Raw genomic sequence first — 57671 nt, 5'->3', positions numbered from 1 at the left:
GCGGTTGCCGTTTTGCTTCCGGTCTCAGACAAGCTTGCGGAAAGTTGATAAAGTAGATTTCGTCTAATTGGACGGTGTTAACTGGACGGTGTCCTTCCATGTGGCTCGCTGGAGCTTGGCTTTCGTTACCTGCACGGATCTGCCTGCCTGCGTTGGGGTGCAAAAAGCTGAGGGTTGACGCAAGATTCTACGGTTCTATGAAGAGACTCGTTTGCTCCTCGCACTGAGTTTGCTCGAGTGGCGAAGCCACGGTAGACTATAGCCCTGGGCGAAAGTCCTGGGGCACGCAGTGTAAGGGGTACCCAGTGCAATAAGATGAAAGATGACGGAGATGAAAGTTCTGCAGGGACGGCAGGAGCTCCATTTTTGGTCGCGGCTTTCGGCGTGCTTTGGTGGCGGCGGCGTTTCCCCGTCGTGACTTTACGACTCGGTGATGGGGCATTCCCGATGCACGGGCCCCAAAGCACGGGCGTTTTGTGACCGCTTGATTTTAGGCTTGAGGAAAGAGTGGCTGGGGCATTTTGCCTCAGTCGACTGCGGCTGGAAGCCCCAGTCACGGGCGGCTGGAAGCTCCCGTCACGGAAGGTTCTTACCCTGATGTTTTAATCTGGACAAAGCACGAACGTCTAGACTCCAACTTTTCATGCAACCCAAACTCGGAGCCCCTGCCATGGGTTTGTTCAGCAGCCCCTCACTACCGGCCTGTGCGGCCCTCGAATCCCGCCAGAAACCCAGGTCTTTCATTTTTTCTGTCTTGCTCGCCGCCGCCATCGCCGCCGCCATCGCAATCACCATCGCTGCTTCGCCAACCGCCCAGGCAGCGGAATCCGAGATCCAGCTACCGCCGGTGCTGCTTCAAATGATCCGAAATAAGGCTGTTCATGACGACCTCGGTCTCAACGCGAAACAGATTGACGAGCTTCGGGCCGTGCTCCAATTGCTCGATGGACCGTGGCTTCGCTCACGCATTCTTCCTGCGAATGAGCAGCAAGCGAAGGTTGCTTCGCTCGAACTCGACTTGTTCATGCGGCTTCCCGACATCCTCTCGGAAGACCAGTTCAAGCGTTTAAAACAACTCCGGCGGCAAGCCCTCGGCACTCGAATGGTGCTGCTTGAAGACGTTCAGGCAGCGGCAATGCTGAGCGACGAACTCGTCTCAAAACTGGCGAAGCGTTACGCCGAGCGAGATCGGGTGACGAGCGAAACGCAGGCGGAATTGGCGAGCAAGAAGATATCGGCGGAGGAGGCTGGGGAAAGAGTCGCGGCCGCACAAGCGGAGGAGCAAAATGCAGTGAGCGAGCTATTGACCGCGGAGCAGCGGTCTCGATTGAGCCAGCTGATTGGCGAACCGTTTGCATTTAACACCGTGACGCGTCTCTACCCGTCCGCTCCAGAGCTTTTAGCTGTCCCGAGCGACTGGATCAAAGGGGCGCCCGTCACGCTCGACGATTTGCGAGGTAAAGTCGTTGCCGTTCATTTCTACGCTTTTCAGTGCATCAATTGCCAGCGAAATCTGCCGCACTACCAAGCTTGGCATGACGATTATGCGGATCGGGGGTTGGTGGTTATCGGGATTCAAACGCCTGAAACGCCGTCGGAACGCGACCCCAATCTTGTTCGCAAAGCGGCAGAAAGAGAAAAAATTGGCTACCGTATTTTGATGGACCGCGAATCAGCTAACTGGAAAGCTTGGGCGAACACGATGTGGCCAACCGTTTACCTGATCGACCAAGATGGCCTGCTTGTGCGCTGGTGGCAGGGCGAAATGAATTGGCAGGGTAGTGAAGGCGAAAAAGAGATGCGGCAAACGATCGAAGCATTGCTAGCGCGTCAAGAAAAATAACTTTCCCACCTGCAAGGGGAATGGAAATGGATTCGCCTGGAGCGAGGTCCGTGACCTATAGATCGCATTTGACGATCCCGGTGCGCCCTTGCTGCCTTTGGGGCAGGCAGCTTGACAGCGGACGGCTCGATTGATATGAAGTTGTCGAAAAAGAGGCTTGTGAAAAGGCGCTCGACCTTGCAATAATGTAATGAGTCCTCGCTTGAGGCCCCTCCCCCAACAAATCAAATCAACTCATAAAAGACGATCCCGATGGCTGGCCGTAGCAAAAAGAAAGCAGATACCGTGTTCTTGGTTTGCGAAGAAACCAACGATTACAACTACACTTTGCAGCGTAAAGCGGGTGGCGAAAAGCTTCGTTTAAAGAAGTACAGCCCACGGCTTCGCAAGCACACTTGGCATGTCGAGAAGAAAAAATAGGCTGCTTTTCGTAAATTGGCTTCGCCGCAAAAGCGTGGCCTAGGCTTCCAGCCTGGGACCACAACAACCTGGGACCACAACAAAACCCAGGCTAGAAGTCTGGGCCACGGCGGGATTCTCGCTTAACGATACTGGAGTCATGGATGCAACGCCGATGGCGGATTGTCCCCCACGATGCTGCGCGCGTCGAACAGCTTTCTCGGACGGCCAAACTGCCTGCGGTGGTGGCCCAGTTGCTCGTCAGCCGAGGCATCTACCAGGCCGATGACGCCGCGACTTTTCTGAGCACCAAGTTGGCAAACCTGCGTGACCCAAATGAATTGCCTGGTGTTCCCGAAGCGGCCGACATCATTCGTGATGCCGTTGCTGCAAAGACGCCGATCACCGTCTATGGCGACTACGATGCCGACGGCATGACCGGCACAGCGATTCTCTTCAACGGGCTGAGGCTATTCGGGGCCGACGTCAGCTACCATGTCCCCAATCGGCTAGAGGACGGCTACGGATTGGGCGATGCCGCGATCCGCAAATTAGCCGAACGCGGCAAGAAACTGATTGTCTCAGTCGATTGTGGAATCACCAGCCGCACGCAAGCTGCTCTGTGCCGCGAACTGGGCGTCAAACTGATCATCACCGATCATCATACCATTGATGGTGAATTGCCTTGTGCCGATGCGATTGTCCATCCACGATTGCCTGGGTCGGCGTACCCATTTGGCGGGTTATGCGGCGCGGGGGTTGCCTTCAAGTTGGTCTGGGCGATTTGTCAAAAGGTTTGCGGAAGCAACAAGGTGTCCGAACCGATGCGGGTCTATTTGCGGCAAGCTCTGATCTTGGCCGCGATCGGGACCATCGCCGATGTCGTTCCCTTGCTCGATGAAAACCGTGTGATTGTCGAGCACGGCTTGAAAGCTCTGCAAATCAATCCATCCGCTGGTTTGGCGGAACTGATGAAGGTCACCAAACTGGACCAGAAATCGAGCATTCAAGCGGACGATATCGCGTTCACGCTGGCGCCTCGGCTGAACGCCGCCGGACGACTTGGGCAAGCCCAATTGGCAGTCGAGTTGTTGACGACCCCAGCGGGCGAACGAGCTGTCTCGTTGGCCGAGTATATTCATAATCTCAACAGCGACCGAGACACGCTGCAGCGAAGCGTCACCTTAGCCGCTGAAAAGCAGATCAAGGAGGAATTCGATGCGGACACCGATCCCGCATTCGTACTATGCGGAGTCGGCTGGCACGCTGGGGTGATCGGCGTCGTGGCAGGTCGGTTGGCCGAAAAACATGCGAAGCCGGTCTTGGTATTGTCGCTCGATTCGACCGGACAAAGCGATGCGGTTGGTTCCGGCCGAGTGGGTGGCACGGACATCGACTTGTTCGAAGCGCTGAGCGAATGCAGCGAACGGCTGGTCCGCTTCGGCGGCCACAAAGCGGCCGCGGGATTGACGATCGACGAGAGTCAGATCGATGCTTTCCGAGGTGATTTCTGCGAAGCGGTTGCCAAGCAGTGGAGCGAGCGACAGATCGAACCCGAAATTGTGATCGATGCCGAAGCGTCGCTGGGACAATTGAACATGGAAACCGCTAAGTATATCGAAACATTGGCCCCCTTCGGCGCGGGAAACCCCAGGCCCGTTCTGTTTTGTCGTGGCATCGAACTCGAAGAACCCGCTCGGCGAATGGGTGGCGGCGATCGACACTTAAGCGTCTTGCTTCGACAGGGTGCCAAGGTCGTCCGTGGGGTTGCTTTCGGGGCTGGTGATTGGTGCGAGTTGCTGAACGACTTAGACAAGCCCTTTGAAATTGCTTATCGTCCCGTCATCAACGAATTTCGTGGGATGCGCAAAGTCGAAATCCATCTGGTGGACTGGCGGATCTCTGCCGAACTTGGCCGACCATCGAAAGCTGCCAAGGAGCCGGTGACTCACACGACATAGCAGGCGGCATTCTTTTTTCGCCGCTCCGCCTAAAGAATCGCCGAATCGCCGCCGATAGAAACCCTACAGCCGAACGGGTTCGAATCGGGTCAGCTCTACAGAAAGGGAATTTGTGCCGAGTCCTTCCCTTCAGCGATCTTGACTAATCGGCAAGCATCCCCTAATTTGCACAAACACCAACGTAATCGTCTCGGAAAAAGCAGACTGCGAAGTTTGCATCTTCAACCCTGGGCGATTCAATAAAAGGCGACGTGGCCAAGTGGCTAAGGCGAAGGATTGCAAATCCTTTATTCGTGGGTTCGAATCCCACCGTCGCCTCTTTTGCAGGTCTGCAATTTCTCCTCGACCCCAGCCCGGATGATTCGTTAGCCGTTTTGGCGATAGCGGCCTGCTGATTTAGTCGTTTAACGCTTAGCCGAAGGCGTCAGCTTTTCCAAAAGCGGTCGCCTACGGCTTGGCGTTAAACAATCAGTCGAGTCAAACCGATTAAATCGACAGCCCGATAGCCACGGCTGCGTGATTTGTCGTGTGAACCGTGGCTAACGGCCTGCTGATTTAGTCGTTTAACGCTTAGCCGAAGGCGTCAGCTTTTCCATAAGCGGTCGCCTACGGCTTGGCGTTAAACAATAAGTCGAGTCAAACCGATTAAATCGACAGCCCGCTAACGCCAAAACGGCTAATTCGCAGACTGTCTTTCGAGCAATGAACGTAAACGCTTGAAGGCGTAGACGTTAGCAAAACAATTTGCAAGCCCATGAATCATCCGGGCTAGCTGAAATTTGGCATTTGAGATTCGATGTGCAATTTCTTTAAGAGCTCGCTATCCAATAACAATCCATAAAGCAGTTCTTTTGGGATTGCGTTTGCTCCGCCGTCTGCGAAGGTTGCTTCGATCGCTTTCGCTTGATGTAACGGCAACTTGGTATCGGATGACGTTATTTGCTGAACATGAATATGCCTTGCAAAGGCTTTGGGGTCGGAGAGAACTTGTTCAAACCAGCTTCGCCTGGGCGAGTCGCCGCTATCGTTGATGGATTCCGACAATGCGTGTTGATGGTAAACACAGATAATCGGTGGGTGCGTTTCCGCGGGTACTAGCAAGAGCCCGCGATTGTGGAGCCAGCGTCCCAAACGCTGGCTGCCCATTGCGACCGCGATCGGGATCGACAACAAGACTCCTGCTAACAGTGGTGAGAACCAAGCTAACAATCGCGGAAGAAAGAGAGCGATCAGGACCGTGGCGACAACACCGCCAAACGTAATCGCGTAGAATTGCTGGAACGCTTCCCCCCATCGAACGCCCCGCTCGTCACGCTGTTGAGCGGACCAATGCACGTTTGCGCCGCGAAGTACCGCGATCACAAAACGGGTATGGAAGATGGCCATGATCGGAGACAACAGAACCGAACAGGCCGTTTCCACAATGGCGCTGACCCACAAACGGATGTATCCACCATGGCGGCGTGTTTGTTCCCGGTTTCCACCTATCAACAGCACGCCCCAGGCTTTAGGTAACAGCAACAACAACATTGCGGCGATGAAAATCATCAGTGCTCCTGGCCCCATCCCGCTAGAAGCCATTGGACGGTTTGTGTAAGAGTCGATCGCCATTCCAACCATACAGAACAGCGTAAACAAAACCCAAATCGGCGATGCTGAGTATGCCATCACGCCACATCCGAAATGCAGGCGACTGAGGGAGTTGAAGTTTTCCGCAAGCAACAACTTGGCGTGCTGTAGATTGCCTTGACACCATCGCTGATCTCGCTGGGCATAATCCGCCAACGTCGTTGGGCACTCCTCGTAGCTGCCGCCGATATCGGTAGCGACTTGGACCTTCCAGCCGGCACGAACCAGCAAGGCTGCTTCGACAAAGTCGTGGCTCAAAATCTCGCCACCAAGAGGCGGTTTGCCAGGCAGGATCGGCAGGTTGCAGTGACGCCTGAACGCTTCCACACGAATGATCGCGTTGTGTCCCCAGTAATTGCCTTCGTTGCCAGCCCAAGCGGAGAAGCCTTTGACGAAAATCGGGCCGTAAACACTAGCGGAAAATTGCTGGATTCGTGCAAACAATGACATTCGTCCGATGGGAACGGGGGGGATTTGCAGAATACCAAGCCGCTCATCCCCATCCATTCGCTCCACCATCGCGGACATCGTCGTAGCCGAAACGAGACTATCGGCGTCAAGGATGATCATATAATCATGGTGTGCCCCCCAACGTTGAACAAAATCGGCAATGTTCCCCGCTTTGCGGGCCGTGTTCGCGGGCCGGTGCCGGTAGTACAAGTGGTCACTGCTACCAAGTGACTCCGTCAACTTGGACCATGCGGCCTCTTCTTCAAGCCAGACCTCATGGTCCGTTGTATCGCTGAGGATGTAGAAGTCGAATTGTTCCGCCAAGTTGCGGTGTTTCCATTCAAGCATCATCGCCTTCACACCCGCAAACACCCTTGTCGGTGATTCATTGTAGATTGGCATCAGAACCGCCGTCCGCTTCGATGAAACGACCGCTCCTTTTGATTCCTTCGTTTGCCAAACCTCCTGCCCTCGTCCCTCCTGACGTCGTTCACGCGAGGCAACAACGAAGCCGAGCGTTGCGAGCCAGAACGAGAAAGCGATCCATCCGAACAAGATGGCGAACAAAGGGACACTCATCCATTCAATAATGTTGATGCCCGCTCCATTGCTGGCCACCGCAATGTAGCTCGATGAGGCAAGGAGCGTCATCAGCAGTGTTGCCAAAGCCACCAAGGCGCGAATCGCTCGCATCCGTCGATGGAACGATAAACCGGTTGTCGTCGTCTTCATGGTAGGAAAGCCTTACGCGACTTGGTCGGCGCGAACCGTTCGTGGTTCGGCAAAACCAAGAAATTCCAACCACCAACGAGCGCGGAAAAACCATATCGTTTCGGTTGGTTCGCAGGGCTCCATCGTTCGCTGACACTCCGGTGGAACCGCATGTGGCAACGTTCCTTGATACCGCATGGTCGGCTCAGTCACTTTGCCTACCGCCAATGACATCGCTTGGCGAAAGTACCTTGAGCCATCCGAGTCCAAACGACGGTCAAGGCAATCGCACTGCGCAAGGATCTGATCAATCGTGCTCTCCAAGCCCGGGCCGTCGAAACCCGAACAAGACAAATAGTGGCGCAGGTTGACACGAACGAATTTCACGACGGACTCCGGAGTCGCGTTAGCAAGCTTGTTGACCATAGCGATATTTCTCGATTCTTATAGACAAGATTTGTTGACAAGCACAGCAAACGCGGAAAAACGATCGCCGTGGATCAGACGTTCAATACAAACGATGTGCCAATTCGATGTAAGAACGGTCGACAGCGGGTTTGCCCAATGCTTAAGGGGCGTTATCTCCCGTTTCCAGACAGCTAGCGGCAGACACCGTGGTTACTAAATCGGCTATGGCGACTAAACTGAACGAAACGGAAATATACCGAGCTGCTCTAAATTTGGTCGGTTTTCAGCCAAAGTCATCGGATGGAAGCCGACGGAACCGTTCACAGACATGCTTGCTCGTTAGGCATGATTGACTTGGGCTGCCCAGGAAATGGGCGACGTCGTTTACCAAAACGCAGGCAATACCGTCTGCTCCAATTCCCCGCGAAGCTTGAACCTGTAGCCCGCGAAGCTTGAACCTGTAGCCCGCGAAGCTTGAACCTGTAGAAGGTGGAGTCGTACTCCCATGAAACGAATGAAGATCAGGCGGCGAACCGTACTAGGGTCCGCATTGTCGTTACCGCTATCATTCTCACTCTCGAAAGCTTCCGATTTGGACGATCGCGATCATCAAATAACCGATCACGAGCGAGCCTTTTTGATCGACATGCAGCGATGCTGCTATCAATATTTTCTCGAAGCCTCCGATCCAACGACGGCGCTGGTGTCGGATCGCGCGTCGACCGATGGACGTTCGCCAAGTCGTCAAGCAAGCATTGCTGCTTGCGGTTTTTCATTGGCATCGCACTGTGTCGCGGCACATCATCAATGGCTGCCTCGCGGAGAAATTGCCGAGCGAGTACGGTTGTTGCTTCGTTCTTTGCTTGAAAAAGCAGATCATCACAAAGGATTTTTGTATCATTTCTTGGATCGATCGACCGGACGACGGATGTGGAAAAGCGAGGCCTCTACCATCGATACGGCGCTGATGATTGCGGGGGCGATGACCGTATCAACCCTATTTTCCGATGACGAAAAAATTGTCGAGTTGGCAGATGCGTTGTATTGCCGAGTCGATTGGAATTGGATGCTCGGCAGCAACGATTGTATGCATATGGGTTGGACACCCGAACGTGGAATGATCCCAAACCAGTGGGACCGGTTTAGCGAGTTAATCATCTTAGTATTCTTGGCGATCGGAGCTCCACAGCGACCGATTCCGCCCCGTTGTTGGCGAGCGTGGCAACGTGAATCGATGCTGACGTTCGGTGGTATCGAATATCTAAACTACCCACCGCTGTTTGTGCATCAGTACCCGCTGGCGTTTTTTGACGTGCGAGAATACCGTTCACCAAATGGTAGGGACTATTTTCAAAACTCCGTCATTGCCCACAAAGCCCATATCGATTTTCTGACCCGGCTCGGCCTGAAGTACCCAGAGCGACTTGGTCATTACAGCAAGGATCTTTGGGGGCTGACCAGCAGCGACAGCGAGTCGGGCTACCGAGATTGGGGTGGGCCGTACCAGGAAGGGCGCATCGAGCCAGATCGTGGGATCGATGGCACGTTGGTCCCCAGCGCCGCAGCGGGCGGGCTACCGTTCGTGCCTGAACAATCGTTGCGCACCCTGATGCTGCAAAAAACGCGATTCGAGGATGCCATCTATGGTCGCTATGGTTTCGTGAACGCCTACAACCCTGTCACCCATTGGGTCGATCCCGATGTCATTGGCATCGATACCGGGATCACGTTGCTGATGGCAGAAAATATGATGTCGGGAACGGTGTGGGATTACTTCATGCGTCATCCCGCTGCGAAGAGATCTCTTATGTTGACTGGATTCAAACGGATTTCTGGATGAGTGCGGGATGCATAGAGGGCCTCCTCGCCTTCCCCCAACATAGCTCGAGTAGCTTTGGCGTCGTTATGGCATCCGTCATTGCGTCAAAAACACTTGTTCCCAGACTCCCTGGAATCACGGAGGCTGCTGAAAACTCACAGCCTCTGCGGCCTGAAAACCATGCTCGACGCGTCTGCACGGCACACGACTTGCACCCTGGCTGCGCGTTCGGTCGAAAACTTTCACTTTGGGTTCTTTCCATGCGTTTTGGCTTTGTTTTGATTCTTTCTATTCTTTTGATTGATGAATCAGGGGTTTATGCGCAGCCGGCGGGCATCGAAGAAAGCACCGCCATCGCGATGACAGATATCAGGAGCTACGGATCGCTTCAGCAATTGGCAAAACGAACGTCGGAGCAACCGTACATTTCGGCTGCGCCCCTTGATGACGTGCTGGCCAATCTCGATTACGAGCAGTATCGCGAGATTCACTTTCGACACGATCAAGCGGTATGGAAGGAGACCGACTCACCGTTTTGGCTTGAAACCTTTCATCGTGGGTTCGTTCAACGCGATCGTGTGTCGTTGTTTACCATCGAAGATAGCAAGGTCGAAGAGATTCGGTTTTCGCCTGACAACTTTCGTTATGGAACGGAAACAGAGCACGTTTTGACCAAACGGCTGGCATCGCTTGTTGACGCAGGGCATGCAGGTGTTCGTGTCGTTGGTTGTTTCCCCAAGGCGACCGATGTCCAAGAGATGCTAACGTTTTTGGGGTCGAGCTACTTTCGTGGTCGTAGCTCTGATACGGTCTACGGGAGTTCCGCACGTGGTTTGGCCGTTAATATCGGCTTGCCCTGCTCTGAAGAGTTCCCCGCGTTCACCGCGTTTTGGATCCAAAAAGCGAAGCCAATGGACAAGACGTTGTCGATCATGGCACTTCTGGATAGTCCCAGTTTGAGTGGAGCTTATGCGTTTGAATTTGAACCGGGGACGATGGGAACGACGGTTGACGTTCGCAGTTCGCTTTATTTCCGAGAGATTCCTGAGAAGATTGGAATCGCTCCGATAACAAGTATGTGGATGTGGGGCGATGGACTTGAAGGACCGGAACTCGACAATCGGCCATCGGTTCACGATGCCGATGGGTTGTTAATTCGAGATCGGCAAGGCGATAGGATTTGGCGACCGTTTGCTCGCCAAAGCTATCCCTCGGTGACTCGAATCGCGACCAGCGGCGTCGCCGGATTTGGCTTGATCCAGCGTAACCGGGATTTCGAACACTACCAAGATTCCAATGCGCAATACCATCGTCGTCCGAACGTCTGGATCGAGCCGCTAAATCATTGGGAAAAAGGATCGATCGAACTACTCGAACTGCCCGGGGCTCATGAAGGTGTCGACAATATCGGTGCCTATTGGGTTCCTCAGCAACCGCCTCGTTTAGGCGAGCCGTACAATCTTCATTACCGCGTCCACTTTTCTTCGCAAGAGATCGGTGGCGACTCAAATGTAGCCAAAGCCACGCAGTTGAGTGTTGAAAGGAGCGAACAGCGGAATCGAGATTTCAAACGGATCAAGCTCGATGTCCGCTTTGCGGGACAGATTTTGGAGAATATTGACCCACAATCGCTGATAGTGGACGCTCATACCGTGCGTGGTAACCTGATATCCAAGACGGTAAAAAAGACGACACAAGGTGACAGGCTCGTCTCCCTTGAAATCGAACCGATCGAGCACGCGCCGGTCGAGGTAACGGTCGCACTGATGCACGCGGGCAAAGACGTATCCGAGCGATTTGTCTACTTGTGTCCCGACGAAACTCCCAAATTTATGTATCCACAAATCTACACGCGGAAGGAATGAGCGAGGGCACCATGGACACTCCCACCCATCCAATCGTTCTTGGTCTCTGGCCGATCGCTGGCGTTACGACCATCGGTGTGACGCAAGCGGATGCTGCGGCAACCATTCGTGCGGCGATTGATAGCGGCATCACTCGTTTTGATACCGCGTTCAGCTACGGTTATGACGGCGAAAGTGACAAGGCCTTGCGTCCGTTTTTGCAACAGGATCGCGATCGCTACTTCGTGATCGGGAAGGTAGGTCAACGTTGGACCGAGGACAAAAAGCGTGTGATCGACGGATCGCATCGGCAACTGGTTGCCGATGCGGAAACCTCGCTTCGCAGACTAGGTATCGAACGATTCGATACGCTCATGCTTCATAGTATTGACCCGAAGGTCGAGATTGAGATTTCGGCCTGCGCGATCGAAGAAATGCGGCAGCGAGGATTGGCGGCCAACATAGGCGTTTGCAATGTGGATGAATCACAGTACCAATCGTTCAAGAGCGTGGCCCACTGCGATGCGATACAAACGCCGCTTAATTGGTTACAACGTCATGCACTCGATGAATTGATTCCCGCGTGTGCGGCCGATGACTGCAAGGTTTATGTTTATTGGACACTCATGAAGGGGCTATTGTCGGGAGGGATTTCGCGAGACCATCGCTTTGCCGAAGGCGATAGCCGACCGGGATATTCGGTCTTTCAAGGGGAGGCAAGAGCGCGAACACACGACATTTTGGACGCACTGGGACCGATTGCGGATCGAGAGGGGCTGACGGTTGGTCAATTGTCGATCGGTTGGGCCATTTCGCAGCCGGGTGTGACCGCAGCACTGGTCGGTGCTCGGCGTGCGGACCAGATTCTTGAAACCAGCCAAGCGGTGCGGCTTGGGGGGGAAGTGGTCGAAGAGATGAACGAAATGATCGAATCGGCAGGTTCGTAACACTTTTTCCACACCCTAAGGTTTTCGTAGAACGCTTCACCGTCCGACAATTTGGCGGGTTTTGTCAAAATTCTACGCTATCGCTTCATCGTATTGCCCTTCCCGGTTAGCCTAACAGCAGTCCGATTTTCGACCTTTTTCCATGCGATGGATGCTGATGACACCAGACGATTCTTACGAAACGCCAATCTCCGTTGACGATCAATACGAAGATCTTTCCGAGCCCGAAACGGAATCCGAAACCGAAACAGCCTTGGAGACCGATGCTGAATTGGCCCCTTCCGCCGAACCGGAAGCATCTTCCCAAACCGACGCGCTGAGCGGCCGGGATGCTCTCAACGACTTTGAGACAATCGCCGAACCCGACTTGGTCGAAGCGAAGCAGGCTTGGGAGGATGATGATCCGAAGCTTGCGGAGTTGGCTGAGCCGTTTGTGGGCAGGTGGAACACGTTGATCAGTACCACGAATTGGGAAAAAGGAGAGATCATCCATCGCTGGCGCGAAAAGCTGATCGAGTCGAATGCACCGGCAACCGAGTATTCGGACGACGCTTGGGCGCGGCGAGTCGGTGGGGTGACCGCACCGCACGTTGGACGACTTCGCCGCGTTTTTGATCGTTTCGGTTCAACCTATGCGACTTATCACGGTTTGTACTGGAGCCATTTCCTGGCAGCACTCGATTGGGACGATGCTCCGCTTTGGCTAGAGGGAGCGGTTCAGCAATCGTGGAGCGTTTCGGGGATGCGGGAAAAACGCTGGGAGGCGACCGGTGCGGTCGAATCACAACGTCCTACCAGCAGCCAGATTGTCGAAGTCGATACCGATGAAGACGTCGTTTTGCCAGCCCAAGGGGGCGGACGAACCAAAGAGTACGACGAAGACGCGGCCATTTCGGGCGGTCCGAAGTACGAAGAACCTGATTTTGGAGAGAGCGAAGAGTTTGCGTCGTTGGAGGGTAACAAGCCGAAGAATGACTCCGAGAGTATCGTTGTCGATGATCCTGATAAGCCGCTAAACCAACCGTTTGCCGGGTTACCTCAATTACCCGACGATTTAGCGGATGCCGTTGAATTGCTAAAGTTGTCAGTGCTCAGGCATAAATCGTCTAAGTGGGAACAAATCGACGCCGCGTCGATCCAACGCTACCTCGATGCGATCAGTACTCTGCTGCAATCGCCCGATTCGGATGCTTCGTAAGCGTAGGCTGGGCCTGTATGCCCCATAGTCAAACCGGGCATCTTTTTGGCAAACTAGTATTTGTCACAACTAAAGATTTGGGCGAGCATTTTTCGTGGCTGTGGCTTCCCGCCACAGCGCACTGGGGCAAGATGCCCCAGCCACTCTTTTGCCAAGCCGAAAATCAAGCTGTGACAAATCACTAGGGGTGGTAAAGTCCAAGTATCTACGACTCGACGAAAACGAAACGAATAGCGACATGAAAACTGTAAAGCATGATTTAGTAATCCTTGGTGGCGGTCCAGCTGGCTATGTCGCCGCGATCCGCGCCGCCCAGCTTGGCATCGACGTTGCCTGTATCGATGAAAATGATCGCTTCGGCGGCACATGCCTGCGAGTGGGGTGTATTCCCAGCAAGGCGCTATTGGAATCGAGCCATCTGTACCACGAAGCCAAACACAAACTCGCCGATCATGGCGTACAAATCGACAATGTCGATTTTGATCTCGATAAGATGATGGCACGCAAGACCAAGATCGTCGACGCTTTGACTGGCGGTATCGATATGCTGTTTAAAAAACGAGGGGTGACACCCTATCGTGGTCGCGGAAAGTTTCGTGATGTTGAATCGATTGAAGTCGAGGGCAAAGACAAGGTATTGATTCAAGCCAAACGGATTCTCGTTTGCAGCGGTAGTCGGCCAGCTGCACTGAGCTTTATCGAAGAAGATGGCGAGCGGATTGGGAACAGCACGATGGCGCTTTCGCTGAGCGAAGTGCCGAAACGGTTGGTCGTGATCGGCGGTGGCTACATCGGCTTGGAAATGGGCAGCGTGTGGAACCGACTCGGTAGCGAAGTGATCGTGCTCGAAGCGATGGATCGGATCATGCCAGGGATCGATGGTGAGATCGCTCAAATGGCCCACCGCACCTTCAAACGCCAAGGACTCGATATCCGCACCAGTACGTTTGTCGATTCCGCGACCAGCGACGGTGACAAGTGCATTGTCAAGATTAAAGACGGTGAATCGATCGAGTGCGACCGCGTTTTGTTGGCTACCGGACGAACACCCGCGACCGACAACCTTGGTCTCGAAACGATTGGACTTGAAACCGACAAACGCGGCTTCCTCACCGTCAATTCGGAATACGAAACTTCCGTCGAAGGAGTCTATGCGATCGGCGATTGCATCGGAGGAGCAATGTTGGCGCACAAGGCGATGGAAGAAGCAATCGTATGCGTCGAGCGGCTCGCGGGAATGAAGAGTCATATGAACTACGAAGTGATCCCAGCGGTGGTCTACACGCACCCCGAAATTGGCATGGTTGGAAAGACCGAAGAGGAACTCAACGAACAAGGGGTTAAGTTCAATAAGGGGATCTGCCCGTTTGGTGCCAACGGTCGTGCTCGAACATTAAACGATATCGAGGGACGAGTCAAAATTTTGGCCGACGCAACGACAGACCGTGTTCTCGGGGTGCATATCATCGGTAACCGGGCTGGCGACTTGATCGCCGAGGCCGCGTCGGCGATGGAGTTTGGTGCTAGCAGCGAAGATATCGCCCGTACCTGTCACGCGCATCCAACCCTCGCCGAAGCGGTCCACGAAGCTGCCTTAGCGGTCGGCGGCCGGGCGATTCATACGGCGTAGACGATTCATACGGCGTAGGCGATTCATACGGCGTAGGCGGGCCGGCTAGAGAGCTCTTGAATTGCTTAATGGCATGCCGTCGGGCCGCGCGGTTAACGGGCCGCCCAGTTAACGGGCCGCCCAGTTAACGGGCCGCCCAGTGAATTGGCCGCCCAGTGAATTGGCCGCCCAGTGAATTGGCCGCCCAGCCGCAAAGCGACGGCGGGGGTCATTGCTCCGCCCTGGGTTCGGGACGCGACCACCCCCCTCCGTCCTGATGGTTTTCCATTCTGTACCCAGGGCTGTCTAACGCCATTGGCGAATTGAACCAACCTGCTTTCGCTTCCCCGTTTGAAAACGCTTTCCGCTCGGAGAGCGGAGCGAGCATGCAGACCCGTAAGGCGATGCCCAGCGGGTTAACGAGAGTTGGCAAACCGATGGCCCAGGTAGGACCTTCTTACGCGGTGGTTTCTTCGAGCTCTTCCTTGACCGCTTCCATCAGTTGACGCTGTACGTCGGCTGGCATTGTTTCGTAGTGGCTGAAGTTAATCGAATAACTTCCTTGGCCGCCCGTCACACTGCTTAGCGTTCGGTTGTAGTGACCGACGCTGCGAAGCGGAACCTCACAATCGATCGAGTGCACACCGCCACGCATCGCAGTACTGCCGAGCACCCGTCCGCCACGGCTACTCATGTCACTATAGATATCACCGACCGAATCCTCGGGGGCAACGACATGCAAATGGACGACAGGTTCCAGGAGAGCCGGTTTGGCCTCTCGAAAGACATTGCGGAAAGCCAAGCTGCCAGCCATCTTGAAGGCCGCTTCGCTACTGTCGACGGGATGGTGTTTTCCGTAGTGAACTTCGACGGCAACATCTTGGATCGTGTAGCCAGCGATGACACCTTTGGCCATCCGTTCGATGAAACCTTTTTCGATCGCAGGCATGAAATTGCCGGGAATCACCCCACCGACCACGGAGTCGACCCACAGAAAATTGTTTTCGGGGTGGTAGTGATACGACTTGATACTCGGGAACCTTGCTTTCACGGCGAACGATTCAATGTCGGTCCCGCGTGGCAGCGGCAGCATGCGGATGTGTACTTCGCCAAATTGACCACGGCCACCTGATTGCTTCTTGTGCCGATAGGATCCTTCCGCTGACGTCGTGATCGTTTCGCGGTAAGGAATACGCGGATCGTGAGTTTCGATTTCAATTTTGTCGCGCCGAGCCAAACGTTCGCGTAGCATTTGCAGATGCAGCTCGCTCATACCCGTCATTACCAATTCGCCCGTTTGCGAATCGCGTGTCAGAGTCAGCGTCTGGTCTTCTTCGGTCAATTTGTGCATCGCCGTCGAGAGTTTGTTTTCGTCACCTCGTCGGCTCGGGGAAATCGCCAAACCGACCATTGGTTCGGGGAAAGCGATCTTGGGCAATTGGAACGCACCGATCGAGGTACCGACGTGCATGTCTTCCATTTTGGCGATAGCCACAATTTGGCCCGCGGATGCGGATTCGATCGGTTCGCTCTGTTCGCCTTGAACTCGCAACAAAGCGTTCAGTTTGACATCTTTCCTCGCATCGGTGATAGCGACGGATTGGTCTTTGCTCAGCGAACCACCAAAGACCCGTACGTAGCTGAGTTTTTGCACAAAGGGGTCCACCCGTACTTTAAACACTTGAGCGGCCAACGGTCCATCAACCGATTGGTCGAGAGTCACTGTTTCGCCGTTTTCGTCGGTCGCGGTCCGCTCAATCTCGTCGGGTGCTGGAGCGATTTCGTCGATTAGCGAAATGAGTTCTTTGACGCCAACGCCCGTTGTTGATGACACGCAAAGGACGGGAATCGCATCGCCACTAATGACCGCTTTGCGAAGCAATTCCTTGATCGCGGGAACCGCCGGCATTTTTCCTTCGAGATACTGCTCCATCAATACTTCATCACTCTCGACCAACTCTTCAACCAATTGTTCGTGAGCATGGGCGACGTTGACGACGGCAGCACGTGCTTCGATTGGCAACTCGACCGCCGATGCGACCGATTGGAACGTCTCGCCTTGGCCGACCGGGATTTGCAGCGGAATCACGGCAGACCCCCATATCTCTTTGCACTGTTCGACCAATGACTTGAAGTCGGCCTGAGCGTCATCCATTTTGGTGATGACCAAGATACGTGCCAACCCGCGATTTCCGGCCTCTTCCATCGCACGGCGCGTGTTCATTTGGATACCGCTGTGGGCGTCGATGCATACGACGGCGGTTTCAACAGCGGCTAAGGCTCCGATCATGCCGCCAACAAAATCGGGGTAGCCCGGAGTGTCGATCAAATTGAATTCGTCTTCCCCGCACTTCAGATGCACGAGCGAGGATTCGATGGAATGTTTGTGAGTTTTTTCTTCCGGTTCAAAGTCACAAATGCTCGTCCCATTCTGGACGTCTGGTGAGCCAGAAACGGCTTGGGTTTCGGCCAGCAAGCGATCGACGAGTGTAGTCTTGCCAGCCGAAGAATGACCGCAGACTGCGAGATTCCTCCAGCGAAGGGTGGATGTGCGTGCCATCAGACGAACTCCTTGAAATGAGAATCAGGAAATCAAGCTCGAATGACTCGTCGGGGTATAACTCAAGGTTGCCTGGAATCACCGAGCGAAGACGAAGCGTTTAATTTAGAGCCCTTGCGGCATAATTGCAAAGGGTTTCGCTCGCTCGATGAAGCACTGAGACAGATTACCGCAGCGTGTTGGCTAATTCCGTTTGGCGGTTCGCTGGACATCGTCGACCAATTGCTCGGTCATCCGTGCCCGGTACTCCATCAAGCTGTTAGGGCCTTGGAAACCGATCACGGTTTCGTCCCAATCAAGCTGTTTGCTGAGCATTCGGCCATTATCGATATCGAAACGAATTTCGCCGTTGCTTAGCTGTTGGACCACCTGAGCGCGGACCGATTCATCGCGCATTGGTGTCAGCGGTTCGCTGCGGAGCGAGAGATTGGCGACTCCGGTTTGGACTTTTTCGAGTGTATAACGCTCTTGAATTTTGATGATTTTGATTTCGCCATTCTCTAAACGGGCTTTCACTTCGTGAGGCACGGTCCACGATTGGCCAATTGCGACCGGTTCCTCGGGCAATTGCAGCGTCAAAGTTCCCATTCCCAGTGATGCCTTGCTGCCGGCATGATCTTCGCGTTTGATTTCGTGGCCGTGCGTGTTGATCGTCACCGTGGCCAATTTCTTACCCATTTGCTCGGCAACGAGGCTGAACACGGACGGCGGTTCGTTGCCGCTCTGGCTGTCCCAGCGAATCTCGTCCTCCTCGCCTTGCTGCTGAGTCATTTCGACGCTGTCGACGGTATGCTCGAAAGTCATTTCGCCGTCGGTCGAGGACGGCAGAACGTCCCAGTGCCGTTGGCTTATTGTGTGAACCTGCGAAACCTCTTCGGCACCACGAATTCGAGTCTTCGTTTTGGCTTGGTGGGTGACCTCGTAGCGGATCTTTTCGCCAGGTTGGAGGGAATATGCCAACGTAAACCGCTCGAGAACACTCTCTGCAACGGAAGACTGCGATTTTTCCGATCGCTCCTCCGCCGCCGCGACCCCGGGAGCAACCCCCCCGATGAGCATGGAGAAACCAGCAAAAAGAAAAACTGACAATTTGGCACAAAAAAAGTGGTTCACAACAAACGGCTCCATCCTAGAGGACATTTTTACAGGCTTTGTGGAATGGGTGGTGCAATGGTGGGCGAGTGTTCAAAACGACTCGACAGCACTTGCCAATGCGACATTCCCAAAATCGGCTCTTAAACGCAATAGAAAAACCGAGGGATTGAGACGAGTGCTTCAACCCGAGGCGATCTTTAGCGTTGGCAACATTTGCCGTTTGGCCGTCGGCACCGTTTTTTCCAACAGAACCGCGGCGAACCAAAACGGCGAACCCAAAGCGGTTAGGGATGCAGCACGGGGGCTTGGTCACCGCTTGATTTTAGGCTTGGCAAAAGAGTGGCTCGGGCAGCTTGCCCCGCAGGTAGCTGCGACTGGAAGCCACAGCGACGAAGATTCTTCCCCTATTTCTTCGTTGTGACAAACCACGAGGCGGGAAATTTTCGTGGTTAGACATGGATATAACTCAGGGCGATCGAACTCAGGGCGATAGAACTCAGGGCTTGCCGTCGCCGAAATCGCTGGGCTTTGGATGGCATTCATTGCAGCAAACCAATCTCGGGCGAGATCGGCTACCCCCTAAATTTGATTTTCGAGTTAGCCGTTTGGGCCTTAACCTCGTTTTTTTCCACGGAACCGGGGCTAACGGCCAAACGGCTATGACCGGCGCCAAGGGCTCAAACGGCTCATGTTGCCAAACCTAGGTTGAAATGTGGGGGAAGCACGAGCAAACCTAGTTGGAACACCTTTTGCTGGACAGAGGATACTTCGACAATATGATGAAGGGCTTAACCCTTGATTAGAATACCGTTAAGTTACCCGCCCAAGAAATTTGAGAAATCAACGAAATCTGAGAACCTATGACGAAATGCGAACGATGGCTGGCTGCTATCCCCGTCTACAACGAGGTTGATACAGTCAACGACATTCTTAATCAGGTCACCCAATACGCCGAGGAGGTGTTGGTGGTCGACGATGGATCGAGCGATGGGACGAGCGATCTGCTTCGTGCTCGCGATGACGTGCACGTCATCCACCATCGATCGAACCAGGGTTATGGAGCCGCCCTTTGCAGCGCGTTTGAGTTTGTCATCGATGAAGGCTACGACGGCGTTGTCACCCTCGACTGCGATGGGCAACACCAACCCAAGCGGATCCCCCGGTTTATCGAAGCGGCAGCTGTGGCCGATATCGTTTCGGGTAGCCGCTATTTGAAGAAATATGCTGGCGATAGTGAACCGCCTGCGGAAAGGATGTTCATCAATCGGCGTATCACTGGCGAATTGAACCAACGTTTAGGTCTGAATTTGACCGATGCGTTTTGCGGGTTCAAGGCTTACCGAGCCTCTGCAATTCGTGAGATGCGTATCACCGATACCGGTTATGCGATGCCATTACAACTTTGGGTAGAAGCCGTTGCTGCAAATTTGCGGATCATCGAAATCCCCGTCCCATTGATCTACTTGGACTTGAGTCGATCGTTCGGCGGATCGCTTGATGAATCGGAAACTCGCCTACGGTACTACAACCAAGTGCTCGATGATGCAATCCGAGTCGCGACCGAACAAGGGGCGACGTTTGACCGTTTGCCATCCCGCCCAAGTCACTCGACCGGTTAGGTGCTATCTTTGAACGTCGCTGAAACCTTTCGTCCCTACCGTGCTCCGAAAAACGATGGGGAATCGTTTGCCGATCCAAGTATCGATGAAGCAGGTGGGTTGCTGCGCGAAAACCTAACGCGGTTAAGTCTCGATTCCGCAGAGTGGCAATCGCTACGCCACGAAGCACGCCAACAACTGATTAGCGATGCGGTGCGTTACACGTCGACCTACCGACGAGTCGAGTTGACGGTGAATCGCGAGACCGCACCGATCGTGATGGCAGGCCACCAACCTTCACTTTTCCATCCGGGCGTTTGGTTTAAAAACTTTGCCCTCGACCATATTGCAAAAGCGAATGATGCGATTGCCATCAACTTGGTCATCGACAACGATGCCGCATCCGGCAGCTCTATCCGCGTTCCCACCATCGACGAAATTTCCGGCGACTACACTCTGAAAAACATTCGCTATGACCGGTTCGGCGGCGGGGTGCCTCATGAGCAAACGACGATCAGCGATCGAGCACGCTTCGATCGTTTCGACGATGTGGTCAGCAAAGCGGTTGCACCGATCGTCGACAAGCCAATCATAGGCCCCTTGTGGAAGCATGCCAAAGCATCGGTCGAACGCTGCGGAGTGGCGGGCTGCGCTCTCGCTCAAGCGCGTCATGCTTTGGAGGGCGACATCGGGCTATCGACTCTCGAATTGCCTCTCGGGGTCGCTTGCCGAGGACGCGTGTTCGCTGTGTTCTTGTTGAAGATTTTGTGCGACGTCGATCGCTTTCAGGATATCTACAATTCCCAAACCGATCTCTATCGTGAAGCCCATGGGATTCGAAGCCATGCCCATCCCGTCCCCAATTTGGCTCGCGAAGATGGTTGGATCGAGGCACCGATTTGGATTTACAGCGACGAACAACCACAACGAAAAGCGGGCTGGATCAAGTGTGAGGATGGAGAACTTGTGATCAGTAACCGTAGCGGACTGAGTCATCGATTTAAGTTTGGTCCAGATCACCCCTGTACCTCCGACGAAGTCGCCTTGGCCTTGGCGGATGCGAACACAAACTCGTTCAAGATTCGTCCACGCGCTCTACTGACGACCATGTATGCTCGAATGATTTTGAGTGATCTGTTTTTGCATGGGATCGGTGGCGGGAAGTACGATCAGTTGGGCGATCGAATCGCCGAACAGTTCTTTGCGATCCGTCCGCCCCAGTTCATGGTCGTTTCGGCAACGATCCAATTGCCAGGCGAGTCGCCCGAGGGCCTCGATCCAGCGATTCGCGTGCTCAGACGAAAACTCCGTGATATCGATTATCAACCCGAACGATTTGCGGACAAAGCGGAATTGGATGAGGGCTTAATCGAAGAAAAACGGCGTCTGATTCGAGACATCCCTGCGAAGGGACATCGCCGAGAGTGGCAACGGCGAATGGAAGCAATCAATGCCGCACTCTCGAGTCAGCTCGAATCGGTTCGCTCCGAATTACGCTATCAATTAGCCTTATTGCTTCGTCGACGCAGTTCGCTAGCAATTCTAAAGAGTCGTGAGCATCCATTTTGCGTTTTTAATCTGGATAGACTGGTGGACAGTTACCGTAAAATGTTAGACAAAAAGGGTGGCAATGAGGTAGGCTTTCCGTGATTTTTCGTAGCGAAAGTCATGGCGACCAGGGCTACGAAAGTACTTTTCATCTTTAAACAAACGATAAAGCATGGATGCAATGTGGCTCGAGCAGCCGATGTTTGGCTTTGGAGCGGATTCGCTCAACCCTCACGGCGAACGTCCGCTCGAAGCGATCGGTGGCATGAAAAAACGAGAGCTTCGCGACGAAGTGACTCGAGTTTGCCCTTCCGTTCCTGGTGTCTATGGCATGCTCGACCGCAAAGGTCAATTGATCTACGTCGGCAAAAGCAAGGCACTTCGTTCGCGTTTACTTAGCTATTTCGCCGACTCGAATGCGCAAGAAAAGGGTGGTCGCATCATCGATAACACGCGAGCGATTCAGTGGGAGACTCAGCCGAGTGAGTTCGCGGCATTACTAAGGGAGCAGCAACTGATTCGGCGGTTCACACCACGTTGGAATGTGCAGGGCGTCCCCAAACGTCAACGACCGGTCTACCTCTGCCTAGGCCGCCCTCCCGCAGCCTACTTCTTCTTGGCCAGTAAACCACCCAAAGACTGCACGGCGATCGAAGGCCCGTTCTTCGGACTCGGCCGAATGCAGAAAGCCGTCGACGGTCTCAATAAAGTTTTTAAGCTTCGCGATTGCAGTCAGAAGCAAGCCTTTCATTTTCGGGAACAACTGCAATTGTTCGAGCTTGACCACCGCCCCGGATGTCTGCGTCTCGAGCTCGGCACCTGTCTCGGACCTTGTGCAGCAGCTTGCAGCCGTAGCGAGTATCAGTTGCACGTCAATGCTGCGGAGAGTTTTGTCGACGGGTTCAACGATGAACCGATCACTGCCCTTTTGGAAACGATGGAGCAAGCAGCGGCAAATCGGCAGTATGAGTTAGCCGGGAGTGCCAAAGAAACGCTGAAGTCACTCCAATACGTCCACCGTCGGTTGTCGATGTTAGCGATCGCGCGTCGTGAGTACACCTTTATTTATCCCGTTGCAGGATTCGACAATTGTGGCCGCTGGTATTTTATTCACAGTGGTGAAGTCGCGGATGTAGCGGCAGCCCCTGTCAGCGATGCGGATTACATCGCACTCAAACCCAAGCTAAAACAATGGCGAGCCGCGGCAGCAAACCCGGTCGACCGAGGCCACGGAGCTTATCCGCATACGCTAGGGCTCGTGACGTCTTGGTTTCGAAAAAATCGCCAAGAACTAAAACGGGCTTTTGCACCGGAAAGAGCCAACAGGCGATTTCGTCAGCAATTGGCCAAGTCGGCGTAGACGGGGCCTGATCTCCGTTGTGTAACAAGACGTTTGCTGTTCTTTCGCGGCCTTACGCGAGAGCCCCCTTTACGCGAGAGCCCGTTCATCGGTGTAGAGGTCTAACATTTGGCTTTGCACCTTGACAGCTCGCAGCAGCACCCACAATTGGTCGGGCGTGAACTGGACCGGTCCGGAGCTGCACATTTGATCGAGTTCCGCAGCGACGGCGGCGTATTGATCGGCGGCGGCCTCGAGCCGAAAACTGGCGTTCCTCCATGCTGATAGCAACGCTTCGTCGTCAAGCAATTTCTCGACGTTTTCGGTTTGGATGAGTATTAAAAGGCTTAGTCGTGCGACTTCGATCGCATGCAACTCGGGCCGTAAGTCGGCGAGTCGTTTTGCAAGTTCGTGACAAGTCATGACGGAGGAGTGATCCCTTGGCAATCCGTTTCCACTGAAACGACATTCTTGTCGCTTCAAAACAGAAACGATTGGCTTTGATGAGAGGGCGATACACGGGCTAGCGACGCTGCTGCTTTCGTCATCGTCAATAATCCATCGCTGCTACGAAGCAAGCTGAACCGACAAACATCGTGTTTGAAATGACGAAACGATTTTACTCAAAGTTAGGTCACAAATTGCGACCATGCAAACAAATCGGATGGTTGAGCTGGGTTTTGTCCGATAGGGGGTTTTGACCGATAGGGGGGCTTCCCCCCTCCGGCAAAGGTTAGCCCCGTTTTCGGACAAAACCCCAAACGTTTGGTCTAGTAGTTGCGTATAATGAGTCACGCAAGGCGTTTGGGGCTGTCTTTTTGGCATCTTTCGGCGCCTTTTTCCACAACAACCCACAAATCTCGACGAGAGTTTTCCGATGATGCTTTACCTTTTGTTTGTCATTCCTCCATTCTTGCTGGGGCTTTACGCTCAATGGCGAGTGAAGTCGGCTTTCAAGCAAATGAGTCAAGTTCCGTCGCGCATGACGGGGTTTGAGGCCGCCCGATTGATGCTCGATCGTGGTGGGCTCAGCAGCGTTGGTATCGAGCGAATCGATGGAATGCTCAGCGATCATTATGACCCGCGTGCCAAGGTACTGCGTTTGAGCAGCGATGTTTACAATGGCCCCAACATGGCGGCTGTCGGTGTCGCGTGTCATGAAGCGGGACACGCGTTTCAGGATGCCACCCATTACGCACCGTTGGTGATTCGAAACATGGCGGTACCGGCAGCGAATTTTGGTTCGGGTGCAGGCATGTGGATGCTGTTCGGCGGTATGTTTTTCCGAATCGAACCATTGGCTTGGCTCGGCGTCATCTTGTTTTCTGCGGTTGTGTTTTTCCAATTGATCAACTTGCCCGTGGAGTTCAATGCGTCGTCGCGAGCGCGCGAGGAATTGGTTGAGCATGGGATTATTGCGGCAAACCAAGAGCATTACGTGGCAAAAATACTCAATGCCGCCGCTCTCACCTACGTCGCGGCAACGCTGCAAGCCGTCATGACGCTCGCCTATTACGTCTTCATCCTGCTCGGTAATCGACGCTAACCCGGTTAATTCGCAGAGTGATTCTCCAAGGATTCACACAAAACTCTTTCGCTCTAACGAGCGACTCGAATTTTGACGAATCCTGAGAATCATTCGGGCTAAGGATCATTCGGGCTAAGAGAGGAGTGTTGGCTCACGAAGTGTGCGTCACTTGGCAATCCGCCGTTAGGACTTTTGCGAGTACAGCAATACGGTCAAATCGTCCGGTTTGCCTGGAAGCTCGTCCGTGCGTCCGTTCATTCGGTCATCTGCGAAACCGATCAACGCTTCCATCTGTTTCCGAGGATCCCCATTCTTGATCTTGCTAACCACTTCGCTGATGTGCAAGTTGTCGAACAATCCATCGGAAGCGATCAGCACACGGTCGCGCGGTCGCAACGTTTGTGCGGGGCCCACGCCGATATGCATCGTCGAAGATCCAACCAAGTTGGATACGACGTGTCGCTCGTCGTGAATCATCGCGGACTCCTCGTCGAGCAATCCCGATTCGACCGCATAACCAACGGGCGAATGAGAGGTGGATCGCCACTTCAGCATGCCACGTTGCCCGACGATCATCGTCATCGAATCACCAACGGTGTAGGCTCTCGCTTTTGAGTCGACAATCTCAACGACCGATAACGTCGTTGCGGCTCCGACGCCGAGATCCAAAATGTCTTCATTCGCCTTTTCAATCGCGTCCAAGATCGGAGCCCGTAGGTCCACGTTCCAATCGGCTGCCAAGACCGCTTCGGCAATACACTCAACCGCGATCGCGGATGCTTTATAGCCGAGCGGACAACCACCGACGCCGTCAGCGACCGCCATGACGATCGCCCCCGAAGCCGCCCGGATGACGACGGCACTGTCGTCATTGGGTTCTTCTTTGCCGGGGCAACGGCGAGCGATTGCGACCACACACCCACGGAGCGTTGCAAGCGATTGCGACTCGAGCATATCGCTCTCGACGAAAAAGTCTCGCTGCGTTTCAGGCATCGTGGTCAGCATGATCGTACGGTGTTGAAGGATTGGTCGCAAAAAGGGGCGCGGATCCTGCTTCGTTCCCTTTCTCGCCGCGAAAGCCGACGATCAAACAGGCTCCACTATCATTCTAGCTTGTTGTTCGGTGTCGGCGAGAGTACCGGATCGCTTTCAAGCGAGTTTGTTTGACAGCCGCTAGCATTTGCCCGGCGTCTCGATAGCGTTTGCGCGGGGTCACCAGCAAAGATTTGCGGATTATGGCGATTAAATCACCATGGGCGCGGCGGCGCAATGCTGCGTTACCCGCCATAGGCCATTCGAACGGATACTCAGGCCATTTCCCAGAGAACAGTCGATAGGCGATCAATCCGATCGAAAAAACGTCCGATCGAGCAGAGGGTTTTCCCATCGCTTGCTCCGGAGCCATGTAGCCGACCGTACCCGTTCCCGATCCGCTAATCGTTTTCTGAGTCGCCTTGGCGATCCCAAAATCAGCCAGCTTGATTTGGTTGTCGTCGAACATCAATACGTTTTCGGGCTTGATGTCACAATGGATCACGCCCTGTTCGTGAGCGTAGGCGACACCCTGAAGAAGTTGAGTCAGAATATCAAATGCCAAGTCAAAACCCATTCGGTTCTGCAGACGGTCACTCAAGGTTCGTTCGGCCATCGGTGTGATGATTACGAAATGGTTCTCGACAAACGTTGCATCGCGTATCGGCAAAATATTGGGATGGTCCAACTGGATCGTCAATCTCGCTTCGCGGCGAAATTCGTCAAGCAACGTGGGTGAGACCAATTCGGGAGAGGGAATCTTTAACGCGACTTTGATCCCTAACAGGGTGTCGAATGCAGCATACACGGTTGCGAAACCGCCCACACCCAACCGTCGTTCAATACGGTACTTGCCAAGTCGCGATCCAACCCGCACCGCCGTTGGTCCAGTCGTCGCTTGTTTCGATTTTACTGGCATGGACATTTTTGGAAGGACGACCGAAGCGAACAGGATTGGAAAATGCCTTTTCGACAGGCGATTGCCGTATTATTCCTTGTGCAATGACAAAGGAAAAGCGGAATCAATCGATTTTTGCACGAAAGCGACAAAACGTCTGGCGTGCAAGCTTGCTGCCCCCGTTTAGGCAAGTGGCAGCAAATTTTCTACTTGTCTTAGGGCGGCAAGGATGGTCCGTCGCTCGCCTCACAATTCTAACCGCTCGCTACGGTCAAACGCTTTCGGCGTCGGATGCGGAATTTCGCCTCGCCGCACCTTTGCTTTCTCGGTCAACAATCGCAAATGCTCCGCCAAATACAAATTTGGAACGATCGTATCGTCTCGGCGAAGACGGTATAGGATACAACCTTTTCGGCGAATGTAATACATGCCGTAGACCTTCGCCACGAATCGTTCTCGTTCCATATTAACGCCAACCGTTTCCACCGAATCGCCAATGTCGATACCGTCCGTTTTGACCTTCAGCCAGAGACACGGTTTCAACCGGAAGCGAGTCGATCCGTACGAGTAGTGATAATAGGCACCGTCAAAGTGTTCCCGCCGCATCACTCGTTCGCTGGGAATAAGTTTGAGGACGATTTCGTGATCGTCGGGATGGACAAAATCGTATCCATTTTCGGGCCATCGCGGGAAGCATCCGAAATCGGGTAATTGTGGACCCACCGTTTGTTACCTCGATAAATGATTTAGGTCGCGAAAAAAAATGCCAGTCAATGAAGCATTAAATAAGAAGCCGAGCGGTTCCGATAAACCGTAGCACCAAGACCAGAACGATGCCGACCATTGGGCGAGTTTCGCTATTGCTACCAGTATACTATGCTTTGCGGGTTGATTTCCACTTGGCCCCAACTCGCGAAACGAACGACGGATGCAACATTTCTTTCTTTTTCTGTATTTGGCAATCGCCATCGGATTTTCGTTTTTGTGCTCGATCGCGGAGGCAGTCCTACTTTCGATCACCCCCAGTTTTCTGGCCGAACGCCGGCAAGATTCCAGCAAATCGTCAATCCGAATCCTACGGCTTAAAGAGAATATCGATCGACCGTTGGCGGCAATCCTGAGCCTCAACACGATTGCCCACACCGTTGGCGCAGCGGGTGTCGGTGCTCAAGCAGCCAAAATCTATGGCGACCAATACGTAGGTGTGATCAGTGCAATCTTGACGCTGTTGATCCTGGTGCTTAGCGAGATCATCCCCAAAACGGTCGGAGCACTCCATTGGCGACGGTTGGCCGCACCGGTCGCCATCTTTGTGCAAGGCTTGATCTATTTGATGTGGCCTTTGGTTTGGATGTCCGAATTCCTGACCAAACTGCTGTCCGGCAATAAGGATCAAAAGCTTGTCACGCGAGCAGAGATTGAGGCGATGGCGGAACTGGGCAGCAGCGAAGGGTTACTACAAGCGCGTGAATCGCGAATCCTTCGCAACCTTCTCAAACTCGACTCAATCACCGTTGGCGATGTGATGACACCGCGAATGGTCGTCATCAGTGCTGAGCAAACCAAGACTCTTGGCGAGGTAGCCGAAATCGTCAAGAAGTGGCCCGTCTCACGTGTGCCTCTGTATCATGATCGCCAAGACCATGTTACCGGTTTTGTTCTAAAAGATGAAATACTTGTTGCGATTGCTTCGGGCGATGACGAACAACCGCTAGCGAACTTTTCTCGACCGATCGAATCGGTGCATGAAGCCGATTCAATCGCCAGCGTGTTTGATTTGCTGTTAAACAATCGTGCCCATATCGCATTGGTGGTCGACCAATTTGGTGGCATGGAAGGAATCGTGACGCTTGAGGATGTCGTCGAAACACTGCTCGGACTGGAGATTGTCGACGAGCAAGATCAAGCGGTTGATATGCAACAACTAGCCCGCGAAAAATGGAATGCGAGAATCAAGCGACAAGGCGTTGAAGCGGAGAAGCGTTCGTAGTGGGGTTTGGTGGGGTTTGTTGAAATTCTCAATGCTGCAGGATCTTTAACAAGATCCACTACCGCCAACCCGAGCTGCAGGATCTTTAACAAGATCCACTACCGCCAACCTGAGCTGCAGGATCTTTAACAAGATCCACTACCGCCAACCCGAGCTGCAGGATCTTTAACAAGATCCACTACCGTCAACCCGAGTTTTTAGGCTCTTCGGAAGAACGGGTGGATGGGAAAAATGCTGCGTCAGGTATCAAGCTTACATCGATTCTCGGATCAAGTACCCAATGATCGCACCCACCAGCAAACTGATGGGTACCGCGATTGCTAACGTCAGAGCAATCGGCAGCAGCAGACTCGGGGAGTCGTTTTTCTTGAGATTGGGATCCAGCGATACGCTGCCGGTTGGCGGGAAAACCAGATCGGATCCGGTTCCGATTTCCGGCTGCATCGCAGACGGTAAATCTTGATCGGACGCGGCGCCCGATTGACTTAACGCCTCCGAATACCCGGCAGAGGTTGGATCGAGGTCTTCGCCATGGTCACGCGACGGCGGTGGCTCTTTCGGTGGTGGCGGTGGTGTCCAAGAGCGACGATCGATCGGACGATCGATGAATTCCATCGTCGCAGCAGACCAGGGCTCGAGCCGCTCGGCAACCTCCGCAGCCGATTGGATTCGCTTGGCCGGATCCTTTTCCATCATGTCAGCAATGACATCAACGAAATCTTCTGATAATTCCGGGACAAACTTGCGAGGGTGCCACGGCGTTTGTTCACAATGGCGTTTGCATTTCGATTTGACGTCGCCGCCAGGAAAAGGCACTTTGCCAGTCGTCGCGTAATAGAGCGTGCATCCAAGGGAATAGATATCGCTTAGCGGGTTGACTAGCGAAGGCGTGCGGATCTGCTCGGGTGACAAATAGTCTGCAGTGCCGACAATTTTGCCAGCACGCGGATCGTCAATTCCGCCAAAGTGATAGCCTGCCAACCCGATGTCGGATACCTTCGCATGCCCGTCGGGCGTCACCAATATGTTCCCAGGCTTCACATCACGATGGACCAAGCCGAGATCATGAGCATATTGAAGTCCCATCGCAGCTTGCGAGATGACCCCAGCGGCATGGTTCATCGTCAACGGACCATTGCTTCGAACCAACTTCCGCAGATCGGTCCCCGGGACATACTCGGTCACCAAATAATGAACGTTACCGTCTTGCCCCGCATCGTAAGCACGGACGACGTAAGGGCTATCGAGTCCCGCTTGCAAACGGATTTCACGAACAAATGCCGTGCGTGATTCCGAAGTCAACTTTTCGAGCGGAAGTGTTTTCACGGCGCACTCACGACCCATCACACTATGCACTGCCTTGAAAACTTGCCCCATGCCTCCTTGGCCGATCCATCCGGTGATGAGGTAGGGACCGAGCGTAAACTTCGTCCGACCGCCGCGTAGTTGGTTGACCTGGTACTCCGTCACTTGACCGCTTTGCACCAACAGGTCAGCGATCGCTTCGTCATCGTTTGCCGATCCGACCGTCTCGACAACTTGTTTCCAACGCTCGGAGGACACCAAGCCACTACGGATTGCCGCATCCTTGAACGAGGTTTTGGCAGGCTTCGGTTTTGATCCGGCAGATTCCATACTAAAACTCGATCAAACAATCGGCGACTTCATGGGATCGCAATTCGAGTTTGACACAATCATTGTCGACCGCTAATAAATCATTCTCCGACTTGTTTGCAAACGCTTGCATCGGATCCTGCAGAGGTTCGAAGCTGCCATGCTGTATTTTAATTGCCCGTTTGACTGGCCTGCAAAACCGAAGGGCTGACGTGATTTTTCGTGGTTTTGTTTGAATCAATCGCACCAACGCAAACAGTGTTCCGCTCGAATCGGTCCACGCTCGTAGGTCCGTCAGCAGCACCTCTTTGGGAGCAACATGAATGAGCCAGCCACGTGAAACGTTGGCATCGACCGATTCGACAGTTGCCGTGATGGGGTCCTCGAAAACACTGCGTGCGACGGAAACAGGATTCTTGACATCGAATCCATAATGAATCTTGTACTCCCTTTGTGTTTCACCTTGGACGAACAGGAGCGTATCGAGAAAGCGATCATCGACGCGGCGGTGATAGGCTAAGCCAGCAGAGGCGACCAGGGTTTGCCGTTCCGATTCGTCTAGGATAACGCCCAGCGGCGATACCATCGAACGTCGCGATGGCTTCTGGATTTTATCTCGCAAAATCAATCGCGGCATCATCGCTTCGGAGGCGACGGCTGTGCGGAGTGCGATATAGTTCTTCCAGGGATCCTGTTTACCAAAGTCGTTGCGAAGCGGTTCAAGTTTTACAGAAACTTCCAAAACCCGACTGCCCCGTTGAAGTTGATAAGCCAGTACAAAATTAGCGAGTCTTTCGCCGGCGGCATCGACTAACGAGCCTGAAGATTCGATAACCCCCAAGTCAGGCCGCGATACTTTTGTCTCGACAGTATCGGCCTTCATCACGATCGTGTTTTTATCTTTTTTCGGCGTTCCAGCGATTTCAGAGACCAGCCGAAGTGAAAAACGATTGCCGCGTGCTTGGCCGCAGTAAACGCCTTTTATGCCGCCCGATTGCGCATCGATCGCAACTTCCATAAACGCATTTTGAAGCAGATGTTCGACGGCGATTGGCTTTCGAATTGCAGCGGCAGAACCAAATGAGAAAACGTCACCAAGCCGTTTTTTTAACGAGCGGGCCGGCGAAGATCCAGCGTCTTGGTTTCGAATGACCGAGAACCCAAAAGCGGAAACGTCGGCGGTCACAATCGATTGCTTGCCATGACCGCTCGCGGCGTAGACATGCTTATCCGCATGAGGGGTGCCGTCCATTTCGACATTGATGCGGCGGGCTGCGGAGGTCGGGTTGAACAAGCAAATGTTCGAGTTGCCGGATGCAGGTGTTAATCCCACCGTCCGCAGGCAATCCGATTTTGGATTCGCGACGCTGGGTTCTTTCGTGTGATCTGCGGCACTTGAAACGGCACCGATTTCCTTGCCGTTTGCCAAGGTCACTAGTGCCCGCAAGTTGGCGGCGTTTTGTTCTACAATGGCACGGCGCGTTTGCGCGATAATCGCCGAAAGCGGGTTCGCTTCGCCAGCGGCCACTTGATCCTTCAAGGTCAAATCGGCACGCTCGCTGGTGGAAAGCTTGTCGTTGTGGTGATAGGGTTGTTCGCCATGCCGAAAAAAATCGTCAAGCGTCCACATGCGTCCGAGTACCAAACTCCACGAAGCGGTACGTTGGACGAGTTGGAAGGTATCGCCTTCGGTCCCCGGCCAATGAACCATTAACGCCGCTGCGATTTCGCCGCGATCGATCGATTGGCCCAGATCAGCCATGAGATCCAGGAAAGCGACTTCGCTCGAAGCATCGATCGGTTTCGCGGCGAGCGTTTGCAGGTCCACGCCAGCAATGCTTTGCACGACTTTGGCTTCGTCGGCGAATCCTGTCGCATTTTCGAAATCGTTCGAGATCATTCCCGAAACGCCCAGCGAAGCGATCGTGCTGACGAAATCGCGTGGCGTTGAACCGCTGTAGCGAGCATAGACGGGAGGAGCGATTTCTACCGCAGCGGAGGTCTCTTCGAACGCTTGGAGAATGTGCCGCTGGGCATCGGTATACGTTTTCGTTGAGAGTGAAACATCGCTGGTTGGGCCACCGCCAGCCCATCCGAGTGATTTGTTTTCAAAACATGCTCGTAGTGCTGCTCGTTTTTCGGGGTCGGCGACGCGCAGATTCTCGGCAACGCCCGCATCGATCAGCACGTTCCCAGGAGTCGGCAAAACCCCTTCCAACTCTGACGGTTTGCCAGCGCTCGGCAAGTGGTCGAGAAAGGTATCGAGAGTCGATGCCGACAACAGAGTTAGCTCGATCAAATGAGGATCGGATGCAAAAAAATGATCGCGTTCTTGTGCCAAGCAATCGAAAGCGTCGTGCAAGGCGGCAGCGGCGGCATCCGCAGCGGGCGACATCGCTTCGCAGTCGCTGTCGTCCGCTTTCGCCCTTCCGGTGAAAGCCTCGGCTGCCTGTAGCACGCACGACTCAAAGTAGATTTGATCCAAGTTGCTGGTGTACCGAAGTCGCCGCGTCAGCACTTGGACTTGCAGGTAAGCGTAACCTAATGCAAAGAAGTCTTCGATACCGATCGTCCGATGCTTCGCTTGCAGCGGACGATGGTTGTACCGATCATCGAGCGGTATTCGATCGAGCATCTCGGTTCGCGAAGGGCCGGTAATCCAAAGGACCGAATCGCTATCCGCGTTGGCTTGCTCGTAATCATCCGGCAACATCGACAAGCTCGACTGCGGCACCGCGATGACTCGCGGTTTGACGGGCGAGTCCGATTTCGTGTGCTCCGTTACCGAGGTGTCTTTAGCCGACGGTGGCTCGTCCGCCCGATACCAAGTTGGCATCGCTGCGGAGCCAGCGATCAGCTGCGGATGCCAAAGCACCGTCCAAGCCGCCAACAAGCTACGAGCGTCGGATTCAGGAATCCCGACCGGAAAATCTTCTAACGTTGAGGTGGGGAGGAGAACAAAGCACTCGTCGTATAGGGGCACGCTCTGACTAACCCTTCAGCCCTTCTCGCTCGATGATGATTTCCGAACCAGGGGTCATTTTGCGTAATTTTCGGATTACCTCGCTCTTTTCCATCGTCCCTTTCTTGGCACGATCAAGCAGATTGCGGGTCTTTTTGCGACGGGTGCGACGACGACGGATTTCACGAGTGCGTTCAATGCCTGCCATATTGAGATAGCTCTTATTTGATGGGACAACGGATCGGATTCAATTGATAAACTCGCAAAAGTGTAACCCGAAAACCGCCGTAGTGCGAGAGTGGATGCGATGGAGCGTACAAGAGGGTTCCGAATTCCCTGTTTTCAGACATTTTTGGTCGTTTTTTACGTCGCTTTGGGCGTCGTCTCGCTTACTCGGCTGTGGCAATGATAAATTGCTCTCCGGCAACCATTGCTGTCAACTGGCCTTCGTCATTGGTGAATTTGGCAATCCCCTGTACGCGAAGTGGCCCCTCGCCTAGGTCTTTCATCTCGATCGTTGTCGCTCCTCGACTGCCTTCGATCGTGCCGACCGGTCGGCCGAGTACAGTGATCTCGATCGAACTAGCGCCTTCCGATTCACCCGCTATCGTCATTTTTCCTTTTTCGGGATGATTGATTCTGGCTTCGATTCTCGGGCCTTTCCAGAAACCAGGAACGTCAAACGATTGAGAGTATCGGATCGCTGGCTCCGTTGGGTCCTTACCGACTAAAACGAACGTCACTTGCATGACACCCGAATACTGCTCGGGAAATGTCAAGTTGTACTTTTCCATCGCAGGTGTCACCCGAGCCATTCGCCCATTGAGAAAGATCTCGGCATGATGAGGCTCGGTCGTCGGAGCATCCGTTTCTAAAATGCGACGACGAATCTGGACGTTGTTGGCCAATTTCCCATTCGCATCGACCCTCGATGCGATCGACATCTCGACGTTGTTTCGAGGAGGACGGGCAAACGGTTGGCACAGCGGATCGCCGACAATCAAAGTTTGATATGGCGATGTGATCGACAAGTAGAACGCTTCGATCGCGGTCACTCCGTCGGCGTAGTAGCCGTACATGATCGGGTTGGGAAACTTAAATTGCAACGAAAAGGGTTCCATCACCGCTCCGCTGCTCATTGCCGCTCCGGCATGCAGTAGTTCATTCAGCTTGGTTTGCGAGGCGGTTTCGTAGCGGCCACCATAGCTTGTCAAGTTATCAGCGATCGCACCGGGAACAAATTTCCATCGTGTTGCCACTAAATCGAATGAAGCGGTGCCCAGCATTAGCCCACTGATCGTTTCACTGCCCTTTGGCAGCTTGCCATGCAAAATCTTTGCGTCTTGCCCGAGACTCGATAGATAGACCATTGCATTAGCGATCCCCGGCAATCGCGTTTTCGTGCGCACATCGCTCGTCATCGAAAACATGAATTGCCCCTTGGGAAACGTTCGGTCAGCGGTTGCCGATCGCTGCAAAACGTCAACCGCCCGATTGATCGTGCTGGCGTTAGGATGAACCGTGCCAAGCATACAACTCAGCAAATACGTTATGCCCGACTGCTTCGCAGGGACCGCTTCGCCGGATGGCAACCATCCTTTCAAGCTCGAAAAACCGAGCGGCTCCTGCATCCCCAATGGTGCATTCTTCATCGAATCCACCCCCGCAGCGATCCGCTGGTTGGACATCAGCCGTGATAACGATTTGGTTTCTTTGATGTACCGCTCGTAATTCCAACCGGAATGAATCGCGGCCTCGAGCATTTCCTCTGCTGCATCGATCTGTTCCGCTGCGGAGAACGCTTCTGCGGCTTTGATTGCCACAGCGCTCAATGTTGGATGCTCTTCGTATAGTTTTTTAAGTGTCTCGCCCGATTCTTTCGCGTTGTCGGATTGCAGTTCGGCGATCGCTTTGTCGAAGGCTTCGCCGTCTTCACCAGCAAACGGGTTGCGGAAAGTACGCTCAAAATTCCCGCGTGCGTAGAGGTTCGATTCCCATCCCAAATAACCCTCTTCGTCCGCCAATATGTAGCGGTAGAAAAACGTCAAGCCCGTCAACGATGCGACTGGCTTTTGGTATTGTTTGATGCCCGAATCGGTTATCCGCTCCGTATGCTCATTGATCTTTACCGAGGTCGGAAATCCAGCCGAATAGGCAATCACTTTCGTCTGCGCGGCCAAACGACGTTTGTCGAGAGTCTGCAAAATGGGAGTGAGGATTTTGGACTTAAACTCGTCCAAGTTGATCGTCAGCGCTTTCGGGACATCTTCCAAATAGATCACGTTGCCAGTCGGGATCCTTCGGAGTTCGCAGTAATGATTTGCCAAAGTGCGAGAATCTTCGGAGTGGGCATTGACCACCACAATGACGTTTTCGGCAACAACGCCAGCCCAGACCTGGGATGGAGAATTAACGCATGAAAGAAACAAAAATACTGAGAATGCTAGCTTATTCCGGTAGAGAAAACGCAAGGAAGGATCCGTGTTTGGAGAGGCAAAAGGAGTCTGGGTAACATGTCTGGTCAATTATAGCGGGAAAGGACGTCGATACCCTTTCCCGAACGGCTCAAAAGAGGATAATTTTGTTGTTTGGGCCTGAGTTGCTTGGGCCTGAGTTGGAGGGCCTGAGTTGGAGGGCGTCAGAAAAGTGACTTTCATCGATCAGGTCCGTCAAAGGCGAATGTTCTATTTTATGACGTCCTTAAGATTATCCGATTCCCTCCGCAGAGACCGCAAACTTTGAGCGAAACCAAACCATCGTCGCTGATTGATCCCTCATTCCTGTTTCGTTTCGAAATCCGCTTGTATCGCCAGGAGATGCCGTGGACGAGCAAAGGGCTGAGTCTACCCGAATCGTGCCGCTTGCCTTCGTTTGGCGTTTTGTCCGAACAAGCTGCGTACGCGGATGTTCGCATGGCATGGAACGAGACCGGAATCGGGGTCCAGGTCAGCGTGGCTCGAAAGCGGCAATTGCCTTGGTGTCGTGATTCACGGCTTGACGACAGTGACGGCTTTCATCTTTGGGTCGATACGCGCTCAAGCCCTGGGATTCATCGGGCGACCCAGTTTTGCCATCGGTTTTTATGGATGCCTGCTGGCGGCGGACCGCAGCGTGAACATCCCGTCGCTGCGCTTATCCCGATCAATCGAGCCCGCGCGAACCCGAAGCCGATTCGAGCGGATTCGCTAAAAATCGCTGCCGCTCCCCGTCATGACGGCTATCAATTGTCCGGCTTTGCACCGGCCAGCTGTCTGACCGGATTCGATCCATCGGATCAGCCACGTATCGGTTTTTACTATGCGGTGGTCGATCGAGAGTTGGGCTGGCAAACGTTTTCCCTTGGGCCTGAGTATCCGGTGATCGAAGACCCAAGTTTGTGGGGGGAAGCGGTATTGAGCGATTGACCTCAGCGATTGACTCAGCGATGCTGACGACGGCGGTCGGTGCTTGGAGTGGCGGCCATCGCGGGATTCACCTCCGGATTCAGGAGGGGGTTGAGTCGGTCGGAAGTCCGGCGGCCTCCAGCATGCAAAAAGTCGGTCCAGCGGCGACCACGGCCCGTGTCATTCGGTCCCGGTGCAATCAGAAAGACCGCTCCGAGGCCAAACATCAATCCTGCGGCAGTCGAACCGATGGCAATGATGGTTCCACCGGGGCCGAGTGGATGGTCGGATACTTGTGGTGGCCCGAGTTTGGCCACCAAGTCGGTCGACAAGGCCGCCTTGCGACTTGCGTGGGCCTCGGCCAAAGCCCGCTGTGCTTCTTCCAGAAGCGTTGTTCGATGCGATACTTCCGCATCGACTTTCGCATACTCGGTACGAACATTTGCTAATGCTTCGAGCCGTTCCTTCAGCTCATCTCGCTTTTGTGACAATTTTGCCACACGCGCCTGTTCCATGTTTAAAAGCGGTTTCATCGCTTCGACCACTGACGTGGCCTCGTCTTGCATTCGCCGACGAATTTGTTTTTCCGTCGAGCGGGCTTGGATGACCGAAGGGTGTTCCTCCGTTCGGCTAGCAGCCAATCGGCTGCTGATGATTTGAGCGTCAATCAAACCATCTTTTAGTCGCAACAGCGAAGGCTGAAGCGTCAATAGGTCGCTGCCACTGACGAGCAAATGATTGGGGTTCTTGGAGCCTGCGACCATCAACTGGTGAAGTGCCAGTAGCTTATTCAGCTCTAACTCAGCCGTTTGCAACTCATGTTCTGTGGTTTCGAGAGTCCGGCGGTTGGTTCCTTCGCTGGCAATCGCTTCGCTGAGATTTCTTAATTCACCGAGGTCGGTCGGGAATTGCATTTCCAGCTGTTGCATGCGAGCCGCCGCTTCGTTCAGATTCGCCGCTGCCAAATCCCTAGCGTCGGTGAGTTCGCCAATCACACTGTCGGCTCGAATGTGCCGAATGGTTCGCAGGTGTTTCGCCAAGTTGTCGAACATGGCATTGCAAAAAACGAATGCTCGTTCTTGATTCTCCGCTTTCACTTGCAAGTAGACGACTTCGGAATTGCCGAACTCCGAGCCTTGAGGTGCCAACAGGTTGACGCCGCTGTCCGAAACCGCATCAATGACGGTTGTCGACGGCCAATGGACATCCGGTTTGCCGCTCGGTGGCCCCACTTGCTGAAGGGCTCCGCCAACGACTTCTGGACTTTGAGTCATCTCTAAAATCGTTTCTTGCGCTGCCTTCATTTCCGTCTGGCTATTGAACCGTCCCAAGCCGACCATGCTCGTTGACGCTTCGCTACGCACCAGTAGCGGCAAACGAGCCGAGTACACTTCGCTACGAAACAAGCCATAGCATACGCCAAAGAAACCAAACACCATCGCTGCGCCCAACCAAAGGGGCGCAAAGATGACGAGGATATTGCGAACGTGTTTCCACGGAATCGGAGCAGCAGACATGGCAAATGACAATCGAAGAGTTCGAAGACAGTTCCTTCAAACCTAGGTCATTTTTTTGCGCTGATTGAGAGAATTTCGGGAAAAATCAGCGATCGTGTCTGCAGCACCTTGAAGGAAATGGAATCGACCGGATTGAGGTCTGCGATCGAATCGGGGCCTTGACGATTCCGTTGCCTTGGGTGGTTGCCATTACGAACGATTCGCTACATGATTCCACCATGCGTACGAATCGGTGTCAGGTGACTTGGCGAATCAAGAAACCAGAAACGTTCCCATTCGGCAACCATCGCTCGGAGGTCTTCAGAGGTGTACAGCAATTGTTGGACTCGGCGTTCCGGGCGAGCCGAGTAGATCGGGACAAAGCATCCGACGCTACTGGTGATCGCAGACGCCAAAATGGTCAATTGCACGACTCGTCGCAATGACTTTCGTAGCGATGATTTTCGTGACAATTTTCGCATCGATCGTTCCTCCATGAACGGTCTAGGCCAACCTTAATCCTCGTTCCAATGACCGCTAGGGGCATCGAATGTCGGGTTATTTGGTGGACGGCTTGGGGTTTGTTTTAATTCACTAGTGGGTGGTGGCGACTCATCCAAGTCACGCACCTTGGCTTCCATGAACTTTCCCGGCTTGAACGTTACAACATGCTTGCTCGGTACCTCGACCTGCTCTCCAGTCCGGGGGTTCCTCGCCTTGCGTGCCGCTCGCGGTTTCACTTCGAACACGCCGAAGTTCCGCAGTTCAATCCGTCGTTCGCGTACTAAACACTCAATGATTGCATCGAATGTCTTCTGTACAATCGCTTTCGTCTGCTGCTGGGTCAGCCCAACCTCTTCCGAGATCGTTCGCACGATATCCTTCTTGGTCACGACTGACTCCCTAAATCACACCACGACTTGGTGCTTGTGTGGTCGATGTAAACCCTTTGTCTATTTCAACTTAAACGCTCCTGGAGAGTCTAAGCCGTGTCGTCGCGGGCGTCAAGGATCACTCTGCAAAAAATCGATGGATGCTCAATAGGGCATTCTATCTACCAATCTGTATCGGCCTGATTTACCGTTACGATTAGACCAAAACGGATAATCGTCATAAAACAACAAAAAAAGCCGACTCCTTAGAGATCGGCTTCATCCGTTGATCAAATTAGCTGGAACACTGGCAATTAGTTCAGCATTCCTGCAACGTCACTCATAACGCTTGCAACATCAATTTGGTCGGCTGCGAAGGTTTTCGAGCTTACCACTTTGCTGTCTTTCGCGACAACAACGGTGATGGCCGCGTCCGATGACAATTTGTATTTTGCTGGACCCGTTTTGGTCTCTTTGGCAATGACCACCGGTACGTGTTTGGACGAAGCGGTTTCTGCCAATTTCTCAGCATTTGCCTTGAGTGCATCCGAATCGTCGCCCAAGAGCGTGACCAGGCCCTTCAACTTTGCGTCTTCGTGATCCGCGACCGCCGAATCCAATTGCTTCAGGAATTCAGGCAAGCTGCCTCCGGTATCGCGAGCAAAAACCAAAACCATTGGCCGTGAGCCGTAACGGCAGCGGTAGCAAAGCTCTTGCCCCTGATCGACACCGTCATCGGCGGCACCGGCAATTTTCGTGACGTGGAAAGCCGCAAGTGCGTCGCCTTCCTTCAATGAATCGACCTCTGTAGTGCACTCTACCAAGGCACCGTCTTCTGCAGAGCAGCTGCTAGCATCTGCACTGCATTGAGCTTCCGAGCAGCATGCTTTCGTCGGGCAGGATTCGGCCGCAGTCGCAGCAGTATCCCCGGCGATCGAAGGGGTGGCAACCAAAGCAAAAGCGAACATTGATCCGTAAAACAAACGTGACATGTAGTTGTTCTCCAAAAAGACTCTAAAGGGTTAACTTTAAACGGGCCACGAAGGTGTGACTCTTACAACAAATGTCCTCACCTTCAATCTGCCCGCCAAGAAAAGTGACAATTTGACGCAGTTGTACTCATTATTACGTGCTAGGAACAAGAGAAAAGGCTCCGTTCCCCAAAAAAACTCAAGAATCCGTGCCGTGCCGTCTCTCGAACCGTTCAATTCCGTGTCGTGGAGAGACGCCTGCAATGCTAGCGAATTGATTCAGGGCCTCGCGTTTTGTCCAGATTGAAAATCAGGCTCGACCGAAGAACCCGTGGTTTGATTCATCCATCCCAAATACCGAAGGGTAGGTTTTTCAGGCACCGCAGGGCAAAAAGGATGTTTTCGGTGCATCAGCAATCGGACGTTCAAAAATAAACCCCAGCAAAACAAGCCGTTTTATCAAGGCCAAGCAAGACATTCTTCCCTCCCTGACCCCGTTGTCCCTAAGTAAGTTGCTCCTCAGCAGGGCTAGCCCGGAGCCCGAAAACATCCGCTGCCGGTGACGTGATCCCTTCGATCCGTGGAAAGTTGCCCCATCGACCCACAGGCCGAAGGAGGAGTCCAAGATCGCATACCGTCGCCGCCGTCATTTCGGCGAAACACCGTTCGCGGTCCTCAAGGTGATCTTCGATCGGCGGCGTTTCTTGCTCCGAGGCATCGAGGGAGTCGAGCAAGAGTGGCAATGGGTATCGCGACTGCATGCCCCAAAATAACTTCATAACTTCCGCAACTTCCTTTTCACCCACAAATTCTTCTGAAGAGCCAAGAAATCAGGGTTGGTCGTCGTGGACGAGACCTTCACGCATCACGAGGAACGTGAGGCGACTCCCCCCAACAACTCGACCAAGGATTCGAGCGATTCTTCTGCGCTCGCTTCTTCGTCCACTTGCCAATCAAGGATCGCTTGATCCGCCGAAGCCGATTGCGTGGCGAAATCGCTAGGCGAGCTCGCGGATCGAAGCGTCGATAGAGGCTCATTTGCCAATGTACTGTTTGCCAATGTACTGACCACGTCGCTGGCGTTCGCTTCACCTTCCGCATTCCGGCTCGCAAGCAAAATCAGTTGCTCGCCCGACGGCCCCGAGAGCCCCGACGGCCCCGAGAGCCCCGATGGCACCGCGTTACCGTCACCGCTATGGGGGTCATTGATGTCGTTGATGACCATGACGGCATCCAGAGGCGAAATTTGTCCATCACCGCTGACGTCCATGTAAAACGAATGGGGTGGATCACTCGGTTGTGGATCGCTAACCGGGCCACCCAATCCAGCACCAAGTGCGTTGATGACGACCAACGAATCGCTTGGCGTGACAGTGCCATCGCGATTGGTGTCATGGCGATTATACGGATTGGTGTTCGGTTTTTCGTTGTGCAACTGCAAAACGGCATCGTCGCGGAGCAGAACATGAGTAAAGACGCCGACAATGAACTTTGGTGTATCTGCTGTCCAACCATCGCCAAAATTAATCGTATCATCATTTTGAGCATCGATGTCGATGGTATTTCGCAGTCGACCTAGATCGCCAATCGTAAGTGTCTTCGCGCCACCGCCGAGATCGATACGCAATCGATCTGTACTGTTGCTTGGCCGTGAATCCAAAACTTGCCCGCTAGCGTCGTCACTGACAACCAATTGGTCAGCTTGCACACTCACGGTCAAATGACTGAAGCTGACGTTTTGGTTGACAACCTCGACCACCGTCGTGCCAAGACCGGCAAAGCCAGGGTCGGAGTCGGCTTCACGCACCGAGAATGAAATATCCGCAGCCACGTTTGCGTCGGTGAGCAAGTCGGGTTGACCGGTTGCGACCACGGCTTGAGGGGTGTTCCAATTCGCAGGGGTGAAACGGATGACCGAAGGTGACACAACGACTTCGCCCGTATCGTCACTCTCGACCGAAACGACCACATCGCTCTGGGGAGCCGCCGACAATTGAACTTGCAACTCCGCCGTTGTGCCCCGTTCATTGACAATCACAGGCGTCGACGTCGATGTGACAACGAGTCGCCCATCGTCGTCGTCGAGAATCGTTATGCTCAACTGCTCGGGACGGATTGCCAAGTTCCGAGAAACACTCTTCACGTTAACGTTGACGGAGCCATCTTGTTCGACAGCGGTATCGTCGGTAGCCGACAGAACCAAGGTTCCTGACAATTGCCCACGGGGGATGACAATTTGATTCGATGCGGCACTGAAGTCATCGTTTGTGGTTTCGCCTTGGCCTACAAAATCAAGTGCGACCACGATTTCGCTTTGGGCAGGTCCTGACAAGGTGGCGGTCAATGTTGAGACGCCGCCGGTTTCAGGAATCGATGCATGGTCGACGCTGAGCGATAATGTCGGTGCCGTTTCGTTGTCGACAATGGTCAATGTGATCGATTGATTTTGGAACGTTACCGTATCGGCATCGCTTGCGGCGACTCGAATCGCCCCGACCTCGTCGCCTTCAAACACTTCATCGTCAACCGAATCGATTTGTACATCACCCGTTAAAGAGCCAGCTGGGATTGTGATGGTGGGTTGCGACAATGTGTAATCGGCTCCTTCAGCAATCGCTCCGCTTGGCGTCAAGCTGAAGGTAATGTCTCGCTCCGAAAGCTGAGACAGGTGGATCTCAAAAACAGCTTGCCCTGCGACTTCATCGACAACAAAGAAATTCGAGTTTACGTTAGCGACCGGAGGCAAATCATTGTCGCCGATAACGAAGCTCGTACTCGCTTTTTCGCCTACGATGACGCCATCGGTCGCCGTCGCATCGATGGTGACCGATTGTTCAATCTCGTTGACGGCATCGTCGATCGTGGCAATCTCCATTGACGCCGTTGTCGATCCCGCAGGAATGATGATTTGTTTGCTCGACGCTTGGTAGTCAAAACCTTCGCTCGCCGTACCCCCGAGCGCAAAGTTGACGGTCATGTCGACTCCCGCGGGCGCATCGAGGGTCGCCGAGATCAGATTTGTAGCTCCCTCAACAACGCTTGCGGAAGTGGCAGCGATCGACAAGGTTGGGAAGAGGTCGTTATCGAGAATCGTCAAGGTCACGTCCTGGTCCCTACCCACACTCGCATTGCTGATTTGGCCTGGCGAGATTGTGAGCACTTCATCACGCTCGTACAACGCATCCTCGACGGCAGCAATCGTTATCGTGCCCGAGGTCTCACCTGCAGCAATCAAAATTTGAGTGCTCGACAATGCATAGTCGCTCGCGGAGGCCGTGGTGAGTATCGACGGCACAATGGTTACGTCCAAGCTCGACGCTTCCGATAACGTTGCTGTATAAGTCGCCGTACCACCATTTTCGTCAATCGAAATTGGATCAAGTGCCAACGTCACGGTCGGCTGCGGATCGTTGTCCACGATCGTCAGCGTTGCCGGCAACGTCGATCCCCAAGACGCATTCGTCGCGGATTGAACGGTGGCGATCACGGTTTCATCGTTTTCATCGATCGCATCTTCCATCGAACTAAAATCGAACGCCGCTGACAAAGTACCCGCTGGAATCATGACATCGATCGTCGAACCACTTATCGACGACGAAGCGAAATCGGTATCAAGCACAGCCGTTCCGGATATCAATATCGTCGCGGTGACATCTTTCGATGAAACACCGCTTAATCGCGCCGTTAGCACAGCCGGTTGGTCTCCTTCGTCTATCGAAGCGGGATCGAAATCAACGCTGATGACGGGTGGGGCATCATCATCCACAATGTTTGCCGTTACCGATTGGGGCCCGTTCTCGATGCCGCCGGTTACCGTGTCAATCGAGACGATCACGGTTTCATCAAGCTCATCGATGGCATCATCGATCGTGGACAACGGAACGAAACCGGACAAACGCCCAGCGGGGATCAGGATGGTGGTCGCGATTGGATTGAAATCCGTCGCTGAAGCGGTTCCACCCACCGCCAAGGTGATTGTCACATCAAGCGACGAGATCGCCGACAGCGTTGCGGTAATCGTGGTCGATCCCGTTTGCTCAATCAGATTCGTATCGGCGATTGATAATGAAACGCTTGGTGACGAATCATCATTGACGATCGTCGTCGTGATTTGCTGGGGCGATCCTTCGACGGCATTGGTAACGCCCACGATATCGACAATGACTGTCTCATCCAGTTCGAAGATCGTATCATCCACCGAATCGATCGTTACGAGGCCTGTCGTTTGCCCGGCAGGAATTGTGATTTGAGTTCCATCGATACGGTAGTCCGTCGTCGCGGCCGTTCCCGTTACGCCTAGATCAATCGTCACGTCAAACAGCGACGGCGCGGACAACGCTGCGGTCACTTCCGCCGAACCATTCGCTTCAACGATCGTCGGCTGATCGACCGAAAGCGAGACATTTGGAGTCGCATCATCGTCGACGATGACAAGTGAGGCCGTTGTGAACGATCCGGGGACCGCTTGTAGCAGCGATGCAATGGAAACGTCAATGACAGTGTTGTTCTCATCAAAAATGTCATCGATGGCTGTGATCGGGGTACGAGCGATTTGCTGTCCCGCCGGAATGATGATTTGCTGAGTCAATCCGGTGTAGTAGGGCGAACCACCCATGCCATCGACCTGGACGTCTAATTGGACGGTGACATCAAAACCGGATGGCTGCGAAAGCGAAACGACAAGGTCCGTCGATCCGTTGTTTTCCGAGATCGCATTGTTTTCAAACTGAATCGAAACCGCCGGCGGTTCATCGTCGTCAAGGATTTCAATATCAAGGGCACCCGGCCCGACCAAGATTCCATTGGTGACGCTGTCGAGCGTAACAACGACGGTTTCCACTGGTTCGTCGAAAAAGTCGTCGCTGGCGCTAATGGTAAGGTTAGCCGAAGTGACCCCCGGTTGGATCGTGATCGTCTTTCGATTCGTCGTGTAGTCGGTCAATTCGGTCGCAGTGCCTGTCGTAACAAACGACAGCGTTACCGGTAAACCGGATTGAGTACTCAAGTAGGCGGTCACGACGGTCGAATCGCCTTCGCTAATCGCTAACGGGTTTGCAAACAGGAAGACTTCCGGTGGAGCATCATCATTCAAAAGAGTCAGCGTCGCCGATTCGGTTGGCGATGCCGTGGCGTTCAGCAAACTCGCAATCGTCGTCACAATCGTTTCGTCAGCTTCCTGGATATTGTCTTCGACAATGTTGAAAGTGAGCGCGGCCATGGATTGGCCAGCCGGAATGACGATCGTTCTCGTGTCGACCCAGTAATCAAGCAAATTGTTTGCCGTTCCACCAACGAGTATCTCGATCGTGACGTCCTTCGCGGAAACTTCCGACAACGTTGCCGTTAAGACGCTAGGCCCATCGGCTTCGTTGATCGAGACATCGGTGAACTCCAATTCAACCGTGGGCGGTAGATCATCGTCAACAATGAACGCACTCGCAGACTCCGGAGCGAACTCTTGAGCATTGATCAAGGAATCGATTTCCAACAGAATCGTCTCATCGACTTCATCGATCGAATCGTTGACGGCTGAAACCAAAACGGACCCGCGCACCGAACCGGCTGGAATCGTGATCGTCAGGGAAGGTGCGGTGAAGTCGTCCCCATTCGTCGCATCGCCAACCGAAACCAAGTTGACCGTCACGGGCAAACCAGAGACTTCGGATAGATTTGCGGTGAACCTCACCGAACCACCCGCTTCGGCAATTTCGGTTTGATTCGAAATCAAGGTTACCGACGGTGCGTCGTCGTCATCGGTGATCGTCACCGTCGACACAAGTGCAGGATCGAAGGTCGCATTGTCCGCCGAAGCGATGCCCAACACTACCGTTTCGTCGGCTTCGTCGATTGCGTCTTGTACGGCCGTCACGGTGACCGAACCGGTCAAATCACCGGCCGCGATATCGATTTGAAGCAACGACGTGGTGTAATCATCGGTCAATATTGCGGTGGATGATGGCAGCGAGGGCGTATTGCGGACTTCCACGAAGACCGTGACATCTTTTGCGGACACCGCATCGAGCGTCGCGGTGATCGTTGCGATGCCTGCGGCTTCAGCGATCGTTTGGTCACCGGGATCCAACGTGACAACCGGCGGATCGTCATCATCGAGAATTCGATAGGTAAACTCCGTTGCCGAAGAGAGCGTTGCTTCGGTCACCGAATCGACCGTCAGCGTGAACGGTTCGTCAAATTCGTCAAGGACATCTGGCAATGCCGAGATGGTTTCCGTTTGTGAAATTTGTCCAGCGGGGATAACAATTTGGAGTCCATCGGACAATTCGTATTCGGTATTGTAAACCGCATCCCCAACGGCGGCCGAGGCAACCAAGGTGACGATGACAGGTTCGAGTGACAACTTATCGAGCGTCGCGGTGATCGTGGTTGTACCGCCTGTTTCCAACACATCGGTCGTGGCAAGCGTTGTCACCGTGACGACCGGTTCCACATCGTCATTGGTGATCGTAACCGTCTGCCCTTGATCTTCGCGAGCGGCCGCAGAAACGGCCAGAAGCGGGTCTGGGACAACGACGGAATCGATATCGACCCAAATCGTTTCGTCCGGTTCTTCGAAGTCATCCGCGAGCGTTGTCAAAGTGACCGAACCGCTGCTCGACAATGAATTTGCGGGGATCACCAACTGCAACCCGCTTTCAATGTAGTCGGTCGGTTCGGGGAAGACCGCGTTGGCAGCCAAGGTTGCGGTACCGGTGAGTGACAAGTTGACGGTGACATCGTAGGCTACCGCTCGCGTAATGTTTGCCGTCACGATTGCTTGACTGACCCCATCTTCGGCCAGAACGGTTTGGTCGACGTCAATCGTTATGCCTGGAGCCAAGAACTCGCTGACTTGCTCCATCTTCCAAGCACCGCGTCCGAGCGTGCCCAAGATGAGTACGTCGTCGGCGGCATCGTAATCCATATCATAAACAGGGACGTTTGGCAGATTGCTGCCAAATTGGAACCACTCACCCACCGCGTCAAATGTCATGCCAAAGACGCCTGCGTTTGTACCGAGCGCCAAGCCATCGAAGACGCCCGAAACATATTCAAGGGATCGGTAGACGGTGGCACCGAGCGAACCGAGATCCCCAGTAATGTCGGTCCAAACATCGCCAGCGGTTGTGGTCCAGGAAACCGAATTGGTATCGATTGCAACGGCTTCGGTCCATTCATTGGGATTCATCTTGACACTTTGAACCGAGCCGCCCAGATCGACGTTGGAAACGAACTCGGCAGCCGCTTCGGTCCGAACGTAGACGTTTCCAAGAGAATCGCCCGCATAGATCACAAACGGGTTGTCGCCGTGGACGTCCGATCGGCCACCATAATCCATCGCGCTCGTATTAAACACCGATGTTTGAACAAGCGAATTGCCCGAGTTGACCGATTCGAAAACCCCATTCGAGCCGCCAAAGAGCATCCGCACCGGGTTAACATTGTTGATGGTGATCGGTGTGACGAATTTGGGCTTAAATTTATCACCTTCGGTGACAATCAAACCTGGGGAACTGGCGCTCACCTGATTGTTGTCCGCATCCCAAACCGTGCGACGAAATCCGCCTAAGTTTTGCGAACTGCTGTAGCGGACCGATTGCCCTTGGGCGGCAAGACTTACCGAGTCGATCGCAATATCTCCCCCATCGCCACCCGACATCACTTGCCATTGCAATTGGTCAGGCACCAATTGATACTGCGTGCCGTTGTCTTGGGCACCACCGACAATCACGTCAGAAACCGAATCGTAACCAATACTGTGGTATTCCATCGCTCCGAGATCGCCCGCTAACGACTCCCAAACTCCCGTGTTGTCTTGCGGACTGGTCCGGCGATAGATACCGCCGTCATTGACTTCGATCATGTCACCATTTGCATCGAACGCCATGTCGCGTGAATCGGCATGAGGGGCACTGCCATTGGCCGTGCCACCTTCAGGGTCAAAAGCAAGGGAGTCATCGGTCAAGTGATCCCACTGGGGGGAAGGAACCTCCAGAGGATCACGATCGATTTTAATATCGCCGCGGAAAAGGGATCCCGTGTATCCGTTGGCACCAATCGCGTTGGGGAAGGGAACCTCTTGGCGATCGCCACCGACGTAAACGATGTCATGATCGTTGGGGTCAATGCCAATTGAAAAGTGGATACGGCCTTGGCTGCCGGGTTCCGTCGTGTCCTTGTATTTGGGGCTTGGGTTGACAATCGGAATCATTTCACCCGTATTGGCGGTATAGTCAAAGTTGCCAGTCGACCCGATCAGCTCGAAGGTGTTATTGTCAAGGACGTTGATTCGCCATTGACCGTTGGCTGCCGTGTTCCCCTGGACATCGCGAATTAAAACCCAATCCGAGTCATTATTCGCTAAGCCATGGTTCGCTACCGTAATTCGAATGGGGGTTGAACTGCTCGCACCCGTAATCGATTTCCCTGCTGCAACAGGCAGAATAGGGGTGTCCATTCGCCCCCACCTCGGATATTCCGTGTCGCCAGTCGTGGTATAGAAGAGACCCGCCACTTGGCCTCCTTGAACCACACCGACAAACAGACGCCCGGTATCGGGATGAACGACCATTTCAATGTTGTCGGTGCTCGAATCTTGAAGCATCCTTTCGAGTTCAGCATAGACATTCGAAATAATCTGCCACGTTTCACCAAAATCATCCGATCGATAGATCCCATCACCCATCGCGGATGCGTAGAGCCGATCCTCGGTGCTTTGGTCGATAAACAAATCGCTAAATCGTCCGTCACCAGGAACACCTGCGGTGACGAGATTGAAATTCACGCCGCCGTCAATGCTTCGGTGAATGCCACCACTTTGCGAAGTCGCAACAATGATGTTGGCGTCGTCTTTCGAGGCGATCCCAGAAATCCGCTCCCCAACAATGCTGCCGTTACCGCCCGGATTGATCCAAGTGTCACCGCCATCGCGGGTCACGTAGACCAAACCGATCGAACCACCAGCCCCACCAAAACTACTATAATTTCCGGTGCCAGCGACCAAGGTTTGGTACGGATCAGGCCCAGGAGCGAAGATGTCATCGGAGTCAAATTCGATCGCACCGATCGATAGCGAATCCATCGCATCGGTTTGCGCCACCCAAGACGGGTTGGCTGCGGTGGCATTCATCGTTTTCCAAACCCCGCCATTGATCGTTCCGGCGTAAAGGATGTCAGGATTGGTTGGATGAGCGACAACCGATTCGATCGCTCCGGTGACTCGATTGTCGGGCGAGACATTGGTGATTTGCCCACCGTTCGTCGACGCGCCCCCCTGCTCAACAAATACACCTTGCTCTTCCGCCAAGGGGACATAGGCGAGCAATCGCCGTTCTTCGAGACTTTCCAGGCGGACCGTGCGGAACCAAGATTGACGACGCTCGCGGCGAGCTTTTGTACGAAGACGGCTGTTTCGGATTGTCATGTGGTTTAGACCCGGAAAGCGAGGAAAACGGGATAATCGCGATATTGCGGAAAATAGGGAATCTTTCGATTATGATGCGGGTAAACCGCATATACAAGCATTCCCTGGGCGATGACCGCCAAAAAAATACTCTTAGGGTAAGAGCACCATTTTTATCCACGGGCCAGTTTTTCGTTCGTGAAGAGCACGAAACACGAAGCAAGAAGCAAGAAGCAAGAGCCGGATGGGACCCTGCGGTGATCGACGAAAACGCCGACACCATCCGGTTTGGGTGCGCTTCGTGGGAAGAGGTTCCCAAGAAAATTTAGTGGTCTTGTTATTGGTCTTGCGCCACCACGCGTCCTTCGACCGTGTTGGGATCGAATTCGACATCGTCGTCAATGTCGACATCCAATTCTGGATCGTCCATCCAGCCGCCATCTTCCCCGTTCAGCTCGTCAACGCTGACAGCATCTGGCATTGGGATCTGCCGTCCACCGATATTCATGACGAAATCAAAGTTGCCTTCGCCAGCGGTTGCCCATAGTTTATCAAGCACCTTCTGCTGGAACCGCTGTGAATCGGCGGGACCCACCGTGTAACACGGTTTGCCATTTTCGCCACCAAACTCGAACGTATCGAGGCACTTACTCGAATCAATCCCAGTCCAAATCGCCTCGACTTTCTTGTAGTCCGGTACAGGATGCAGATCAAACTTAGCCGCATACTCGATCGCCGACTCCACGAACTTTTTGGCCTTCTCGGGGGCACAAGGAGTCAAGGATTCATTTTCGCCAAACCTCTCAAGGATTTCGGAAAAGTTTCCTGGGTAGACACTAAACCCGTGAACATCTTTGACACCTAGGCAAAAGGAGTCGATCAAAAAGCGAACGCAGCCGACCCGACCGTCGGGCAAGAAGCGGCTGATTAGAACCGATCCGATGCCGGTATTGCCAAGCGCGTCTTCGCTGATAAAGCAACGATCGATCGCGCCTCGCCCCGCTGCCTGCATCTGCCCCGCAAGCGACTGCATCGCATTCTTTTCGCGTGCTTGTCGTTTGCGATTGGCGATCTCTTTCGAACGCTTCTTGGCAAGTTTTTTTTGACGATGTTGTTCTTTCGCAGACATTTTTATGCACACTCCATTTAGGGATTTCAAACTTGAATTGCTTCAGGTCGCTTCGCCGCGACACACGTGGCCTAGGCTTCCCAGGCTGGGGACGCCCCCCAGGCTGGAAGCCTAGGCCACGTGTCCTTACGGCGAAGTCGCCTTGCGCACTTCATCAGCAAATGCTCTTAGTGGCTTCGGCAGTGGAAACTCGACATTCTCCTCACGTACTTCGTGGACCTCGACCGTCGCATCAAACCTTTCCACCAACCAATCGATGGTTGCTTGCACGACCGATTCGGGCGCACTTGCGCCGGCCGTGATCAATACCGTTTGAGCATCTTTGAAAAAGTCTTTGTCTAAATCACTTGGGCCGTCGACAAGGAAGGCTGGTTTGTCGTTCGCCCCACCGAGTTGGCGGAGCCGTTGGCTATTGCTGCTGTTTTGGCTACCCAGAACAACAATCACATCTGCATGACTTGATAGTTTGCTAACCGCTTCTTGGCGGTTTTGGGTTGCATAGCAAATATCGCCTTTTGGCGGACTTTGAATGTTCGGAAACCGCTGCCGCAATTTCTGGATAATCCGCGTTGCATCGTCAACACTCAAGGTGGTCTGAGTCAAAAAGGCAAGTTTTGTATCATCAGCAACTTCGATGGCGTCAACGTCATCCTCGTCTTCGATCAAGAGGATCGCTTCCGGTGCCTCGCCCATCGTGCCGATCACTTCGTCATGTCCTTCATGGCCAATTAGAAAGATCGTGTAACCTGCTTTGGCGTACTTGATCGCTTCGAGGTGAACCTTCGTCACCAGCGGGCATGTGGCATCGAGGGCATTGAGATTTCTGGCTTTGGCTGCTTGGCGGGTTTCAGGTGAGACACCGTGTGCGGAAAACAGCAGCACGCTGCCCTCGGGGACCTCTTCGATGCTTTCCACAAACACGGCACCCTTGTCGCGGAAAAAGTCAACGACATACTTGTTGTGGACGATTTCGTGGTAAACATAGACCGGTGGCCCAAACTTTTGCAGGGTCAAACGAAGCGAATCGATCGCCATGTGAACCCCGGCACAAAATCCTCGAGGTGCCGCTAAGATGATTTTCATAAGTCGCGTACTCTTTTCATTGCCAATTGTTTAAACTCTTGGTTTCGTCGTAAACCTTTGCCAACCAAAACAGCGTCCCCTATGACCGTTTCGGGCGACCTTGCGAACTCGGAGAAGCTATGCCGAAAGATTGCCAATTCGCATTACGAAAACTTCCTTGTCAGCCGCTTGCTGCTGCCGCGTCGTTACCGCCAACCGTTTGTGAATGTCTACGCTTTTTGCCGCACCGCTGATGATCTGGCCGATGAGTCCGATTCACCCGAATCAGCCTTGAAGCAGCTCGCTCAATTTCAAACTTCACTCGATGCCACCTTCGCCGGCCATCCGCCGGGTGGGCTGTTTCCTGCTCTGCACCAAACCGTCGAGGACTTTCATCTCGATCAACAACCGTTCAATGACTTGCTCTGCGCTTTTCGCCAAGACCAACTCGAAACACGTTTTCGCGATTTTGAAGAACTTCTATGTTATTGTCAACGAAGTGCGAATCCAGTTGGCCGAATCGTCTTGCGACTTGCGGATGCCGCCAGCGACGAAAACGTGGCGTTTTCCGATAAAATCTGTACAGGCCTACAATTAGTGAATTTCTGGCAAGATGTTGCTCGCGATTTTGCTATCGGCCGAGTTTACTTGCCCAATGACCAAATGGAGCGGTTCGGCGTCGACGATGCGATGCTCCGGTTGCCCACGACCGTGGCACCGCTACGGCAACTGCTTGTCAGCGAATGCAACCGGGCCGAACAGTATTTCTTGGATGGACAAACGATCATATCTCGGGTGCCTAAGTGGCTGGGCCGAAATTTGAGCCTGTTCATCGGCGGCGGCCTGGCAACGATCTCTGCGATTCGAAAAATCGATTTCGATGTCTTGAAACAACGGCCAACGGTTAGCAAAAGAACGCAAATACGTTTGGTGCTGAAGCATTTTTGGTAGGCAAGTGCTTGGTCGCAACAAAGAATGAGGGTAAGCATCTTTTGTGGCTGTGACTTCCAGTCGCAGCTTACTGCGGCAAGATGCCCCAGTCACTCTTTGGCCAAGCCCAAAATCAAGCGGTGACAAAGGACTAGCCTTACGGCTATCCTCCTACATTATGAACGCCGATCAATCCGTCGCTGCCAGCTATCGCTTTGCACGCCGCATTTCTCGCCAAAGTGGTAGCAATTTCTACCGCTCGTTTTGGCTGCTGCCTCCGCCAAAACGTGACGCGATGGTTGCACTCTATGCATTCGCTCGGATTACCGACGATGTGGGCGATTGCGGTGAGCCGACTGCATTACGAACTCGCTGGCTTGATTGGTGGCGACATACTACGGCGCTGAATCTGATGGGCGATTCCGAATCGCAAACTATCACGCTCCCCGACTTGCCCGACGCCAAGGGGTCTCAGTGGATGGAGGTGCTGCCAGCGAAAGCAAACGCGGTTCTACCAGCCATCCGACACGCAGCTGCGCGTTACCAGATCCCTTCCCGCTACCTCCTGGAAATCATTGATGGCGTTTTAGCGGACCAACAAAAAACGCGGTTCGATACCTACGAGCAACTCGAGCATTACTGTTACCTCGTTGCATCAGCTGTCGGCTTGGCGTGCCTACATATTTGGGAGTTCAATGAACCGCTGCCAACCGAGGCGGCGATCGATTGCGGTTTGGCTTTCCAAATGACCAATGTACTTCGCGATATTGCCGAGGACGCGCGCCGCGGACGGATCTATCTGCCCAGGCAACATTACCAGCAACATGGATTGTGTGAAGACGATCTTTTGCATCCGCGAGCCGATGATCGCTTGCTGTGTTTAATCCAAGACGAAATTCAACGAGCGAAAAAACTATTCAACTCCGGTTGGGGGGTTTGGGATTCGCTTAGTGACGATGGGCGACCGATGTTTAGCATGATGTGGCGAACGTATCGACGACTATTGACCCGAATCGAAGAGAATCCATCCGCGGTCGTTTCGCGGCGAATTTGCTTGTCCGCCGTCGACCGACTCGGCTTGGGCGTTCAGCATTTTTTGCCGATGCGGTTTCGCCGGATGCCGGTCCCGCCGATCGAAATACAAACAAGATGAGTACTAGGCATGTCGTGATCATCGGCGCCGGATTAGCAGGCCTTTCCGCTGCCGAAACACTCGCTCGGGTCGACCGCAGCGGCATCAAGATCACCCTCTTCGAAGCCAAGCGGATCGCTGGCGGCCGCGCCGGATCGTTTACCGATACGCTAACAGGAAACGCCGTCGATTATTGCCAACATGTCGCAATGGGATGTTGCACCAACCTACTCGGCCTGTTGTCACGCTGTGGTTTGGAGCGGTCCATGAACCGTTACGAACGACTGCAGTTTTATCACCCCGCTTTTCCAGTCAGTGAGTTTTCGCCATCGCGTTTTTTACCCGCTCCGCTGCATCTGGCCAAAGTGATTGGCCAGCAACGCTACCTTAGCTGTTCAGCGAAAAAGCAAATTCGTTCGGCCATGCGACGTTTGTTCCGCACCCCAACGAAACGTCTGCAGTCGGTCACCGCACTCGATTGGCTCGAGCAGCAGAACCAATCCGCCGATGCGATCCGTGATTTTTGGAGTGTTATTCTCGTCAGTGCTTTGGGGGACACCTGTGACCATGCGTCGATGGCCGCAGCACGCAAGGTTTTCGTCGATGGTTTCGCGGCTGCCAAAGGAGCCTCCGATGTCCTCGTGCCACAGCGACCTTTGTCCGAATGGTTGGGTTGCGACTTGGTCAAGGCGATCGAAGCGACTGGCATCCATTTTCGCTCGCAGTCTGCGGTAAAGCGAATCGTCACCGAGGGACCGCTGCTTGTCGGCGTCGAAACTCTGGCAGGCGAATTGATCAAAGCGGATGCAATTATCAGTGCGGTCCCCTGGCACGCATTCGGTCGACTCGTCGATGCGTCGGGTATCAGCGAAGCCATTCCAAATCTCGATTCGATTCGTAGCATCCCCTCTTCACCGATCACCGGCATCCATCTTTGGTTTGATCGGCCGATCATGACGTCTGCCCATGCCGTTTTGATTGGCGGGTTGGCCCAGTGGGTTTTTCGGCAACCATTCGAAGGAACCAGCAATGACTCGAGAAATCACTATTACCAAGTCGTCATCAGCGGAGCCTATTCAATCAGCGAGTTGAGCAAAGACGAGATGATCGATCAAGTGATCTCGGAATTGGGGGGACACTTTCCGATTGCAAAGCAAGCACGGCTAGAACACTCTCGCATCGTGACGGACCCCTTTTCCGTTTTTTCGATTCGCCCCGACGTCGAAGCGATCCGCCCTTGCTCGCGTTGCGAGCGATTGCCGTGGCTATCGCTCGCAGGTGATTGGACGGCAACCGGATGGCCATCGACGATGGAAGGAGCCGTCATCAGCGGCATTCAAGCTGCTTCGTCTGCGGCACAGTATTTTGGATTCGCCTCGCCTGAGCCAGATGGCGGTTTGTCTAAAAGTTGGTTGGCAAGAATGCTAATCGTGGAATAACGGTAACACAGGCTTCTAGCCTGTTTCGTTTTCTAAACACACAGCTTCAATAGCTGCGGAACCAATTTTCTCAGCGCCCGCGAGCGGTGACTGATTGCACGTTTGACCGTTAAGTCGAGATCACCAAACGTGCGATGATATTCGCGGATGATAAACAAAGGGTCGTAGCCGAAACCGGCCTTGCCTTGCCGAGCATGCGCGATGCGTCCCGCACAGCGAGCATGCGACTCGAGCACTACCTTGCCCGCCGGATCCGACAAGCACAGGTAGCTATTGAAATAAGCGGACCGCTGCTCGTCAGGGACGCCCTGCAACTCGGCGAGCAATTTGTCGTTGTTTGCTTCGTCGTCGCCGTGAGCTCCTGCATAGCGAGCGGAATAAACGCCGGGTTGTCCGCCGAGCGCGTCGACCGTCAATCCGCTGTCTTCCGCCAAGACCCACTGGCCCAAATGCTTTGCCTGCTCGGTCGCTTTGATCGCAGCATTTTCGGCAAACGTTTCCCCGCTCTCTTCCACATCGATCGAGCCAGGGATTTCCGCAAGCGTTAACAGCCGAATGGAATCCTCGGGCAACAGCAGACGCAGTTCAACCAACTTCTTGGCATTGTTCGTTCCGACGACTATTTCAAACATCCGTTATCTATACTTTTGGGTTTGTCGGGTTTTGACTAGACATGAAAAACTGAGTCGAACCATTTGTCCGATCGATCGAAACGCTTCGGTCATCGTCAACTTGCTTTCGCCCTCTTCACGATCCGTGAACGTAATCGGAAGCTCCTTCATCACGGCGTTGTCACGATTGAACTCTACCAATAACTCCTCAAGCAGCGAATAGCCTTCACTTCGCAAACGACTTTGGTCGATTTGTTTGAGTGCGGCAACTCGGTAGCAACGCATCGAACCACTGCAATCGCGGACCGGTAACCGCAAACAGAGCGTTGCAAAGCGGTTTACCATTCGGCTCATCAAGCGTCGTTGCCACGGCCAACCGATAATTTGGCCCCCTGAAACGTAACGTGACCCGATGACCACGTCGACTTCCGGGGATGAGATCGAGAGGCCGAGCATTGATGGCAAGTCGGTAGGATCGTGGCTAAGGTCAGCATCCAAATTGATAAAGAAATCATAGTCGCCCTCGATCGCGTGGTTCACCGCTCGAAGGATCGCGCTACCAAGTCCACGCTCGTTTTCACGCACCTCGACCTGCACCGAATTCAAATTGGAAAATCGCTGGCGAACCACATTGGCGGTGCCATCGGGTGAGTTATCGTCAACGACCAAGATGTCGGCGCCAGGAAGTGCTGACCGAATTCGTTCGACAACGGTGACAATATTGGCGACTTCGTTGAACGTACAAACACCTACCAAGACTTTTGCTGAGCCTAAATCAGCAGCACTCAAGTTTTCGCCTGATTCCTCTTGTCCATTTAGATCCCGCTCGAGCGGCATCGACGAAGGTGCCGAAGAAGATGCATTCATGACACAAAACTCGATGGGGATGAAATAGAGATTTTCTAACAACGCAGCTCGCTGCGTTTCGCGGTTTGCGGGAGTTTATGCAATACCAACCAATCGATCAACGGTTGACCGGCATCGATTGCCGGCTATCTTGGCTCGGCGCGGTTTCCACCTCCGAGCCAATGCAATTCCCGCGAGCGAAAACCCCGTTAATCTTCCCTAGCGGTGCAGATTCCCGCTTCAGCGCCGGCGGGATTAACGAAATCACAACCCGTATTGGCTGATAATTCAGGGTTTGCTAGACTGGCGACAAATAAGGCGATGTAGCTCAGTCGGTTAGAGCGGAGTCTTCATAAGGCTTAGGTCAGCGGTTCGAGTCCGCTCATCGCTATTTTTTTAGGTCTGTTTTTTCAGCAGCCTTGATGCTTTGGGCCAATCCGGCAGCTGAAACTTCTTCTCGACGTTAGCCCATGCATGCTTCATAACCGGCCTCTTCTCGAAGCAGCGGCTACGAATCACCCTCCACCGAATTTGTGATGGCCGTTTTTCTCGCGTGATCGAGTCGAAGAGGAGGAGATTACGGGGTGGTGAATTTGGAGCGGGAGTAGATGTTGAATTTCTGTAGGTCTTCGTCGCACGTGTGGTTTTCGAATTCGTAGTTCCAGGGTTCGATGTATCGCATGCCGAGGTCTTCTGCCTGTTTGAAGACCGAGGCATAGTCACGATCTTTAAAGCGATCTGGCTGGTCAGAGCGGCCGATAACCTGGCCGTAGAGGTCTCCTTGGTAGTCGCTCAGGAGGTGGATCAAATCGGCCTGATACTCCGTTTTGCCAGAGATCCACCACATACCGATGCCGACGCGATTTTCATACGGAGGCTTTTGGAACTCGCTGATGAGACGGGTGGGAATTTCGATGCTGTGAAAGAGTTCGTGGACTTCGAAGGCAACGGCTTTTCCGGGAAAGGCTTGGAGCACACTGTGCGTGGTCTCAGCGGATGCTTTGAGCCAGAGGTCGCCAAATTTCTTTTCCGCGTCTTTGTCGCGCGGGTTGATGCCTGCGGCTTGTAGCAGTGTTTGAGTGGGGACACCGTTGAAATGCCCTTCAGTGCCGTTGCTCGTCATCTGGGGTACGTAGATCAGTTTCAAGCGTTGGTCGGATCGATATCGATTGCCGACGGCGCTTAGCATCTCTTTTAGACGTTTTTGAACGAGCGGATCCCAGTATTTTGGCATCTGCACAGGGTTGCCGCGGAAGTTCATTGTGAAGGTTTCGACGTGCAGGTCGGAGACAAGCCAATCGGGTGAGAGGGAACGAGGCCGTCTCCATGCTTGAGCGGAGTTTTCGGGGACCTGCGTGGAAGTCCAGCCACCGTGGATGGCTAGGGTCCAGTTCATTGTGGGCTTGAGAAGACGCACC

41 protein-coding genes and 2 tRNA genes (1 of these 43 only partly in view) are annotated in these 57671 nt (G+C 53.7%); 20 read left to right on the top strand and 23 right to left on the bottom strand.

All coding sequences use genetic code 11. The annotated features are described in order from the left end of the window. The first annotated feature begins 643 nt into the window (after nt 1-643). The 4 genes from Q31b_RS13875 (at nt 644) to Q31b_RS13860 (ending at nt 4521) form a co-directional block, all read left to right on the top strand. Nucleotides 644-1843 carry a redoxin domain-containing protein gene (locus Q31b_RS13875; protein ID WP_146600273.1) on the top strand — a complete coding sequence of 400 codons (1200 nt, stop codon included), beginning with the start codon at nt 644-646 and terminating at the stop codon, nt 1841-1843. 252 nt (nt 1844-2095) lie between these two features. Beyond that, complete coding sequence (gene rpmG, locus Q31b_RS13870; protein ID WP_146600272.1) at nt 2096-2263, top strand: 50S ribosomal protein L33; 168 nt, start codon at nt 2096-2098, stop codon at nt 2261-2263. A 143-nt stretch (nt 2264-2406) separates the two neighbouring features. Continuing rightward, nucleotides 2407-4203: a single-stranded-DNA-specific exonuclease RecJ gene (gene recJ / locus Q31b_RS13865; RefSeq protein WP_146600271.1), complete on the top strand. Its 1797-nt coding sequence runs from the start codon at nt 2407-2409 to the stop codon at nt 4201-4203. Nucleotides 4204-4448: 245 nt separating this feature from the next. Then, nucleotides 4449-4521 (top strand) — tRNA-Cys (locus Q31b_RS13860). Nucleotides 4522-4971: 450 nt separating this feature from the next. Here Q31b_RS13860 and mdoH read toward each other — a convergent pair. Further along, nucleotides 4972-7014, bottom strand: coding sequence for a glucans biosynthesis glucosyltransferase MdoH (gene mdoH / locus Q31b_RS13855; protein ID WP_231617563.1), 2043 nt, complete (start codon nt 7012-7014; stop codon nt 4972-4974). A 12-nt stretch (nt 7015-7026) separates the two neighbouring features. After that, entirely contained in the window at nt 7027-7419 is a 393-nt protein-coding gene (locus Q31b_RS13850; RefSeq protein WP_146600270.1) for a hypothetical protein, read from the bottom strand. A gap of 487 nt (nt 7420-7906) precedes the next feature. Between Q31b_RS13850 and Q31b_RS13845 the strand changes: the two genes are divergently transcribed. The 5 genes from Q31b_RS13845 (at nt 7907) to lpdA (ending at nt 14839) form a co-directional block, all read left to right on the top strand. Then, nucleotides 7907-9241, top strand: a complete 1335-nt coding sequence (locus Q31b_RS13845; protein WP_231617562.1) for a glucoamylase family protein — start codon at nt 7907-7909, stop codon at nt 9239-9241. A 239-nt stretch (nt 9242-9480) separates the two neighbouring features. After that, on the top strand, nt 9481-11085 hold the full coding sequence (locus Q31b_RS13840) for a glucan biosynthesis protein (protein ID WP_197171513.1): 1605 nt from the start codon (nt 9481-9483) through the stop codon (nt 11083-11085). An 11-nt stretch (nt 11086-11096) separates the two neighbouring features. Continuing rightward, complete coding sequence (locus tag Q31b_RS13835) at nt 11097-12011, top strand: aldo/keto reductase (RefSeq protein ID WP_146600268.1); 915 nt, start codon at nt 11097-11099, stop codon at nt 12009-12011. 142 nt (nt 12012-12153) lie between these two features. Beyond that, on the top strand, nt 12154-13209 hold the full coding sequence (locus Q31b_RS13830) for a hypothetical protein (protein WP_146600267.1): 1056 nt from the start codon (nt 12154-12156) through the stop codon (nt 13207-13209). A 238-nt stretch (nt 13210-13447) separates the two neighbouring features. Continuing rightward, nucleotides 13448-14839 carry a dihydrolipoyl dehydrogenase gene (gene lpdA, locus Q31b_RS13825; protein WP_146600266.1) on the top strand — a complete coding sequence of 464 codons (1392 nt, stop codon included), beginning with the start codon at nt 13448-13450 and terminating at the stop codon, nt 14837-14839. A gap of 436 nt (nt 14840-15275) precedes the next feature. Here the strand turns inward: lpdA and Q31b_RS13820 are convergent, their stop codons facing one another. After that, nucleotides 15276-17378, bottom strand: a complete 2103-nt coding sequence (locus tag Q31b_RS13820; protein ID WP_146600265.1) for an elongation factor G — start codon at nt 17376-17378, stop codon at nt 15276-15278. Nucleotides 17379-17561: 183 nt separating this feature from the next. Continuing rightward, nucleotides 17562-18437 carry a hypothetical protein gene (locus Q31b_RS13815; RefSeq protein ID WP_197171511.1) on the bottom strand — a complete coding sequence of 292 codons (876 nt, stop codon included), beginning with the start codon at nt 18435-18437 and terminating at the stop codon, nt 17562-17564. 31 nt (nt 18438-18468) lie between these two features. Here Q31b_RS13815 and Q31b_RS13810 point away from each other — a divergent pair, with 31 nt between their 5' ends. The 4 genes from Q31b_RS13810 to Q31b_RS13795 all read left to right on the top strand — a co-directional run bounded on the left by Q31b_RS13810 (nt 18469) and on the right by Q31b_RS13795 (nt 22979). Beyond that, nucleotides 18469-18894 (top strand): hypothetical protein, encoded by a 426-nt coding sequence (locus Q31b_RS13810; protein ID WP_146600264.1) that lies wholly within the window; start codon nt 18469-18471, stop codon nt 18892-18894. A 439-nt stretch (nt 18895-19333) separates the two neighbouring features. Then, nucleotides 19334-20092, top strand: coding sequence for a glycosyltransferase family 2 protein (locus Q31b_RS13805; RefSeq protein WP_146600263.1), 759 nt, complete (start codon nt 19334-19336; stop codon nt 20090-20092). Continuing rightward, nucleotides 20093-21721: a hypothetical protein gene (locus Q31b_RS13800; RefSeq protein WP_146600262.1), complete on the top strand. Its 1629-nt coding sequence runs from the start codon at nt 20093-20095 to the stop codon at nt 21719-21721. Between the two features lie 70 nt (nt 21722-21791). Next, the gene (locus Q31b_RS13795) at nt 21792-22979 is read left to right on the top strand and encodes a GIY-YIG nuclease family protein (RefSeq protein ID WP_146600261.1); all 1188 of its coding nucleotides are present in this window, start codon (nt 21792-21794) and stop codon (nt 22977-22979) included. A 69-nt stretch (nt 22980-23048) separates the two neighbouring features. On the opposite strand, the gene Q31b_RS13790 is transcribed toward Q31b_RS13795, so the two are convergent. Beyond that, nucleotides 23049-23381, bottom strand: coding sequence for a hypothetical protein (locus tag Q31b_RS13790; RefSeq protein ID WP_146600260.1), 333 nt, complete (start codon nt 23379-23381; stop codon nt 23049-23051). 454 nt (nt 23382-23835) lie between these two features. Between Q31b_RS13790 and Q31b_RS13785 the strand changes: the two genes are divergently transcribed. Then, nucleotides 23836-24504: a zinc metallopeptidase gene (locus Q31b_RS13785; protein ID WP_146600259.1), complete on the top strand. Its 669-nt coding sequence runs from the start codon at nt 23836-23838 to the stop codon at nt 24502-24504. A 165-nt stretch (nt 24505-24669) separates the two neighbouring features. Here the strand turns inward: Q31b_RS13785 and Q31b_RS13780 are convergent, their stop codons facing one another. From Q31b_RS13780 to Q31b_RS13770, 3 genes are all read right to left on the bottom strand, one after another. Next, a complete protein-coding gene (locus Q31b_RS13780) occupies nt 24670-25491 on the bottom strand; it encodes a PP2C family protein-serine/threonine phosphatase (RefSeq protein ID WP_146600258.1) in 822 nt (273 codons plus the stop codon). A 103-nt stretch (nt 25492-25594) separates the two neighbouring features. After that, on the bottom strand, nt 25595-26437 hold the full coding sequence (locus tag Q31b_RS13775) for a serine/threonine-protein kinase (RefSeq protein ID WP_146600257.1): 843 nt from the start codon (nt 26435-26437) through the stop codon (nt 25595-25597). Between the two features lie 225 nt (nt 26438-26662). After that, on the bottom strand, nt 26663-27139 hold the full coding sequence (locus Q31b_RS13770) for a hypothetical protein (RefSeq protein ID WP_146600256.1): 477 nt from the start codon (nt 27137-27139) through the stop codon (nt 26663-26665). 205 nt (nt 27140-27344) lie between these two features. Between Q31b_RS13770 and Q31b_RS13765 the strand changes: the two genes are divergently transcribed. After that, nucleotides 27345-28406 (top strand): CNNM domain-containing protein, encoded by a 1062-nt coding sequence (locus Q31b_RS13765; RefSeq protein WP_146600255.1) that lies wholly within the window; start codon nt 27345-27347, stop codon nt 28404-28406. A 252-nt stretch (nt 28407-28658) separates the two neighbouring features. Here the strand turns inward: Q31b_RS13765 and Q31b_RS13760 are convergent, their stop codons facing one another. The 4 genes from Q31b_RS13760 to Q31b_RS13745 form a co-directional block, all read right to left on the bottom strand. Then, a complete protein-coding gene (locus Q31b_RS13760; protein WP_146600254.1) occupies nt 28659-30041 on the bottom strand; it encodes a serine/threonine protein kinase in 1383 nt (460 codons plus the stop codon). Between the two features lies 1 nt (nt 30042). After that, entirely contained in the window at nt 30043-33003 is a 2961-nt protein-coding gene (locus Q31b_RS13755; protein ID WP_146600253.1) for a hypothetical protein, read from the bottom strand. Between the two features lie 7 nt (nt 33004-33010). Further along, nucleotides 33011-33190: a DUF6800 family protein gene (locus tag Q31b_RS13750; RefSeq protein ID WP_146600252.1), complete on the bottom strand. Its 180-nt coding sequence runs from the start codon at nt 33188-33190 to the stop codon at nt 33011-33013. Nucleotides 33191-33371: 181 nt separating this feature from the next. Beyond that, nucleotides 33372-35453: a hypothetical protein gene (locus Q31b_RS13745; protein ID WP_197171507.1), complete on the bottom strand. Its 2082-nt coding sequence runs from the start codon at nt 35451-35453 to the stop codon at nt 33372-33374. Between the two features lie 267 nt (nt 35454-35720). Between Q31b_RS13745 and Q31b_RS13740 the strand changes: the two genes are divergently transcribed. Continuing rightward, a complete protein-coding gene (locus tag Q31b_RS13740) occupies nt 35721-36386 on the top strand; it encodes a hypothetical protein (protein WP_231617561.1) in 666 nt (221 codons plus the stop codon). 14 nt (nt 36387-36400) lie between these two features. On the opposite strand, the gene Q31b_RS13735 is transcribed toward Q31b_RS13740, so the two are convergent. The 8 genes from Q31b_RS13735 to ispH all read right to left on the bottom strand — a co-directional run bounded on the left by Q31b_RS13735 (nt 36401) and on the right by ispH (nt 51316). Then, nucleotides 36401-37882 carry a hypothetical protein gene (locus tag Q31b_RS13735; protein WP_146600250.1) on the bottom strand — a complete coding sequence of 494 codons (1482 nt, stop codon included), beginning with the start codon at nt 37880-37882 and terminating at the stop codon, nt 36401-36403. Between the two features lie 203 nt (nt 37883-38085). Continuing rightward, nucleotides 38086-38343: a hypothetical protein gene (locus Q31b_RS13730; RefSeq protein WP_231617560.1), complete on the bottom strand. Its 258-nt coding sequence runs from the start codon at nt 38341-38343 to the stop codon at nt 38086-38088. A 33-nt stretch (nt 38344-38376) separates the two neighbouring features. Beyond that, nucleotides 38377-38754 carry an HU family DNA-binding protein gene (locus Q31b_RS13725; RefSeq protein ID WP_146600249.1) on the bottom strand — a complete coding sequence of 126 codons (378 nt, stop codon included), beginning with the start codon at nt 38752-38754 and terminating at the stop codon, nt 38377-38379. A gap of 293 nt (nt 38755-39047) precedes the next feature. Further along, nucleotides 39048-39725 (bottom strand): hypothetical protein, encoded by a 678-nt coding sequence (locus Q31b_RS13720; RefSeq protein ID WP_146600248.1) that lies wholly within the window; start codon nt 39723-39725, stop codon nt 39048-39050. 482 nt (nt 39726-40207) lie between these two features. Then, the gene (locus tag Q31b_RS13715) at nt 40208-40483 is read right to left on the bottom strand and encodes a hypothetical protein (protein WP_146600247.1); all 276 of its coding nucleotides are present in this window, start codon (nt 40481-40483) and stop codon (nt 40208-40210) included. Between the two features lie 86 nt (nt 40484-40569). Continuing rightward, nucleotides 40570-49125, bottom strand: a complete 8556-nt coding sequence (locus Q31b_RS13710) for a Calx-beta domain-containing protein (protein WP_146600246.1) — start codon at nt 49123-49125, stop codon at nt 40570-40572. A gap of 316 nt (nt 49126-49441) precedes the next feature. Further along, nucleotides 49442-50233 carry a hypothetical protein gene (locus tag Q31b_RS13705; RefSeq protein ID WP_146600245.1) on the bottom strand — a complete coding sequence of 264 codons (792 nt, stop codon included), beginning with the start codon at nt 50231-50233 and terminating at the stop codon, nt 49442-49444. Between the two features lie 126 nt (nt 50234-50359). Beyond that, a complete protein-coding gene (ispH, locus tag Q31b_RS13700) occupies nt 50360-51316 on the bottom strand; it encodes a 4-hydroxy-3-methylbut-2-enyl diphosphate reductase (protein ID WP_146600244.1) in 957 nt (318 codons plus the stop codon). 57 nt (nt 51317-51373) lie between these two features. On the opposite strand from ispH, the gene hpnC reads away from it, so the two are divergent. The 3 genes from hpnC to hpnE all read left to right on the top strand — a co-directional run bounded on the left by hpnC (nt 51374) and on the right by hpnE (nt 54796). Further along, on the top strand, nt 51374-52246 hold the full coding sequence (gene hpnC / locus Q31b_RS13695; RefSeq protein WP_231617559.1) for a squalene synthase HpnC: 873 nt from the start codon (nt 51374-51376) through the stop codon (nt 52244-52246). 157 nt (nt 52247-52403) lie between these two features. Next, on the top strand, nt 52404-53378 hold the full coding sequence (locus tag Q31b_RS13690; RefSeq protein WP_146600243.1) for a phytoene/squalene synthase family protein: 975 nt from the start codon (nt 52404-52406) through the stop codon (nt 53376-53378). Further along, on the top strand, nt 53375-54796 hold the full coding sequence (gene hpnE, locus Q31b_RS13685) for a hydroxysqualene dehydroxylase HpnE (protein WP_146600242.1): 1422 nt from the start codon (nt 53375-53377) through the stop codon (nt 54794-54796). The genes Q31b_RS13690 and hpnE overlap by 4 nt, the downstream gene beginning before the upstream one ends. Nucleotides 54797-54828: 32 nt before the next feature. Here hpnE and rdgB read toward each other — a convergent pair whose 3' ends face one another. Together rdgB and Q31b_RS13675 are read right to left on the bottom strand one after the other, a co-directional pair. After that, entirely contained in the window at nt 54829-55428 is a 600-nt protein-coding gene (rdgB, locus tag Q31b_RS13680; RefSeq protein ID WP_146600241.1) for an RdgB/HAM1 family non-canonical purine NTP pyrophosphatase, read from the bottom strand. 3 nt (nt 55429-55431) lie between these two features. Next, nucleotides 55432-56274, bottom strand: a complete 843-nt coding sequence (locus tag Q31b_RS13675; RefSeq protein ID WP_231617558.1) for a polyprenol monophosphomannose synthase — start codon at nt 56272-56274, stop codon at nt 55432-55434. A 296-nt stretch (nt 56275-56570) separates the two neighbouring features. Here Q31b_RS13675 and Q31b_RS13670 point away from each other — a divergent pair. Beyond that, nucleotides 56571-56644 (top strand) — tRNA-Met (locus Q31b_RS13670). 186 nt (nt 56645-56830) lie between these two features. Here Q31b_RS13670 and Q31b_RS13665 read toward each other — a convergent pair. Then, nucleotides 56831-57671 carry the 3' portion of a hypothetical protein gene (locus Q31b_RS13665; RefSeq protein WP_146600240.1) on the bottom strand. The gene runs 218 nt beyond the window's last position, so the window shows 841 of its 1059 coding nt (coding positions 219-1059); its start codon lies off the right edge, out of view; it ends in the stop codon at nt 56831-56833.

The organism is Novipirellula aureliae (genome assembly GCF_007860185.1).
Taxonomy (GTDB): Bacteria; Planctomycetota; Planctomycetia; order Pirellulales; family Pirellulaceae; genus Novipirellula_A; species Novipirellula_A aureliae.
The sequence above is the reverse complement of the archived record's forward strand: the minus strand, read 5'-3'. Positions and strand labels throughout refer to the sequence as shown.

Coding starts and splice junctions, on each gene's coding strand:
- Q31b_RS13790 (WP_146600260.1), bottom strand. CDS start 23,381: ATGACTTGTCACGAACTTGCAAAACGACTCGCCGACTTACGGCCCGAG.
- Q31b_RS13675 (WP_231617558.1), bottom strand. CDS start 56,274: ATGAATGCATCTTCTTCGGCACCTTCGTCGATGCCGCTCGAGCGGGAT.
- Q31b_RS13820 (WP_146600265.1), bottom strand. CDS start 17,378: ATGGCACGCACATCCACCCTTCGCTGGAGGAATCTCGCAGTCTGCGGT.
- rpmG (WP_146600272.1), top strand. CDS start 2,096: ATGGCTGGCCGTAGCAAAAAGAAAGCAGATACCGTGTTCTTGGTTTGC.
- Q31b_RS13690 (WP_146600243.1), top strand. CDS start 52,404: ATGAACGCCGATCAATCCGTCGCTGCCAGCTATCGCTTTGCACGCCGC.
- Q31b_RS13830 (WP_146600267.1), top strand. CDS start 12,154: ATGCGATGGATGCTGATGACACCAGACGATTCTTACGAAACGCCAATC.
- Q31b_RS13750 (WP_146600252.1), bottom strand. CDS start 33,190: ATGGCAGGCATTGAACGCACTCGTGAAATCCGTCGTCGTCGCACCCGT.
- Q31b_RS13840 (WP_197171513.1), top strand. CDS start 9,481: ATGCGTTTTGGCTTTGTTTTGATTCTTTCTATTCTTTTGATTGATGAA.
- Q31b_RS13845 (WP_231617562.1), top strand. CDS start 7,907: ATGAAACGAATGAAGATCAGGCGGCGAACCGTACTAGGGTCCGCATTG.
- Q31b_RS13765 (WP_146600255.1), top strand. CDS start 27,345: ATGCAACATTTCTTTCTTTTTCTGTATTTGGCAATCGCCATCGGATTT.
- ispH (WP_146600244.1), bottom strand. CDS start 51,316: ATGAAAATCATCTTAGCGGCACCTCGAGGATTTTGTGCCGGGGTTCAC.
- Q31b_RS13785 (WP_146600259.1), top strand. CDS start 23,836: ATGATGCTTTACCTTTTGTTTGTCATTCCTCCATTCTTGCTGGGGCTT.
- Q31b_RS13775 (WP_146600257.1), bottom strand. CDS start 26,437: ATGCCAGTAAAATCGAAACAAGCGACGACTGGACCAACGGCGGTGCGG.
- Q31b_RS13815 (WP_197171511.1), bottom strand. CDS start 18,437: ATGCTCATCGGGGGGGTTGCTCCCGGGGTCGCGGCGGCGGAGGAGCGA.
- lpdA (WP_146600266.1), top strand. CDS start 13,448: ATGAAAACTGTAAAGCATGATTTAGTAATCCTTGGTGGCGGTCCAGCT.
- hpnE (WP_146600242.1), top strand. CDS start 53,375: ATGAGTACTAGGCATGTCGTGATCATCGGCGCCGGATTAGCAGGCCTT.
- mdoH (WP_231617563.1), bottom strand. CDS start 7,014: ATGAAGACGACGACAACCGGTTTATCGTTCCATCGACGGATGCGAGCG.
- Q31b_RS13850 (WP_146600270.1), bottom strand. CDS start 7,419: ATGGTCAACAAGCTTGCTAACGCGACTCCGGAGTCCGTCGTGAAATTC.
- Q31b_RS13780 (WP_146600258.1), bottom strand. CDS start 25,491: ATGCTGACCACGATGCCTGAAACGCAGCGAGACTTTTTCGTCGAGAGC.
- Q31b_RS13705 (WP_146600245.1), bottom strand. CDS start 50,233: ATGTCTGCGAAAGAACAACATCGTCAAAAAAAACTTGCCAAGAAGCGT.
- recJ (WP_146600271.1), top strand. CDS start 2,407: ATGCAACGCCGATGGCGGATTGTCCCCCACGATGCTGCGCGCGTCGAA.
- Q31b_RS13795 (WP_146600261.1), top strand. CDS start 21,792: ATGGATGCAATGTGGCTCGAGCAGCCGATGTTTGGCTTTGGAGCGGAT.
- Q31b_RS13710 (WP_146600246.1), bottom strand. CDS start 49,125: ATGACAATCCGAAACAGCCGTCTTCGTACAAAAGCTCGCCGCGAGCGT.
- Q31b_RS13720 (WP_146600248.1), bottom strand. CDS start 39,725: ATGTCACGTTTGTTTTACGGATCAATGTTCGCTTTTGCTTTGGTTGCC.
- rdgB (WP_146600241.1), bottom strand. CDS start 55,428: ATGTTTGAAATAGTCGTCGGAACGAACAATGCCAAGAAGTTGGTTGAA.
- Q31b_RS13760 (WP_146600254.1), bottom strand. CDS start 30,041: ATGGAATCTGCCGGATCAAAACCGAAGCCTGCCAAAACCTCGTTCAAG.
- Q31b_RS13835 (WP_146600268.1), top strand. CDS start 11,097: ATGGACACTCCCACCCATCCAATCGTTCTTGGTCTCTGGCCGATCGCT.
- Q31b_RS13875 (WP_146600273.1), top strand. CDS start 644: ATGCAACCCAAACTCGGAGCCCCTGCCATGGGTTTGTTCAGCAGCCCC.
- Q31b_RS13735 (WP_146600250.1), bottom strand. CDS start 37,882: ATGTCTGCTGCTCCGATTCCGTGGAAACACGTTCGCAATATCCTCGTC.
- Q31b_RS13730 (WP_231617560.1), bottom strand. CDS start 38,343: ATGCGAAAATTGTCACGAAAATCATCGCTACGAAAGTCATTGCGACGA.
- Q31b_RS13715 (WP_146600247.1), bottom strand. CDS start 40,483: ATGAAGTTATTTTGGGGCATGCAGTCGCGATACCCATTGCCACTCTTG.
- Q31b_RS13805 (WP_146600263.1), top strand. CDS start 19,334: ATGACGAAATGCGAACGATGGCTGGCTGCTATCCCCGTCTACAACGAG.